We start from the raw sequence: 44,007 nt of genomic DNA, 5'->3' as shown, positions 1-44,007 counted from the left end.
GGGCCCCCGGGGGGGCCGGCCGCGGCCCCCCCCCCCCCCCCCGCCGGGGGGGGCCCCCCCCCCCCCCGGCACTACCAGCCGCCGCCCAGCGCGCGGTACAGCTCCACCCGTGCGATCGCGGCCGTGGCCTGGCTGTTGGCCAGCGCGGCCTGGTTGTCCAGCGCGATGCGCTGGGTGGTCAGCACATCCAGCATGTCGACCACGCCAGCCTGGTACTGCCGGCGCGCCGCGCCCAGTGCGCTCTCGCTCTCGTCCACCGCCACATGCAGCTGCACCGTGCGCTGCTGCTCGGCGGCATAGCCATCGATGGCGTCGTCCACTTCATGCCAGGCCTGCAGCACGGTACGGCGGAACTGCAGCGCCGACTGTTGCTGCTGCAGCCTGCTCAGCGCAAGGTTGGCCTTCAGCCGCCCGCCCTGGAAGATCGGTATGCTGATGGACGGCCCGATGCTGAAGCGGTGCGCGTTCCACCCATCCAGATCATCCAGCTGCTTGGCCTGGAACCCAGCGTCGCCATTCAAGGTGATGCGCGGCAGGAAACTGGCCTTGGCCACGCCGATGCCGGCGGTTGCCGCATGCAGTGCCGCTTCGGCACGACGGATGTCCGGGCGACGCTCGGCCAGTTCGCTGGGCACCCCCACCGCTACGGCCGGCAGCGCCGGCCAGTCGCGGCGTGCATCCTGCAGCTGCGCGTCCAGCGCCTGCGGCGGCTGCGCCAGCAGGAACGCCAGCGCATTGCGCAGCTGCGATTCACGATGCCGCAGCGGCGCGATGCGGGCCTGCAGCGCTGCCACCTGCGCGGACGCGCTGGACACCTGCAGCGTGCTGGCCACGCCCTGTTGCTGGCGTGCCTCGGTCAGGCGCTTCATGTCGAGGGCGATGCTGAGGTTGTCCTCGGTGATCGCCAGCAGCTGCCGCGTCGCGCGCAGCTGCAGGTAATCACGCGCGGTTTCCGCCAGCAGCGCGATGCGCACCGCGTGTGCATCCTCCTCGGCCATCTGCACGCGTGCGTCGGCCGCTTCCACCTGGCGGCGCACACGCCCCCACAGGTCCAGTTCCCAGCTCAGGCCGATGCCGGCCTGGAACAGCCCGTAGTCATCACGGCCGCCGTTGCCGGACGGATCATTCAGGCCCACCTCGCTGTTGCGTGCACGCACGCCACTGGCGCTCGCGCTGACGCTGGGCAGGCGATCGGCGGCGGTGATGCCACGTGCGGCGCGGCTCTGCTGCACGCGGTTGGCCGCCAGCTGCAGGTCCAGGTTGGCCGCCAGCACCTGGCCGGCAAGCTGCCCCAGCAGTGGATCGTCGAAGCCGGCCCACCAGGCCGCGTCCTGGTCGATGGCGTTGCCGGCGACCGCCTCACCCTGCCAGTGGCTGGGCAGCTCCGCCTGCGGGCGTACGAAATCCGGACCCATCGTGCAGGCAGCCAGGGCCGTGCACAGGCTGGCCGCAACGAAGGTGCGGAACAGGGTGACTGCGCTCATGCACCCTCCCCGCTCTTGTGGCCCGGACTGTGCTGCACGCTCTGCGCGCGGGCGCGGCTGCCCAGGTCAACACTGGCTTCCACCGACATGCCGGCACGCAGCTGGTCCAGCAGTGGCTGGCCGGGTTCCAGCACGATCTTGACCGGAATGCGCTGCACCACCTTGGTGAAGTTGCCGGTGGCGTTTTCCGGTGCGACGGCGGCGAAGGTGACGCCGGTAGCCGGTGCGATGCTGTCGATGTGCCCGCGCAGCGGCTTGCCCGGGAACACGTCCACCTTCAGTTCAACCTGCTGGCCGGCCTGCATGCGGGTCATCTGCGTTTCCTGGAAGTTGGCGACCACGAAGGCGCGCTTCAGCGGTACCACCGCAGCCACCGGCGTACCCGGGGTCAGGTAAGCGCCCACGCGTACCGCACGGCGGCCGACCATGCCGTCGATCGGCGCGCGCAGCACGGTGTGCGACAGGTCCAGTTCGGCACGCGCCTGCGCCGCTTCTGCACGCTGTACCGCCGCCTGCGCGGCCTGCACGCCAGCGCTGAGGATGTCGGTGCGCTGGCGTGCGGTCGACAGCGCGGCCTGGCCCTGCTGCAGATGCGCACTGGCCACGGCCTGCTTCGACTGCGCCTGCTGGGCGTTCTGCACGGTACCGGCGCCATCACGGGCCAGTTCGCGGTAACGCTGCTGGTCGGCGCTGGCCAGGGTCAGTTCGGAACGGCTGACATCGACGCTGGCCCTGGCCTGTTCGATCAGCGAGTCCTGCTGGGCCAGTGCGGCCTGCGCGTTGGCCAGCTGTGCACGGGCGTTGGCGAGGTCGGCACGGGCCGCCTGCAGGGCCACCTGGTAGTCGCGGTCGTCGATGCGGGCAAGCACGTCGCCCGCCTTCACCGACTGGTTGTCCTCTACTTCCACGGCACTGACAAAGCCGGGAATCTTCGGCGCAACCAGCGTGTAGTCGGCCACGACATAGGCATTGTTGGTGGTCTGGTGACCGCCGTCGCGCAGCAGCAGCCAGGCACCGATGGCCAGGGCCAGCACGCCCAGGCCCAGGCCGGTATTGAGAGTGGTTCGATTGATCGTCATGAGGGGGTTCCTGCGAAAGGTTCAGGCCACGGCACGTGGCGGATGGATGCGGGTGGGCATCCAGGCAATGAGGGGAATGAAGGCCAGCGCCACCAGCGCGACCACCCAGTACAGATCGGCCGAGGTCAGCGCCTGCACCTGCGCATGCAGGCGCGCGCCCAGCTGCGGGCCCTCGGCCAGCCACGGCTGCTCGCCAAGGCGGTCGACCAGCACGGTGGAATGGAAATGACGGCGGCCCTGGGCGACGGCATCCAGCACGCCGCTGGCGAGCACGGCAGCAAAGCCCTTGACCGTGTTGAACCACGCCGAGGCGAACGGACCGTCCTGCGGTGCCAGCCCGCCAGTGGCCAGCATCAGCAGCGGCAACACCGCCATCGGCTGGGCGAATACCTGCAGCAGCTGTACCCACAGGAAGTTGTCGCGGATCCAGGCCACATCCAGGTGCGAGCCCAGCCAGCAGGCCAGCGCCAGCATCGCCAGGCCGGTGGCCTGCACCCAGCGGCAATCCACTGCGCGGATGTTCAACAACGCCGCCACCAACGGCAGTGCGATCACCTGTGGCAGCGCCACCCACAGCAGCATCGGTGCGGTCTGCAATGGCCGGTAGCCCTGCACGCTGGCCAGGAATCCGGAGGGAATCGAGATCACCGCCAGCAGCACGAACAGCACGCCGCCCAGCGTCACCAGCGAGTAGCTGAGGTTGCGGTTGGCCAGCAGCTGCAGCTTGAAGAACGGCAGCGGGTGGAACCATTCATTGATCATGAACAGCACCATCAGGCCGGCGCCGCCACCGATCATCAGGGTGATCATCGGCGAGTCGAACCAGTTCAGGCGCGGGCCCTGCACCAGGCCCAGCACCAGCAGCACCAGCGCCGGCAGGCCCAGCGCCAGGCCCACGCCATCGAACTGGGCAAAACGCTCCAGCCGCAGCGGGTCCTGCGGCAGGCCCCAGCTGACCATCGCCATGGCAGCCAGGCAGTACGGCACGATCTGCCAGAACGCCCAGTGCCAGCCCACCTGCTCGACCCAGAACGCGGCCAGCGGCGTGCCCATGCTCGGGCCGAAGGTAGCGGTCAACGCGTAGCCCGCCAGGCCATACAGCTTGATGCCGGGCGGCAGGAAGCGCAGTGCCACGCTCATCAGCAGCGGCGGCAGCGCACCACCACACAGCCCCTGCAGCGCGCGCAGCAGCAGGAACACCTGCAGGTTCGGCGCAAGCGGGCAGAGCACGCCCAGCACCATGAAGCCACCGATCATCGCCAGCGCGAAGCGGCGCAGCGAGAAGGTGGCGGCACACCACGGGGCGAAGGCCATCGCGCTGACCGACATCGCGCTGTAGAGGGCGACGATCCAGCTGCCGTCATCGACGCTGAAACCCATCGCACCGCGGATGTCGGCCAGGGCGACCTTGGTGATGTTCTCGTTGAAGCCCGACACCAGCACCGCCAGCAGCACGCCACACAGGCCGACCAGAACGCGGCGGTCGAGCCCGGGGGCGGCGGCAGGACGGGGCGCAGCAGCGGCCGGGACAGCGGCGGCCGGCGTACTCATCGCCGGGCACCGATCCGTGCAGTGCACGGCATGTTGGGGGTCATTGGAATGCGCTCAGTGAAACTCCGGGGAGCGCAGTCTAGGGAGCTGGTACCCTGCGAAAAATGGCGCAGCCCGCATCCCAGGCGTGCGTCAAGCGCACGCATGAAAGTGTCAGCGCGGAGCCTCCCCTGCGCTTTCGCACATGGTCTTGATCGAGCGCCGCAGCCACTGGTGCGCAGCATCGTTGTCCAGCCGCGGGTGCCAGGCCTGCACGATGGCGGCGGTGCGCACCGGGATCGGCAGCGGGAACAGGCGCAGCGGCAGGCGCATGCTGACGATCCGCTCCAGCATCACGCTCGGCATCTGCGGCAGGATCAGGTCCGACTCGGCGGCAGCGAAGATCGCGCCGTGGAAGGTCGGGCTGATCAGCGCCACCCGCCGCTGCAGGCCCAGCGTGGCCAGGTCGTCATCGATCGGGCCACGCGGCAGCCCCCGCCGCGACACCGCGATGTGGTCGCAGGCAGCAAAACGCTCGGCGCTGATCTCCTCATCGAACAACGGATGATCTTCGCGCGCGGCGCCCATGAACGAGGTACTGAACAGGTTCTGCACCTTGGTATCGGGTGCATGCTTGCCGGCGGTGCTGATGTACAGGTCGATCCGGCCCTGCGCCATCGCGTCGTCGTCGGTATCGCCCTCGGGCACGAAGCGCAGCACCGCGCGCGGCGCCTGCTGGCGGAACAGTTCACGCAGGCGTCCGCCGAATCCACCGATGAAGACATCATTGGCGCGGACATTGAAGGTGCGCTCCAGGGTGCGCAGGTCGATCTCACGACCGGCGTTGAACACACGGTGGGCCTGCTCGATCACATCGCGGACCTGCTCACGCAGCTGCAGCGCGCGGGGCGTGGGGGCCAGACCGCGGCCGGCACGCACCAGCACCGGGTCGCCCAGCGCGGTGCGGATCCGGCCCAGGGTACGGCTCATCGCCGGCGCGCTCAGGTTCATCCGCCGCGCGGCGGCGGCCACGCTGCATTCGTCAATCAGCACGTCCAGTGCCAGCAACAGGTTCAGGTCCGGCAGGGGCATGACAGTCTCCAGTAAATCAGATGACTCTACGACACTTGTAACCACAGCGGATTGCGTTTTACGCATTCATTGACTGCCGCGCACGGCATGGGTGCGCGCAGTGACATCGGCGACCATCCCCGGCCTGCCAAGGAGACATCCATGTTCAATACCCTGCTGGTCGCCCTGGACGGTGGCCCCCAGCACGCACGCGTGCTGGACCTGGCCGCAGCCATCGCCGGCCCCCACAGCCGCCTGCACCTGCTGTGCGTGCTCGACCCCGAATTCGCGCTGGCGGCCGATGCCAGCGAAGCCGACCGCATCGAGTACCCGGAAGCCGCCCGCCAGCGCTCGCGGGCCGAAGCGGTGCTGGCCGAAGCCCTGGCCGAGCTGCGCGAGCGCGGCGTCGACGCCATCGCGCAGATTCCCTCGGGTGACCCGGGCGAAGTGATCAGCGAGCAGGCCCGGCGCCTGAAGTGCGACCTGATCGTCATCGGCCACCGCCACCTGTCCCGCCTGGAACGCCTGTTCGAACCCTCGATCGGGCAATGGACCATCGACCACGCGCCCTGTCCCGTGCTGGTGGAAACCCGCGACCCACAACCCTAGCAACCATGGCCTCCCGTTCCCCGTTGTTTCCCACCCGCGTCAACTACCGCGCCTTCGGCCGCCAGTTCGGCCGCGGCGAACAGGCACTGCTGGCGGCGATACGCCAGCTGCACGATCCTGATCAACAGGCCGATGGACTCGCCCAGCTGAGCAGCCTCGGTATTGATCCCGAAGGCTGCGACGCGTTCGTCGGCCTGCTGCCGCTGCTGGCCACGCCCACCGCCCCGATCGACCTGCTGCCCGCTGGTTCACCGTTCATCGCGGCCAGCGAACTGGACCTGCTGGTCTGCCTGCTGCGCATCGCCCAGTGGCGGCATGCACGCCCGCGCGAAGATGACACGCTGGCACCGTTGCGCCAGCAGCTGGCGCGCTGTGCGATGGCCGTGCAGGCGGCAAACCTGCCGTTGCGCCAGCGCTCGTTGTCACCGGTCGGGCTGAGGCTGCTCGATCCCACCGGCTGGTTGCGGCAGCGCTGACCCGGCCGCACCGCCCGTGCGCAATCACGCACGGGGACCGGGCACCCGGCGCGCTCAGCAATCCATCCTGCCGTGCGCACTGCCTTCGTCGTCGAGCACGTGCGCATGCAGGATCACCTGGTTGCGACCGGCACGCTTGGCGGCGTACAGGCCGGCATCGGCATCCGCCAGCAACTGATCGGCGCTGGCCAGAGCCGGCGGGTGCAGGTAGCCCACGCCGATGCTGATACTGACCGACCCTTCGGGCAGTGGCAGCGCCGCCACCGCCTCACGCAGGCGCTCGGCCAGCGCCAGCACGCCCGACAGCGGGCTTCCGGGCACGATCACCGCAAATTCCTCGCCGCCGTAACGGGCAACACTGTCACCGGCACGGCCGGCACTGATCTTCAGGACCGTGGCCACGGCCTGCAGGCAGCGGTCCCCGGCCGGATGTCCGTGGCGGTCGTTGAAGACCTTGAAATGGTCGATGTCCAGCAACAGCAGCCCCAGCTCGCTGCCGCTGCGCCGCGCACGGTTCCATTCCGCCAGCAGCAGTGCATCGAACTCGCGCCGGTTGGCCACACCGGTCAGGCCATCCTGCCGAGCGAGCTGGTCCAGCGATGCCTGCCGTTCCATCAGGTCCACCTGCAGCAGGATGCTGCGCATGCCGAAGCCCAGCGTTGCCACCACGAAGCCAGTGACCGCCAGCGGCCGCGCATGGTCGACCACCAGGGTACCGACCACCAGCAGCAGCAATGGCAGGATCATCGGCCCCGCCGCCTGCACCGTTCTGCCCAGCCTCGGGTGCATCACGAACGTCGGCGCGGGCGCCTGGCTCACCGCCAGCAACGCCAGCAGCAGGAACGGCAGGTCGATCAGCAGATCGTTGTAGGCACCGAAGGACTGTTCCGAGGTGTAGTGGTTGATGTAGTACGCCACCATCAGGTAGCCCACCGCGTAGATCGCCAGCGCGCGGAAGAAGTTGCGCCGCTCCGGAACGTCGCCCACCAGCCAGCGCACCACCGCAAACCCGGCAATGCACAGATTCTGGATATCGAACATGCGCTGCATGTTGGACAACGCGTGGTCGTCGATGTCGACGCGCGCGGCGAACGACTGCGCATGCACGAAGAACAGCACGCCCAGCAATGCCGCCATCGCCGCGTCGATCAGGCTGATGCTCAGCCGCTCGCGGCGTGCACGGGCCAGGATGAACACCAGCGGCACGCCGTACAGCACATACAGGAACAGGCTGGCCTGCGGCGTGACATCGGCACGGCCGGCACCGAGCGCATCGATCATGTTGACGGCCATGCCACCCGCCCAGAGCAGCAGCGCCAGGGCGGTGGCGCGCCAGCCGAGCGCGGCACGGTCGCGGCGCGCCCGCCACAGGCAGGCCGCCGCCGCCAGCAACGGGGCGCCCGTGAGGAACCCGAAGCAACCCGCACCGGCGGGACCCGGCCACAGGGCCACGACCAGGCCGTGGCACAGCACATACAGCAGCGCCAGCACTACCGGCATGCATCCCCCGATCCGCAAGGCCGTATGGGCGCACGATAGCCCCGCCCGCGCCACGGCCACGTGATCCAATACGGCAATACGACACTTCGCGTGCCCCGCCATGGGAGTGCCGGCCGCTGGCCGGCAATCCCGGGGAATCACAGGGCTGCAGGTTGCCGGCCAGCGGCCGGCACTACCGGAAAGCCGTCAGCCGTGCAGGGCGCGGGCGTGGTGGGCGATGTGCTCGCCGATGAAACTGGCGATGAAGTAGTAGCTGTGGTCGTAGCCCGGCTGCAGGCGCAGGGTCAGCGGATGGCCGGCGGCATCACAGGCCTGCTGCAGGCGCTGCGGTTGCAGCTGGGTCTGCAGGAATTCATCCGCCTCGCCCTGGTCGACCAGCAACGGCAGGCGCTCAGTGGCCACCGCGACCAGTTCGCTGGCATCCCACTGCGCCCAGTCCGCCGGGTTGTCGCCCAGGTAGGCGTGGAAGGCCTTCTGCCCCCACGGCACGTGGCTGGGCGCAACGATCGGCGAGAACGCCGACACGCTGCGGTAGCGCCCCGGGTTGCGCAGCGCGATCACCAGCGCACCGTGACCGCCCATCGAGTGGCCGCTGATGCCGCGCGCATCGGTGACCGGGAAATTCGCCTCGATCAGTGCCGGCAGTTCCTGCGCCACGTAGTCGTGCATGCGGTAGTGCTTCGCCCACGGTGCACGGGTGGCATTGAGGTAGAACCCCGCCCCCTTGCCCAGGTCATAGCCCTCGGCATCGGCCACGTCATCGCCGCGTGGGCTGGTATCGGGCGCGACGATGATCACGCCATGCTCGGCCGCGTAGCGCTGCGCGCCCGCCTTGGTGATGACGTTCTGCTCGGTGCAGGTCAGCCCGCTCAGCCAGTAAAGCACCGGCAGTTTCTGCGTTTCCGCCTGCGGCGGCAGGTACACGGCGAACTGCATGTCGCAGCCCAGCGTGGTGGACTGATGCCGGTAGACGTCCTGCCAGCCGCCGAAACAGGCGCGGTGTTCAATACGTTCCATGGTGCTCTCCTGCGCGGCGCGTCAGCGCACGCGTGCTTCTGGTAGATGCCGACCTTGGTCGGCTTATCCACGCGCGGCGTGGATGCCTTTGTTGATCCGTTCATCCAGCTGCGCCAGCAGGCGCAGCAACGATTCGACGCCAGGCTGGCCATCAAGATTGCGCCAGGCCGCCACGGCCACATCGCTGCGCGGCGGCCACTGTCCGGCTGCGCGCGCTTCATGAAGGCGCGGCAGGAATACCTGCGCAAGCCACTGCTCGAACGGCATGCCATCGTCGCTGCCGAAGGCCGAGGTCACCGCACGCGGTGGCCCCACCTCGCCCACTACCCAACCCAGCGCACGCAACGCCTGCTCGATCGGAACCACCAGGGCCGCGCGCGGGTCTTCCGCACGCGGCCGGCGCAGGGCATCCAGCCAGCCCATGACGCGGCTCAGTAGTGGACCACCGAACGGATCGACTTGCCTTCGTGCATCAGGTCGAAGGCTTCGTTGATCTTGTCCAGGTCCATGGTGTGGGTGACGAACGGTGCCAGTTCGATATCGCCCTTCATTGCGTCCTCCACCATGCCCGGCAACTGGCTGCGGCCCTTCACGCCGCCGAAGGCGGTGCCCATCCACTTGCGCCCGGTCACCAGCTGGAACGGACGGGTGGAGATCTCCTGGCCCGAACCGGCCACGCCGATCACCACGCTCTGGCCCCAGCCACGGTGCGCGCATTCCAGCGCCGCGCGCATCACGTTGACGTTGCCGATGCACTCGAAGCTGTGGTCCACGCCCCAGGTGGTCATCTCGACGATGACCTGCTGGATCGGCTTGTCGTAGTCCTTCGGGTTGATGCAGTCGGTGGCGCCGAATTCGCGCGCCAGTTCGAACTTGGACGGGTTGGTGTCCACCGCGATGATGCGGCCGGCCTTGGCCTGGCGCGCACCCTGGATCACCGCCAGGCCGATGCCACCCAGGCCGAACACCGCCACGCTGTCGCCTTCCTGCACCTTGGCGGTGTTGTGCACCGCGCCGATGCCGGTGGTGACGCCACAACCGAGCAGGCAGACGTGCTCCGGGTTCGCGTCCGGATTGATCTTCGCCAGCGAGACTTCGGCCACCACGGTGTACTCGCTGAAGGTCGAGCAACCCATGTAGTGGTACAGCGGCTCGCCGTTGTAGCTGAAGCGGCTGGTGCCGTCGGGCATCACGCCCTTGCCCTGGGTGGCACGCACCGACACGCACAGGTTGGTCTTGCCGCTCTTGCAGAACAGGCACTCGCCACACTCGGCGGTGTACAGCGGAATCACGTGGTCGCCGGGCTTGACGCTGGTCACGCCCTCACCGACCTCCACCACGATGCCGGCGCCTTCATGGCCCAGCACCACCGGGAACAGGCCTTCCGGATCATCGCCGGACAGGGTGAAGGCATCGGTATGGCAGACACCGGTGTGGGTGATCTTGACCAGCACCTCGCCCTTCTTCGGCGGGGCAACGTCGATCTCGACGATCTGCAGCGGCTGGCCGGGACCAAAGGCGACGGCGGCACGGGACTTCATGGTGGACTCTCCAGACATAGGGAAAACGGGATGTATGGCGCGGTGATGCGCCATCGCTTACTTCAGGTACGAGCGGATCAATGCGCTCATGTCGCGCACGCGTTCGGCGCGCTGTTCATCGGAGGCCGCAGGCTGGCCGAACTCCTCGCGCAAATGGGCCTCCATCACCTCGGACATCAGGCCATTGACCGCGCCACGGATGGCGGCGATCTGCTGCAGCACCGGCCCGCAGTCGGCACCGGCTTCCAGCGCGCGATCCAGCGCATCGCACTGGCCGCGGATGCGGCGCACGCGGGCCAGGACCTTCTTCTTCTCTTCGGGGGAGTGCGGCATGGCGGGGCCACCTCGGAACTATACTGGGGGATAGTATACACAGAGGGGCGAATGAAGCCATCTGGTGCTGCCGAGGCATGCCCCAGGGACAGATCAGCCCAGAATATGAATGAACAATAAATAGATTCATTTGTTACTTTTTCATGACGTAGGGTGCCTGCCTTCCGCCCGCGTTTACCCCCGAGTCACATTGGCGTGACCAGGGAGAAATCATGTACCGACCGTTGTTCGCCCGCAGTCGCTTGTCTGTCGCGCTGGGTTCGGCATTGGTGCTGGTGGCCGCCGCACCGGCCATGGCGCAGCAGGCCGCCACGCAGGAACAGAAGGCCGAGCCCGCCAGCAGCAAGACCCCCGTCCAGCTGGACCGGATGACCGTCACCGGCTCGCGCATCTACCGCGCCGGTTTCGACACGCTCGAGCCCGCCGCGGTGGTCAGCCGTGAATCGATCGAGAACTATGGCGACACCAACCTCATCGATGCCCTGACCCGGATTCCCGGGGTCAGTGCCGGCGTCAGTTCGCGCGGCGACCAGGCCGGTTTCGGTGCGGGCGTCAACTTCGCCAGCAAGTTCGGGCTGGGCAGCAATCGCCTGCTGACCCTGGTCAATGGACGCCGCTTCGTCACCTCTACACCGCCCACCATCTTCGGAGCCGGCGGCGGCTCAGGCATCCAGGTCGACATGAACGCCATTCCCAGCGTCATGGTGCAACGCATTGAAAGCCTGAGCGTTGGCGGTGCCCCCACCTATGGCTCGGATGCGATCTCCGGCGTCAACAACATCATCCTGCGCGACCGGTTCGAGGGTGCCGAAGTCGAACTGGGCTACGGCAGGACCAGCAAGAACGACAACGAGCGCTACTCCTGGTCGGCCATCTTCGGTACCGACTTCGCTGATGGCCGTGGCCACATCGTGGTGGCGGCGGAACTGGACAATGCCGATGGGGTGAACGCGCTGCAACGCGATTTCTACCGCCAGGGCTACAGCCTGCAGGCCAATCCCACGGCGGCCAATGCCACTGCCCAGCCCCTGCGCCGGCCGACCAATGATGGCCGCATCGACGGCAGCATTCCGTTCAACACCGGGCCCCGCGATGGTATCCCCGACCAGGTCTGGATCCGCAACCGGCGCATTGCCAGCATGACCTTCGGTGGCCTGGTGATGCCGGCGACCGGCAGCTACACGCGCAACGGCCTGGGCGACATCCTTGGCTTCGGCCCGAACAAAGACAAACTGTGGCAGTTCAACAACGAGGGCAAGCTGGTCGAGTTCAATCCCGGCACCAGCTACGCGGGCGGCAACGCCTCCGGCGGTGACGGCCTGAACCTGTTCGAGACGGTGCCGCTGATCGCCGACCTCGAACGACGCTCGGTATTCTCCACCGGCAGCTTCGACTTCACCGACAACGTGCGCGGCTTCTTCGAACTTTCGCGATACGAAGCGACCGCCCGCGAAACCCTCGACCAGAACGTCTACAACGCGGTGTCCTTCGGCAATGCGCGCCTGGACGGCGGCGGTACCGCCAGCGGTGCACTGACCTTCAGCGCCAGCAATCCGTTCCTCAGTGCGGAAACCCGCAAGATCCTCGCCGACAACGGCATCACCTCGTTCCGCCTGTCGCGATCTTCGCGCGACCTGTCGATGAACAACGCCAGCACCGAAACCCGTCTGACTCGTGCGGTACTCGGCCTGAACGGCTTCTTCGAGGTCGGAAAGCGCAGCTTCAACTGGGAAGCCAGCGTCACCCACGGCCGCGGTGACTTCGACTACCTCGGCACCGGCCTGATCCAGCAGAACTTCATCAATGCGATCAACGTCACCACCGACGCCAGCGGGCGCATCATCTGTGATGCCACCCGCCCGGGCACCACGGCCGATGCGAACTGCCGCCCGCTGAATCTGTTCGGCGAGAACCAGGCGTCGCGCGAAGCCCTGGACTATGTCTCCACCCGGACCGTGGCCAAGGCGCAGACCCGCCAGACCGTCATCAATGCGTCGGTATCCGGCGGCCTGTTCGATCTTCCCGGCGGCGAGCTGTCCGCGGCGGCCGGCTTCGAACACCGCCGCGAAGAAGGCTCCTTCACCCCCAGCGAGTACCAGCGCCTGGGCCAGGGCCGTTCAGTACCGACCCAGGCGGCGGAAGGCAAGTACCACACCAATGAAGTGTTCGCCGAAGTGCTGGCACCGCTGTTCAATCCCGACTGGGATATCCCGGGCCTGCATCGCCTGGACCTGACCGCCAAGTTCCGCCGCGTCGACAACTCCGTCGCCGGCGCGTTCAATGCGTTCACCTACGGCATCCAGTACGAACCGATCGCCGGCCTGCAGCTGCGCGGCAACAAGACCCAGTCACTGCGCGCGCCCTCCATCGCCGAGCTCTACACCACCCAGCAGCCGGCCTACTACAACATCCCGGAAGTGTGCTCGCTGGACAACATCAGCGGCGGCTCAAATCCGGCGGTGCGTCGCCGCAACTGCGAGGCGTTCTTCGCCGCCTACCCGGGTGCCGATCCGAACACCTTCCGCCAGCAGCCGACCAATACGCTGGGTTCGACCAACGGCAGCACCCGCCTGCAGAACGAAACGGCGAAGTCGTGGACGGCCGGCGTCGTGTTCGCCCCAGAATGGATCCCGGGCCTGCGCGTCGCTGCCGACTGGTATGACATCAAGATCAACAACGTGATCACGTCGCTGAGCGCCAACGACATCATCACCGGTTGCTTCGACACTGCCGACTTCAACGCCGCCAACGTGCCCAACGCCAACCGCTTCTGCAGCCTGGTGACGCGTGATCCGAACACCGGCGTGGCTACCAGCATCAAGACCGAGTATGGCAACGGCCCGGTGCTGATGTTCCGTGGCTGGACCGCCGAAGTCGGCTACCGTTGGGACCTGTCGCGCTTCGGCGTACTGGACCTGGACTTCTACGGCTACATGCCGAAGAACCGTGGCCAAGCCGCGAACCGGGACGTGCCGTTCGTCGAACAGGCGGGCAGCTTCAACGAGCCCAAGCGCCAGTTCCGTTGGACGGCCCAGCATCGCATCGGCAACTGGAACTACGGCGTGGCCTCCAACTACACCAGCCGCGCCCAGTACACGATGACCGATACCCCGGAAAGCCGTCAGTACTTCTACCGCGACAGCTGGACCACCTGGGACGCCAACGTCACCTACCGCATCACCGACGCCGCGCGCGTGACGTTGTCGGTGATCAACGTGGGCGATGACATCGGGCCGTTCCCGTATGTACTGGATGCACTGGGCCGTCGCTACATGGCCAGCCTGCGCTACAACTTCAAGTAGGCCTGGCGCAGCGTTTCCACAGGCGGGGCCCGGTGTACGGGCCCCGCCTTTTTTCAGTTCGCCCTTGGATTCTGCAATGTTTCGTATGGACGTCCCCCTCTAGCGGGGCCGACCATCAAGGGAACATCACGCGGAATGAAAATCGATGAAGCACCACCAGAAGATCGCCTACATTCTGCCTACAGCTCCGGCGAGTCATTGGGGTTCACGCGCATGACAGTCGGCATCCGGCTTGGACAGATCACCGATGAGATAGGAAGTTCCAGCTTCCTGTACGCGTTCTTCTCAACCATCTCCGGGAATCTCGAACCGGATGGATGGGGAAGCCGATTCCCTATCCTCATGAGGCAGCTATATGCCGGCAGACTGCAGCAATCAGATGCTGCCGACGCACTGGCCGAACTGCATATGGTTCGACGTGAGCTGGCCGATCTGCCGCCAGCCCGTGTCATCTGGTCGCTCGAGGATCGAACCCAGCATCCACCGTGGGGAGACGATATCGCTCCCGACATCGACAGCCTGGCGACCTACTTCGTGACCGCACATGGACGCGATCTGATTGCTCTTCTGGCTGAGGTATTTGAAGCACTCCAGGAAGGCGAAGACACGTCCGCCCGGATCGTCGACTACTGATACCCAGCTCAGTCAAACACGCCCTCACCCGCCAACCGGGTCAGCTCATCCACCACGTAGCGCACCTTCGGCCGCAGGTGGCGCGTCGGTGGCCACAGCGCATGGATGTCGATGTGCCGCTGCATGTGTTCGTCCAGCACCGATTGCAGCACGCCGGAATCGAGATGGCGGCGCACCAGTGAAATGGGCATCTGGCAGATGCCGAGGCCGGCGATGGCCGCTTCGATCACCGCGTCGCCATCATTGAGTTGATAGGGCGCACTGGGAATGAACGTTCCCTCGTCCTCCTCGCTGCCGATCCGCCACCAGATCGGTTGCCCGTGGCGGAAGCCGACGATGCTGCGGTGCTGCGCCAGTTCCTGCACCGTGCGCGGCACGCCATGCGCCTGCAGGTACGCCGGCGATGCGCAGGTGACCAGGCGCTGGCGCCCCAACCGGCGCGCGACCAGGTGCTCGGCCTGGTGCAGCCCACCGAAACGGATCAGCAGGTCGATGCCCTCTTCGACCGGATCGACGAAGTGATCGGTGAAGGTCATCGTCAACTGCAGGTCCGGATACTGGCGGCACAACCGCAGCAGCACCGGCAGCACCACCAGCCGCCCGAACGAGGACGGCATGTCAATGCGCAGCCGCCCGCTGGGCAGGCCCGCCGAACCCAGACAGGCCTCGGCCGCGGAGATTTCTTCCAGCGCCGCCGCACAGGAGGCGTAGTACGCCTCGCCATCAGTGGTCAGTGCGATGCGCCGCGTAGTGCGATGGAACAGGCGCACCGCCAGCCGCGCTTCCAGACGGGCGATGGCCTTGCCCACCGCCGAGCGCGAGATGCCCAACGCGTCTGCCGCCTCGGTGAAGCTGCCCGAGCGTGCGGTCGTGACGAACGTCACCAGGCCATTCAAGGATTCCAGCGGCAGCATCGTTCACACTCCATTGGGGACAAATAGTCCCGCACCAAGGGAGATCGAAGCGCTTTATGCGCCCGCATGTCAACTCCATCCTGTGTGCATCGCGCCGCTGGCGCTCTTCCCCGCACCGAGATGACCAACATGACCGCCGCCCTGTTCCGTCCGTTCGACCTGACAGGCATCGCCCTGCGCAACCGCATCGCGATGGCCCCGATGACCCGTGCCCGCAACCCCGGCTCGGTCGCCAATGAGCTCACCGCGCAGTACTACCGGCAGCGTGCCAGCGCCGGCCTGATCATCAGCGAAGGCACGCCGGTCTCGCCGCAGGGCCAGGGCTACATCGACGTGCCGGGTATCTGGTCGGCCGAGCAGGTGGCCGGGTGGAAGCTCGTCACCGAGGCGGTGCATGCCGCGCAGGGCACGATCTTCGCCCAGCTCTGGCACGTCGGCCGCATGTCGCATTCCTCGCTGCAGCCTGAGGGCGGACAACCGGTCAGCGCCGGTACCCGCCCGGTGGCCAGCGCACCGAAGAACACCTCGTTCGTCTATCTGGACGACGGCAGCCGCGGCCATGCCGATCCCACCCCGGCACGTGCACTGGAGAATGCGGAGATCCCCGGCATCATCGACGACTTCGTACGCGGGGCGGACAACGCCATTGCCGCCGGCTTCGACGGCATCGAACTGCATGCCGCCAACGGCTACCTGTTCGAGCAGTTCCTCAACCCGCTCATCAACGAACGCGAGGACCGCTACGGCGGCTCATTGCCGAACCGTGCGCGGTTGATCCTGGAGACGGTGGATGCGATGGCCGAGCGCATCGGCGCGCACCGCATCGGCGTGCGCCTGGCGCCGAACAACCTCACCTTCGACATGCCGTACTACCCCGACAACGAGGCCACCTATCTGTACCTGGCCGAGGAACTGGGCAAGCGCGGGCTGGCCTACGTGCATCTCAACGACAACCTGCAGGCGGGGCAGTCGGTGCTGGGCGAGGCGTTCCTGCAGCAGTTCAAGCAGGTCTACGGTGGCACGTTGATCCTGGCCGGTGGCATGACCCGCGAACGCGCCCTACAGCTGGTCGAGGCCGGCACCATCGACCTGGCCGCATTCGGCCAGCCGTTCATCGCCAACCCGGATCTGGTCGAACGCCTGCAGCACAACGTCGCACTGGCCACGCCCGACCGCAATACCTATTACGGTGGCGGCGAGGCAGGCTACCTCGATTACCCGCGCGCGCAGTAGAGCCACGCGATGCGTGGATGCGGGCGTACACTGCCCACCCGCATCCACCGGATCTGCCCATGGATACGCCCACCGCATCGTTCATCGTCAACCTCGATGTCCCCGGTCTTGCCGCTGCCGAGGACTTCTACATCCGAGCCTTCGGCCTGCGCATCGGGCGCCGTCTAGGCCCGGGCGCCGTGGAGCTGCTCGGTGGGCCAACGCCGCTGTACCTGCTGCAGAACGAGGCCGGCAGCGCCGCCACCGAAGACGGCGACGTGCGCGACTACGAGCGCCATTGGACGCCGCTGCACCTGGACTGGGTGGTGGATGACATCGAAGCCGCACTGGTCCGTGCGGTTGCGGCCGGGGCGACGCTTGAGCAGTCCGTGCGCGAGCGTCGCTGGGGGCGCATCGCCGTGCTGGCCGATCCGTTCGGCCACGGCTTCTGCCTGATCCAGTTCAGTGGCGAAGGCTACGACGCGCTGGCCGAGTGACCGGCGCATCGTTCACCACGGCAACGGCGCCACTTCACCGTTGGCGCGCTCGCCGTAGTACAGCGACGGCAGCAGTCGCGAGAGGAAACTGAACTCCGTGTAGCAATGCCTGAGCAGGCCCAGGCCGACCGCATCGCCGGCATCGCGCTGCGGATCGGTGCTGTCCAGGCCAAGCACGAAGCGGCTGCGCAGCACACAGCCAAACGGCGTATCGCGCGCCACGTGCAGCATCTGCCCGTCGCAGGGATCACCGTTTGCATCCAGGCGTACGTGATCTCCGAAGCCGATGCGCGCGGCGATCACTGCCGATACATCGCCTGCACCCTGTGCCGCCTGCAGGCGCTCGGGCACCAGCAACGTGCGCGGGTCATGGAACTTCAAACGCGCCGCCACCGGCGGAATATCGGCCAGCGATTCCACCGCGTGGATGCTGGCACCGTGGTAGCTGCGTCCGCGCTGCCAGGCCGCGTCCCAGCCGCGATGCTCGACATGATCGACCGGATGCCACCAGCGGATGTGCTGGGTGGTCTCGAAGAAGGTGAACCACCAATCCAGCATGCGGCCCTTGCAGCCGTGCAGATCGGTACGCACCGCCACCAGCAGGGTGCCATCTTCGCGGCGCTGGATGCCGGTTTCCAAGCGCATCGGTGCGGGGTCGAGCAGATCGTGGTGGTCCAGCCAGGCGCGGGCGTTCACAGCGGTATCCATCGGGGTCTCCTGCATGTCGGGAGACTTGACAATACGGAAACGCTTTTCGTTTCGCAATTATCCGAATGCGGTAAGATGGGCGCAATGAACAGCACCACCCTGCCCGAGCCACCCTCACCAATCCGCCGCCGCGGCCGCCCTGCGCGGCCGGAAGCCGAAGTCCGCCACGCCGTGCTGCAGGCCACGCTGGAGCTGCTGCTGGCACAGGGTTACGAGGCCACCACCATCGAAGCGGTGGCGGCGCACGCCGGGGTAGCGAAGAAGACCGTGTACCGCCACGCCAGCAACCGCGAAGAACTGGTCGGGTTGGCCGTGCGCGAGTGGACCGACGGCTTCGCGCCGCAGTTGCAGCGCGATGCGCACGACGCCGACGAGGTGATGCCGTTGCTGCAGGCCATCCTGCACGCGGTGTGCGCGCAGGCACTGTCGGCGCAGGCAGTGCAGGTGTTCCGGCTGCTGGCCACCGACTTTCCTGGCAAGGACGCGCTGCTGCAGGCCTATCTGGACAATGGCATCGAACGCGGCCGTGCGCTGCTGGCCGACTGGCTGGCACGTCAGCAGCAGCGCGGGCTGCTGCGCGAGGGAGATGCCGCGTGCATGGCGCGGCTGATCCTGGCGATGGCCGTGGCCGAGCCGCTGCGCGAACGCGTGATCGGTGTGGTGGCCGAGGATGCGCCGGTAGAGGTGCATCTGCGTGATTGCCTGGAATTGTTGGCACCCGTACTGCAGGTGCCGTAGCCGGCCGCATCCACGCATGGCGAGGTTCTACCGGCAGCGCTTCGGATCAGGTCACGCCTGCACGTAGGGCATTTCGCTGTCGATACCGTCGAACGCGATCAGCTGCAGCAGCGGCTGCACGTCCTCGTCACTGATCTCACCCGCAGTGATGTCATCCACGCGTGCATACAACGCCTCCAGCGCCGCTACCTGGTCCCCTCGCAGCCAGCCACGATGGGTACCGAGCCAAGCCTGCAGATTGGTTCCGATATCGCCCTCCGAAAGCAGCGAATCCTCTTCCTCCAGCTCCACCACCGCTTCGGCCATCTTGCGGAACAGGAAGTCCTGGAAGTTCGCGGCCAGCAGATCGGCGCGATCATCGTCATGCCAGACCAGCAGCACCGGCGACTCGCTGGAACCCGGTGCATTGGTCCAGAAACAGTAATGATCACCCGCGCCGGTGCGCGCGAACGGCAGCAGTTTCAGGTCATCGCGCAGCGGGTTGTAATGATCTTCGGCAGTCAGATCTTCCCACGCTGCGCGCAGTTCGCTCGGCTCGATCGGTTCATAGTCGTTGGCATACAGCAGTACCGGCGGCTGCGGCTGCACCTGCGGGAACACCGTGCGGTACCAGTTCGGGCCCTGCTCGCCCCAGCTGAAACGGTTGTCTTCCACCAGCTGGCGGAACAACGGCGGGAAGGTCTGGCCGGAAGCCTGTTCGAGATCGGCGAGCATGCTCAATGACGTCCTTTTGTTGAGAAGACTCACTCTAGCGGGTGAACGCCATCCACGCATGGCGTGGATCTACCCGGAAAGCTCTCGTTGGAGCCGGTCATTGGACGGCGCTGCGCCATCCACCGCGATTCACTCGCGCAGCATATCCACGAACGCACGCAGCGCACCGGGCATCTGCCGCTGCTTCGGGTAGTACAGCGCGAAGCCGGCGAACGGCTCGCTCCAGTCTTCCAGCACCGCCACCATCTGCCCCGATTCGATGTAGGGCCGCGCGGTGTCTTCCAGCACGTAGGCCAGGCCGATGCCATCGAGTACCGCGCCGACCACGGTGCCCTGCTCGCCCAGCGTCAGCCGTCCGGGCACGTCGATCTCCAGCGCCTGCCCACCGCGCTCGAACTGCCACTTGTACAGGTGCCCGCTGGCGAAGCGGAAGCGGATGCATTCGTGTGCAGCGAGATCGCGCGGATGCTGTGGCGCCGGATGCCGCCGCAGGTAGTCCGGCGAGCCGACAATCAGCCCGCGCAGCGGTGGCCCCATCGGCACTGCCACCATGTCCTCGGGTACGAACTCGTGCAGGCGCACGCCGGCGTCGTAGCCCTCGGCGACGATGTCGACCAGGCCGTCGTTCTCGGTCAGCTCCACCCGCACGTCGGGATGGGCGTGCAGGAAGCGCGCCAGCCGTGGTCCCAGCTGTGTCGCCACCGCAGCACGGGTGGCGTTGATGCGCAGCAGGCCAGCCGGGACAGCACGGAACTGGTTCATCTCCTCCAACGCATCGTGCACCTGCCCCAAGGCCGGCTGCAGGCGCTCCAGCAGGCGCTGCCCGGCCTCGGTCAGGGCCACGCTGCGGGTGGTGCGATGAAACAGGCCCACCCCCAACCGTTCTTCAAGCGCGCGGATCGCATAGCTCACCGCCGAGGTCGACAGCGCCAGCTCGGCGCCGGCACGGCGGAAGCTGCGGTGGCGGGCGACTGCGGCGAACGCAGCCAGGTGGGAGAGATTGTCAGTGGCCATGATTGTGCAGTTTCACTTGATGAATCATGCCGATATCCGGGCTTTCTGCCGCTGGGTACGGGGCGTATTGTAAAGCGCCTTTCGACAAACCCTGCCAAGGATTCCCCATGTCCCTCGCCCGTGGTTACGCCGCCCATTCACATACCGACCCGCTGATCCCCTACGAGTTCGAACGCCGCGCGGTCGGCCCGGACGATGTACGTATCGAGATCCTCTACAGCGGCATCTGCCATTCCGACCTGCACCAGGCCCGCGACGACTGGGGTGGCTCGATCTACCCGATGGTGCCGGGCCACGAGATCATCGGCCGCGTCACCGAGGTCGGCAGCAACGTCACCCGCTTCAAGGTGGGCGACCACGCCGGCGTGGGCTGCATGGTCGACTCGTGCCGCCACTGCGACGCCTGCGAGCACGACCTGGAGCAGTACTGCGCCGAAGGCGCGACCTGGACCTACAACGGCCGTGAACGCGAAAGTGGCGCGCCGACCTACGGCGGCTATTCCGACCACGTGGTGGTCGAACAGCGCTTCGTGGTGAAGGTGTCCGAAACGCTGGACCTGAAGGCCGCCGCCCCGCTGCTGTGCGCCGGCATCACCACCTGGTCGCCGCTGCGCCACTGGAAGGTCGGCCCGGGCCAGAAGGTCGGCGTGATCGGCCTCGGTGGCCTCGGCCACATGGGCGTGAAGTTCGCCAAGGCCCTCGGCGCGCACGTGGTGATGATCACCACCACGCCGGAAAAGGGTGCCGATGCCAAGCGCCTGGGCGCCGATGAAGTGCTGGTCTCGCGCGATGCCGCGCAGATGAAGGCGCACGCCGGCAGCTTCGACTTCCTGCTCAACACCATCCCGGTCGGCCATGACACCAACCCGTACATGGGCCTGCTCAAGCGCGAGGCCACCATGTGCCTGGTCGGCGTGCTGACCGAACTGGATCCGCCGCTGACCGGCGGCAGCGTGATCTTCGGCCGCAAGCACCTGACCGGCTCGGCGATCGGCGGCATGGCCGAAACCCAGGAAATGATGGATTTCTGCGCCGAGCACGGCATCGTCAGCGATGTCGAGATGATCGACATCAAGAACGTCAACGAAGCCTGGGAGCGCATGGCGAAGAACGATGTGCGCTACCGCTTCGTGATCGACATGGCGACGATGAAGAACGCCGCCTGATCGATCGGCGACTGTGAACGAAGAACCCCGGCACTGCCGGGGTTTCTTGTTTGCGTTGCACGGCCCGTCCGCCGGGCCATGCCCGGCGAGCGAAGCGGTTGCCTCCCTCCTTGGGCATGACGAAGATCAAGGACCCGGCCACCAGCCGGGCGCAGACTCGCTGCATGGCCCGCCTGCCCTCCCCTGCGATGCTGATGCGCGCGCCGCACCGGCTGCTGTTCTTCATCGGCGCCAGCAACCTGCTGCTGGCAATGCTGTGGTGGGCGTTGTGGCTGGGCGCGCTGCGCGGGCTGTGGGCACCACAACCGCCGCCCCTACCTGCGGCCTGGCTGCACGCGCTGCTGATGCAGTACCTGGTACTGCCCAGTTTCATCTTCGGCTTCCTGCTCACCGTGTTCCCGCGCTGGATGGCACAGCCGGAGCTGCCACGCAGCCGTTATGCGCCGGTCGGCATCGGCCTGTTTGGTGGGCAGGCGTTGCTGATTGCCGCCGCCTGCGGGTGGACACCCGGGCTGTGGCCCGGCCTGCTGCTGGCACTGGCCGGCTGGAGCGCCGGACTGATCGTGCTGGGACGCGTGCTCAAGGCCGCCGGTCCCAACCGCAACTGGCATGCGCGCGCCTGCTATGCCGCACTGCTGCTGGGCTGGCTGGGGCTGCTGCTGTTCATGGCGGTGGGGCGCGGCCACGCCACGCTGATGCCGGTCACGGTGGCACTCGGCACCTTCGGCCTGCTGCTGCCGGTCTACCTCACCGTCGCGCACCGGATGATCCCGTTCTTCGCCAACAACGTGGTCGATGGCTATGTTGCGTGGCGCCCGCTGCGCTGGTTGGCTGCGATGTGGGCGCTGCTGATGCTGCGCCTGCTGTTGAGCGCGTTGCAGATCGACCACCTGCTGTGGCTGGCCGATGCGCCGCTGCTGATGTTGTCGCTGCAGGCGCTATGGCACTGGTGGCCACGCGGGCCGATGCCGGGCCTGCTCGCGGCCCTGTTCCTGGCACTGGCGTGGCTGCCGATCAGCTTCGCGTTGTATCTGCTGCAGGACATCGGCCATATGTTGGGCCATCCGCAACTGCTCGGCCGCGCGCCGCTGCATGCCCTCGCCGTGGGCCTGTTCGGCAGCCTGCTGGTGGCGATGGTGACCCGGGTCACCCAGGGGCATTCCGGGCGACCGCTGGTGATGCCGGCAGTGGCCTGGTTTGCGTTCGTCGCGCTGCAGGCGGTGGCGATCATGCGCATCGCTGCCGAACTGATGCCCGACGCCTATGCGTGGCATTTCGCCGCAGCCATCGGCTGGTTGCTGGCCCTGGCACCGTGGGTGGCACGGCTGGGCTGGATCTACCTGTGCCCACGGCGCGACGGCAAGCCGGGCTGACATCACCGCTGGGCATGGCACCATGGTGGGCATGTCCGATATCCCGTTCGATCCCACCGCAATCACCACCTTCGCCGATGGCGACCCTGAGGAGAATCCCTGGGTTCTCGGCGCGCCGCAGCCGGAAGCGCTGAAGGTGGTGCCCTGGTCCACGCTGTGGGCCGACCAGTTCGAGCAGCAGCGCACGCAGCTGCAGGCGGCACTCGGCAACAACGCGCTGGGCATTGAGCACGTCGGCTCCACCGCGGTGCCGGGCCTGCCGGCCAAACCGGTACTGGACGTCGACCTGCTGGTTGCCGATCCCGCCGACGAAGCGGCCTGGCTGCCAGCGCTGCAGGCACTGGGCTACGTGCTTACCATCCGCGAACCCTCGTGGTACCAGCACCGCATGCTGCGACTGCACGTGCCGCGCGTGAACCTGCACGTGTTCGCACCTGGTTGCGCCGAGCACCTCCGCCACTGCTTGTTCCGCGATTGGCTGCGCAGCCATGAAGACGACCGCAGGCGCTATGCACAGGCCAAGCAGGCAGCACTGCAGGGCAATGCCAACGTGCAGGCCTACAACCGCAGCAAGCAGGATGTGGTTCGCGGCATCTACGCGCGCCTGTTCGCAGCGCGCGGGTGGTGACGCAACGGCAGGTGCCGGCCCCGGTTGGCACCCGCCGGAACAGTGTCAGTACGCGAACTCGCGGAACACCGGATCGACGTCGCCGTGCCAGCGGCCATGGAACAGCGCCAGCTTGCGTTCGGCCGGGGTCAGGCCGGACTCGACGATCTCCTGCAGCACGTCCAGGAACTTGCTCTCGTCCTGGCCGTCGGCATTGCGCGCCGCGCGGCGCTTGAGGCCTTCGACGGAAATCTTCACCGCTTCACGGGCCAGGTCGCGCACGCTGCCAGTGCGGAACGGCAGGTTCATCGCATGCTTCGGCACGCCGTCGCGCAGTGCATGGCGCTCGGCCAGGGTGAAATCACGTACCAGGTCCCAGGCCGCATCCAGTGCGGTGTCGTCGTACAACAAGCCCACCCAGAATGCCGGCAGCGCACACAGGCGGCTCCACGGGCCACCGTCGGCACCGCGCATTTCCAGATACTTCTTCAGGCGCACTTCCGGGAACGCGGTGGTCATGTGGTCCGACCAGTCGCGCAGCGTCGGCAGCGCGCCCGGCAGCACCGGCAGCTTGGCCTGCATGAAATCGCGGAAGCTCTGCCCGCTGGCGTCGTGGTAGATGCCATCGCGGTAGGAGAAATACATCGGCACGTCGAGCAGGTAATCGACATAGCGCTCGTAACCGAAGCCATCCTCGAACACGAAGTCGAGCATGCCGGTGCGGTCGGCGTCGGTGTCGGTCCAGATGTGCGAGCGGTAGCTCAGGTAGCCGTTGGGCTTGCCTTCGGTGAACGGCGAATCGGCGAACAGCGCGGTGGCGATCGGCTGCAGCGCCAGCGACACGCGGAACTTCTTCACCATGTCCGCTTCGGTGGCGTAATCCAGGTTCACCTGCACCGTGCAGGTGCGGGTCATCATGTCCAGGCCCAGCGAGCCGACCTTGGGCATGTAGGCGCGCATGATCTTGTAGCGGCCCTTTGGCATCCACGGCATTTCATCGCGCTTCCACTTCGGCTGGAAGCCCATGCCGAGGAAGCCGAGCTGCAGCTCACCGGCCACCTGTGCCACTTCGTTGAGATGGGTGCCGGTCTCCACGCAGGTCTGGTGGATGGTCTCCAGCGCCGCTCCGGACAGTTCCAACTGACCGGCAGGTTCCAGCGTCACCGAGGCGCCATCGCGCAGCAGGGCGATGGTGTTGCCGTTCTCCTGCACCGGCTCCCAGCCGAAGCGGACCAGGCCGTTGAGCAGTGCCTCAATGCCGCGCTCGCCCTCGAAGGTCGGCGGGCGCAGGTCATCCAGGCGGAACCCGAACTTCTCGTGCTCGGTGCCGATGCGCCACTGCGCGCGGGGTTTCTCGCCGGAGGCGATCACCTCCACCAGCTGCGAGCGGTCGGTAATGGGTGTATCGGCGACGTGGCTGGGGCTCGACAAGGGGAAGGCTCGCTGGACAGTGGCGGGGGATGTGGGGCTCGGAGCCTTCCATCGCAAGGGCGCACTATAGCGTGGCGACCCGTTGCGTCATGCGACGGAGACGGTTTTCAGCATCCTACCGACGCCCTCTTGACCCTCGTACACTCGGGGCCATGAGCCGCCATTCACGACACCCCGAACTGCACCGCTCCGAGCGCGTCGGCTGGCTGCGTGCCGCCGTGCTGGGGGCCAACGATGGCATCGTCTCGGTGGCCGGCCTGGTGGTCGGCGTGGCCGCCAGCGGCGCCTCCGCGGCGACCATTCTGGCCACCGGCGTGGCTGGCACCGTGGCCGGCGCGATGTCGATGGCCGCTGGAGAGTATGTCTCCGTGCAGACCCAGGCCGACACCGAAGACGCCGACCTGGCGATGGAAAAGCGCGAACTGCACGAAGATCCGCACAGCGAGCTGGAAGAGCTGGCCGCGATCTACCGCCACCGCGGCCTGGAGCCGGCGCTGGCGCGGCAGGTGGCCGAGCAGCTCACCGCCCACGACGCACTGGGCGCCCACGCCCGCGACGAGCTGGGCATCACCGATACCCTGCGCGCGCGCCCGCTGCAGGCAGCGCTGGCCTCGGCCGGCGCCTTCACCTGTGGTGCGGCACTGCCGGTGCTGACCGCGCTGCTCGCGCCGGTCGACAAGGTCGCGATGATGACCACCGCCAGCACCCTGCTCGGCCTGTGCCTGACCGGCGCGATGGCGGCCCAGGCCGGTGGCGCACCGCCGGTACGCGGCGCGATCCGGGTGATGTTCTGGGGCGTGTTGGCGATGGCCGCGGCCGCCGGCGTCGGTCGCCTGCTCGGCGCACACGTGACATGACCGCCATGCTGCCCCCGGCCACCGCACTGCTGGCCGAGATGGCCAGTCTGGCGGGCTGTGAGCGCGCCGAAGGCTATGCCTGCATCACCGCCCGTCGCGAGCATGGCGCCAGCTCGGTGGAGATTCCGCAACCGCAGTTCGCGATCCTGCTGGAAGGCCGCAAGCAGGTGCGTACCGCGCACCAGTCGCTGGAATTCATCCCCGGCGACATCCTGCTGCTGACCCAGCGCTGCCGCATCGATGTGGTCAACACGCCCGACCCGGGGACCGGCCGCTACCTCAGTGCCATCGTGCCGCTGTGTGCCGAAGTACTGGCGGCCGCACGCACGCTGTGGAGCGAGGACCTTCCCGCGCCGGGCCAGGCGATGGCACGTCTGCCTTTGATCGACCATGGCCCGGTGCTGCGGCAGTGGCGGCAATCGCTGCAGGACGGCCGTTACAGCGAAGCGCGGCTGGCCCTGGCCTCGCTGGTAATGACCCTGTGCCGGCAGGGTCATGGCAACCTGCTGCTGCCGCAGGCACCGAGCCTGGGCGAACAGATCCGCGACCGCATCGCCGCCGAACCGGCACGCGACTGGCAGTCGCGCGATGTGGAAGAACAGTTCGCGCTGAGCGGCGCGACCCTGCGCCGTCGCCTCGCCGCCGAGGACACCAGCCTGCGCCAGCTGCTCACCGAGGCCAGGCTGGCGCATGGCATGCAGCTGCTCTACACCACGGACCTGCCATTGAAGACCGTCGCAGCACGCGCGGGCTACCGGTCTGCGGCGAGCTTCAGCAAGCGCTTCGCCGAGCAGTACGGGCTGGCTCCCACAGACATTTGAAGGGGTTCGGCAGGGCTGCGCCCTGCACCCGCAGAGGCAACGGCAACGGCCGAAGCAACAGCAACAGCAACAGCGGCTATCCGAGGGAAGGCGGGGCGGTGTGGGTGGGGCGGACCCGCCCGAAAACCCACCCTGGGGGCCTCGCGGGCCCCCCCCTGGGCCCACCGGGTCCGCCCCCCCCACACCACCCCGCCTCTGACAGATCTCCGCGGCTGTTGGTAGGTGTCGACCTTGGTCGACACGATTTTTCTGTCAGATATCGAATGAATCATCCACGCATTGCGTGGATCTACTGTGTCGACCAAGGTCGACACCCACCAGAGCAATACGTCGTTCCAACAGATCGCGGAAAACTGTCGAAGGCGGGGTGGGGGGGGGGGGGGGGGGGGGGGGGGGGGGGGGGGGGGGGGCGGGCGCGGGGGTGGGGGGGGGGGGGGGGGGCCCCCCCCCCCCCCCCCCCCCCCCCCCCCCCCCCGCCATCCCACGGATAACCCGCTGTTGCTGTTGCTTCGGCTGTTGCTGTTGCCTCTGCGGGTGCAGGGCGCAGCCCTGCAGACAACACCCCTCCCTGAGCATTCCGCGTAGTGGTTTGAGCGCCGCACACACGTCAGCCACGGCACGCTATGCGGCAACGGAACCACCCGTCGTCCACCGAGAACCATCATGTCCCTGCGTCCCCTGCCGCTGCACCACGCCCTGCTGTTGGCCCTGTCATCCCTGCCACTGGCCGCGCTGGCCGAAACCACGTCGCCTGCCCCCACCCAGCAGGTCCCCGGCGTCTACCACCAGCGCGTCGGTGCGCTGCAGGTCACCGCCCTGTTCGACGGCGTGGTCGCATTGGGCCGGCAGGAAGTGGTCGACGTGCCGCCAACGCTGGTCAGCCGCCTGTTGGAAGGCCGCTACGTACCCGAAGACAAGAAGGGCCTGCAGACCGCGATCAACGCCTTCCTGGTGCGCCAGGGCAACCACCTGACCCTGGTCGATACCGGCACCGCACAGTGCTTCGGCCCCGGCCTGGGCCAGGTGCTGGGCAACCTGCGTGCCTCCGGCGTGGACCCGGCCGAGGTGGACGAAGTGCTGTTGACCCACGCCCATCCGGACCACCTGTGCGGGGTGCTCGACGCGCAGGGCAAGCCGGCCTACCCGAATGCCACCGTGTGGCTGTCCAAGGCCGATGCCGATTACTGGCTCAACCCGGCCAGCGAGGCCACCGCGCCGAAGGGCGTGCGCTTTGCCTTCCCGCTGGCGCGCAACGCGGTAGCGCCCTATCAGGCCAGCGGCCACCTGCGCACCTTCAGCCCCGGCGATGCCCTGCCCGGTGGCGCGGTGGCGATGGACACCCATGGCCATACGCCTGGCCATGTCTCCTACCGGTTCGACAGCCAGGGCCAGTCATTGCTGGTGTGGGGCGATGTGCTGCACTTCCACGCGGTGCAGTTCGCGCACCCGGAGGCGGCCTTCGAGGCCGATTCGGATCGCAAAGCCGCCATCGCCAGCCGGCGCGGCCTGCTGCAGCAGGCCACCGCCAACGGTTGGTGGGTGGCCGGTGCGCACCTGCCGTTCCCCGGTCTGGGCCATGTGCGTGGCGAGGGCAAGGCCTATGCGTGGGTGCCGGCGGAGTATTCGCCGTTGAAATGAGGTGCCGCCGGGCCTGGTGGCGTTGCCGGCCAGCGGCCGGCACTACCGGGCATCAGAGCGGTAGCGCCCGGCTGCCAGCCGGGCGACCGGAAATGCCTTATTCCAGCCCCAGCCAGCCGCCGATGATGCCGCGGGCTTCGTCCACACCGGTGCGGGCGGCGCCGGAGAACACCTGCACGCTGACCGTATCACCGAAGGAGGAGTGCAGTTCCTTGCGCACCTTCTGCAGGGTCTGCATCTGCTGGCTGCGGCTCAGCTTGTCGGCCTTGGTCAGCAACGCATGCGCCGGCAGGCCACGCTGCACGGCATAGGCCAGCATCTGCCGGTCGTAGTCCTTCAGCGGGTGGCGGATATCCATCACCACCACCAGGCCCCTCAGCGCATTGCGGGTGCGGAAGTAGCGGTCGATGAAGGCCTGCCAGTGCGCCTGCAGGTCCAGCGGCACCTTGGCGTAGCCGTAACCGGGCAGATCGACCAGATGGGCTTCCGGGGTCACCTGGAAGAACACCAGCTGCTGGGTGCGGCCGGGGGTCTTGGAGACCCGGGCCAGGCTGTTCTGGCGGGTCAATGCGTTGAGAGCACTGGACTTGCCGGCGTTGGAGCGGCCCGCAAAGGCCACTTCGGCCCCCTCATCGGGCGGCAGCTGCCCCATGTTGTGGGCAGAGAGGTGGTATTGAGCGCGTTCGATGAGCAATGACATGTGCATAGGATCGCATGTTGTGGCACCGCGCGCCCGGCCCCGGGCCCTCCGCCGGGAAAATGCTGCACTGCTGCGTTGACCGTGCGCGGAAACGGCGTTGATAATCCGGACGATGCCGTGGCTGCCGCCCGGCCCGGTCCATACGGAGCTTTAGCATGCGCCACGCTCGCGTTCTTGCCGTATCCGCCCTTGCCACTGCCGTAGTCGTTGCCGCCGCTGCGTTCGCGCAGACCACGTTGACCCCGCTGCCCGACAACGGGCCGATCAACACCGCCTCGCTGGAGGTCGATTTCAGCAAGACCCACTGGGGCGATGCCAAGGCCGGCCAGACCAAGGCCTCGGCCTGCGCGGCCTGCCATGGCGCCGACGGCAATTCCACGGTGGAGATGTACCCATCCATCGCCGGCCAGAGCGAACGCTACGTCGCCCAGCAGATGGCCCTGATCGCCAATGGGCAGCGCAGCTCCGGCGCGGCGGTGGCGATGGTGCCGTTCGTACAGAACCTCACCCCGCAGGACATGCGCGACATCGGCGCGTTCTTCGCCACGCAGAAGGCCACTGCCGGCATCGCCGATGACACGGCGGTCACCGACGGCCCCTACAAGGGCATGAAGTTCTACGAGATCGGCCAGCAGCTGTACCGTGGCGGTGACGCCAAACGCGGCCTGCCGGCCTGCATGGCCTGCCACGGCCCCAGTGGCGCCGGTAATCCGGGCCCGGCCTATCCGCACATCGGCGGCCAGCACGCCAGCTATGTCGCGCGCCGCCTGCAGGAATACCAGGCCGGCCAGACCAACGAGACCGACAAGGCGCACTTCCAGATCATGGCTGCGGTTGCGCAGAAGCTGAGCGAGCAGGAGGTGCAGGCGCTGTCGAGCTACCTGCAGGGCCTGCACAACAAGGCCGACGACGTGGCCGTTGCCACCACGCCGGCACAACCGGCTGCCGCCCCCTGACCACCACTGGTCGGCCCGGGTCGCCACGCCGGCCCGCGGCTGCGGTATGTTTCCTTCACGCCGGCGACCGCGCCGGCGTTGCTTTTTTCAACGGAGATGCGTGTCGATGAGGTTGATTTCCCGCCTGCTGTTGTCTGTGCTGGTGCTGCTGCCGCTGGTAGCCTGCGCCGCCACCCCCGCCAATGCCCCGCTGGTCGAAGGCAAGGACTACGAGCGCATCGCCCAGCCGGGCCCGTTCCAGCCGCTGGCCGGCAAGATCGAGGTGGTCGAGGTCTTCGGCTACACCTGCCCGCACTGCGCCCGTTTCGAACCGCAGCTGGAAGCCTGGGCAGCCAAGCTGCCGGCCGATGTGCGCTTCACTCCGGTACCGGCAGCCTTCGGCGGCGCCTGGGATGCCTGGGCACTGGCCTACTACGCCGCCGACGAAGTCGGCGTGGCCAAGCGCAGCCATGGCGCCGTGTTCAAGGCCCTGCACCAGGACGGCTCGCTGCCGATGCAGAACGTCTCGGCCGATGAGCTCGCCACCTTCTACAAGGCCTACGGCGTGACCCCGGACCGTTACCTGCAGGCCCTGCGCGGCGATGCCGTACAGAAGAAGGTCGATGCCGCCCGCGCGTTCGCCCAGCGCACCAAGATCCCCGGGACCCCGGCGCTGATCATCAACGGCCAGTACCTGGTCCGTGGCGACAGCTTCGACGACCAGCTGCGCATCGCCTCGGCGCTGATCGCCCAGGCCCGCGCCGCCCGCGGCCGCTGAACCAACACCCACCACCGACACGGCGCTGTCGCCGCCGCGTGTCATCATTTCCCCCTGGCCGGCGCATGACGCCGGCCCCACCTTTCCAGATGCTGGAGACGTTTCCATGAAGATCCGTTACGCCCTCGCACTCGCAGCGCTGCTGCCGATCCTGGCGGCCTGCAAGGCCGACGACGGCAGCACCAACACCACCGCGGCCCCGGCCGAACCGGCGACCGCTCCGGCCACCACCGAGCCCGCCGCTGCACCGGCCGCGGGCAGCGAAGGCACCGCTCCGGCTGTCGCCGAAGGCGAGAAGGCCCCAGCCGAAGCCGCACCGGCTGCCGCACCGGCTCCGAGCACCGCCGCGCTGACCGGCCCGGCTCCGGTGGAAGGCGCCGATTACCAGGTCATCCCGAACGGCCAGCCGTTCCAGCCGGCCGCCGGCAAGATCGAAGTGACCGAGATCTTCGGCTATGTCTGCCCGGCCTGCGCCGCATTCCAGCCGCTGGTCGGCCCGTGGAAGGCCGGCCTGCCGAGCGACGTGAACTTCGTCTACGTGCCGGCCATGTTCGGCGGCACCTGGGATGACTACGCCCGTGCCTTCTACGCCGCGCAGACCCTGGGCGTGCAGGAGAAGACCCACGAAGCGCTGTACGCCGCCATCCACTCGCAGAAGACCCTGAAGGGCGAGCGTGGCCGTGATTCGGTGGACGACATTGCCAAGTTCTACGGTGCCTACGGCGTGGATCCGAAGCAGTTCGCCGCCACCATGGGCAGCTTCGCGGTGAATGCCAAGACCAACTCGGCCAAGCAGTTCGCCCAGCGCAGCCAGATCAGCGGCACCCCGTCGATCATCGTCAACGGCAAGTACCTGGTGAAGGGCAAGAGCTTCCCGGACATGCTGCGCATTGCCGACCACCTGATCGCCCGCGAACGCGGTGCGGCCCAGGCTCACTGATCCAAGAGAAGCGTTTCCCGGCCGTGAATTCCCCCCGTACACGGACCCTGCGCTTGCTGACGGCCAACATCCAGGCCGGCTCAAGTACCCGCCGCTACAGCGACTATGTGACCCGCAGCTGGTCACATGCGCTGCCGGCGGGCCGCAAGCGCAGCAGCCTGGACGCGATCGCCACCCTGGCGCGCGAACATGACATCGTCGGCCTGCAGGAGGCCGACCCGGGCAGCCTGCGCTCGGGCTTCACCAACCAGACCCACTACCTGGCCCAGCGTGCCGGCTTCAACTACTGGAGCCACCAGCCGAACCGGCGCATGGGCGGGGTCGCCTCCAGCGCCAACGGCCTGCTGAGCAAGCTGGAACCGGTGGAAGTGCAGGATCACGCCCTGCCCGGCCGCATCGGCGGGCGCGGCGTGCTGCTGGCCAAGTTCGGCGACGGCGCCGATGGCCTGGCGGTAGCGGTAGCCCATCTGTCGCTGGGCGCGGGTTCGCGGATGTCGCAGCTGGGCTTCATCGCCGAGCTGCTGTCCGACCATCCCAACGCGGTACTGATGGGCGACTTCAACTGCCTGGCCGAACGCCCGGAAATGCAGGTGCTGTACCAGAAGACCCGCCTGCAACCACCGGGCTGCATCGTGCCGACCTTCCCCAGCTGGCGCCCCGATCGCGCCATCGACCACATCCTGGTCAGCAGCGGCCTGCAGACCCGCACCGTGGAAGCCGTACCGGCCGCGTTCTCCGATCACCTCGCCCTGGCGATGCAGATCGACGTCCCGGCCGACGCCCTGCGCTGACCGCTCCTGGTGGGTGCCAACCTTGGTTGGCACGCTCTCCGCCGGGCATGGCCCGGCGCTACCCCGCCTGCACCACCGGCACCTTCAGCCGCCGCGCGGTCATCGTGCTGCCCACCGAGGCCAGCACCGTGCAGCCGATCGCCAGCCACTGCAATCCATGCAGGTGCTCGTGCAGCAGCAGCATCGCCCACAGCGCGGCCACTGCCGGCTCCATGCTGATCAGGATGCCGAAGGTCTCCTTGGGCAGGCGCTTGAGCGCCATCATCTCCAGCGACATCGGGATCGCGCTGGAGACCAGCGCTACCAGCAGGCCCGCCGCCAGGATCTTCGGATCGAGCAGTGCGGCGCCGGCATGCACCACGCCCACCGGCACCACCACCAGCGACGCCGCCAGCAGCCCCAGCGACACCGAATGCCCGGCGTGCAGATGGCCGGCACGCTTGCCGAACACGATGTACAGGCCCCAGCACGCCGCCGCACCCATGGCATACAGCACGCCGGCCGGATCCAGCGCCGGGCCGCCACCGATCGGCAACAGCAACAGCAGCCCCACCGCCGCGCAGCCCACCCACAGGAAGTCGATCGGTCGTCGTGATGACAGCATCGCCACCGTCAGCGGCCCGGTGAACTCGATGGCCACCGCGATGCCGAAGGGAATCGTGCGCAGGGCCATGTAGAACAGCAGGTTCATCAGACCCAGGGTGAGCCCGTAGCGCAGGATGGTGATCGCATCCACGCGGCTGGTCTTCCAGCGCCATGGCCGCCAGAACAGCAGCAGCAACAGCGCCGAGAAGCCCACGCGCAACGCGCTGGTGCCCTGCGCGCCGATCAGTGGGAACAGGTGTTTTGCGTAGGAGGTGCCGATGGCCAGCGAGGTGACCGAGCCGAGCACCGCCAGCGCCGGCAACATCGGCGCGAGTCGTGAGGTCTGCATGCGCAAAGTCTATTGCGCCGGCGCCGAGCACTTGGCTCAATTGACAGCCCGTTCGTGCAATTTCTGCTCGCCATGGCCACCGCCCCCGTGCTCGACAGCTTCGACCGCGCCATCCTCGACCTGCTGCAGCGGGACAACACCCTGCCGCAGCGCGAAATCGCCGAGGCCGTGCACCTGTCCACTCCGGCCGTGCAGCGCCGCATCAAGCGCCTGCAGGACAGCGGCGTGATCGCAGCCAATGTGGCGGTGGTCGCCGCCGCCAAGGTCGGGCGGCCGCTGACCATCATCGTCGAGGTGCGCGTGGTCAGCGAGCAGCGCGAACGCGTGGCGCCGTTCAAGCGCCGCGTACAGGACGACCCGGCCGTGCAGCAGTGCTACTCGATCACCGGCGATGGCGATTTCCTGCTGCTGCTTTCGGCCGCGTCGATGGAGGAGTACGAGGCGATCACCGAGCGCTTGTTCGGTGGCGATGACAACATCGAGCGTTTCCGTACCTCGGTGGCACTGGGCACCTTGAAGCGGAGTTTCGAGGTCCCGCTGGCACCGGTTCTGTAGCGTCGAGCCATGCTCGACTGCGCTTTTACCGCAGAGCAGCAGCCGTCGAGCATGGCTCGACGCTACAGTCGGAGACCATGAGTACTCCGTCCTCTCCTGCCGGTCGCCTGCGCCGCTGGCTGCTGCGCGGTCTGTGGCTGGCCATTGCCGTCGTTGCCGCGATGGCGCTGTGGAACAGTCCCTGGGCCGCCGCACCAAAGATGCTGTGGACACTCGCGCAGATGCCGCCGGCCACCGAACTCCCGGTGCCGGTGGAGGGTGTGCGCCCCCGCCAGATCGCCGATACCTTCGGCGCGCCGCGCGGCCGCGACCGCTCCCACGCCGGCATCGATATCTTCGCCCAGCGCGGCACGCCGGTGCGCAGCGTCACTGCCGGCGTCATCGCGGATGTCAGCGAACGCGGCCTCGGTGGTCGCCAGGTCTGGGTGATCGGGCCCGGGCGAGAACGCTACTACTACGCGCATCTGGAAGGCTGGGCCGAGGGCCTGGCGCGCGGCCAGGTGGTGCAGGCCGGTGACCTGCTCGGCCACGTGGGCGACAGCGGCAATGCCAAGGGCACGCCGCCGCATCTGCACTGGGGCATCTACGGCACGAACGGCCCCCGCAACCCGTTGCCGTTGCTGCGCTGATCGCCACGGCGCACCCGCGCACCGAACCGTTCATGATTTGTAAATAGGAATAGTTCGTATTACCATTTCTTTCGTTTCCGGTGGTGCCAGGACGGCCTGCCCGCCCTTCCCCTACCCGTAGCGCCTCGCCTCCTGGATGCCGGCCGAACGCGCGTGCTCGTCCAGGACCCCCATGACCCGTCCCGCCTTCCGTACCCTGCAGCCGCAGCGGCTGTCCGTTGCCGTGCTTGCCGTTCTCTGCGCCGTGGCCCCGGCCGCCTTCGCCGACACCGCCGCCGATCCGACCACGCTGGACAAGGTGGTGGTCAAGGGCGAACGTGCCGAAGGCTATTCGGTGCGCCGCACCTCGGCCGGTACCCGCTTCGATCTGGCACCGCGCGAGATCCCGCAGTCGGTCAGCATCATCAGCCACCAGCGCATCGAAGATCAGAAGCTGGACGACATCATCGACGTGCTGGCCAACACCACCGGCGTGACCAGCACCCAGTCCGACAGCGAGCGCACCGAGTTCTACGCGCGTGGCTTCTACATCGATGCCTACCAGTTCGATGGCCTGCCGACGCAGATGGTGCAGAACTGGAGCTACGGCGATTCCGGCCTCGATCTTGCGCTGTACGACCGCGTGGAAGTGGTACGCGGCGCTACCGGCCTGCTCAGCGGTGCCGGCAATCCGTCCGCCTCGGTGAACCTCATCCGCAAACACGCCGACAGCGCAGAACTGACCGGCAGCATCTCGGTGAACGTCGGCAGTTGGGGCCGCACACGCACCACCGTGGACGTGGGCACCGCGCTGAACGCCAGTGGCACGGTGCGCGGCCGGGTGATCGGCAGCTACCTGGACACCGATGGTCAGATGGACCGCTACAACCAGCGCAAGACGCTGGGTTATGCCGTCATCGACGCCGACCTGACCCCGGACACGCAGCTCAGCGTGGGCTACGACTACCAGCAGAAGCGCGCCAACGGCGCGACCTGGGGCGGCTTCCCGATGTGGTACGCCGATGGCAGCCCGACCAACTATCCGACCTCGTTCAATCCGTCGCCGGACTGGACCTACTGGGACACCACCAGCAAGCGTGCGTTCGCCACCCTGCAGCATGCCTTCAGCAACGGCTGGAAGTTCAAGATCGGCGCCACCCACGACCGCACCAAGGCCGACGACAAGCTGTTCTATCCGGCCTACACCGCGTTCAACAAGACCACGGGCGCCGGCATCACGCCGATGGCCGGCTTCTACAACACCGAGCGCAAGGTTGATGGCATCGATGGCTACATCGATGGGCCGTTCCAGCTGTTCGGCCGCGAGCACCAGTTCATGGCCGGCCTGAGCTACAACAAGCGTGAGTTCGCCAACTATGGTGATTTCCAGCCTGACTTCAACGATCCGAATGCACAGTACCTGCCGCTGGCCAGCTACTTCGGCTGGACCGGTGATTTCCCGCAGCCGAACTGGCGACCGCTGAAGCTTGCCAGCCAGGGCACCATCACCCAGAAGGCCGGCTATGCCGCCGCACGCCTGTCGCTGGCCGATCCACTGAAGCTGATCATCGGTGCGCGCTACACCGACTGGAAGAGCGAAGACGAAGGCAACGACCGCTCGCACAAAGTGACCACGCCGTATGCCGGCCTGGTCTACGACATCAACGATACCTACTCCGCCTACGCCAGCTATACCGAGATCTTCCAGCCGCAGACGCTGCGCAACAAGCAGGGCAGCTACCTCGATCCGGTCGATGGCAAGAGCTACGAAGTCGGCGTCAAGGGCGCGTGGTTCGACAACCGGCTGAATGCATCCGTGGCAGTGTTCCGCATCGAGCAGGACAACGTTGGCCAGGAAACCATGGACAAGGTCGACGGGCAAATGAACGAGACCGCCTACATCGCTGCACGTGGCACCGTCAGCCGCGGCTTCGAGTTCGAAGTGAACGGCGAACTGGCACCGGGCTGGAACGCGACCTTCGGTGCTTCACGTTACGTGGCCAAGGACATCAACGGCGCCGACATCAACACCAACCTGCCGCAGACCGCGCTGAAGCTGTTCACCAGCTACACCCCGCAATCGCTGCAGGAACTGACCGTCGGCGGAGGTGCCAACTGGCAGAACCGCATCTACTACGCTGCGCCGGTAGTGGGCCGTTTCGAACAGGAAGGCTACGCGCTGGTCAGTGCCTTCGTGCGCTACCGCATCTCGCCGGAGTTCAGCGTGCAGGCCAACCTCAACAACCTGCTGGACAAGAAGTACTACTCGCAGATCACCGGCTACGGTGCCTACGGCGACGGCCGCAATGGCTCGCTGACGTTCACCTGGGCGTTCTGATCCAACCGGCCTTGTAGCGTCGAGCCATGCTCGACTCGATCACACGGGGTCGTCGAGCACGGCTCGACACCACAACGGGGGCGCCCAGCGCCCCCGTTGCCGCGCTGCCCTTGCAGGTGTAGCGTCGCGCAGACGGATACCTCGCGCCTTCCCCCTCAAGGACGACCGGCCATGCGCACCCGCACGAAACTCGGTCTATCGCTCGTGGCCCTGTTCTCTTCGCTGCCGCTGATGGTCGCTACAGGCAATGGCTACTTCATCCTGCTTCTGCTGATCGGCCTGCCCGCAGCGATCCTGTTCTGGTTCGATCTGGGCCGTGAACTGCGCGCCATCCCCACTCCTACCCGCTCCGAGCGCGCGCTGGGATTGGCAATGGGCATTCCACAGGTGCTGTTCGGACTGTTGTGCGCGGGGATCGGCCTGATCCTGGTGGCCTGGATCCTGTACAACCTGCTGGTCCAAACGCTGCCACAGTTCCGCATTCCCTCACTGCCTGGTTTCGCGGTCGGGCCGATGATGATCATGGCCGGGCTGGGATGGGCACGCACCGCGTTCCGCCGTGCCAGCCTTGAACAGGATGACCCGGAACAGGACATTCCGGATTGACCACCTTCATGGAGTCGAGCATGGCTCGACGCTGCAACGGCGCCGGGCTGAGCCCGGCGCCGTCCCTTCATCAGAAACGCAGGTCCGCGCGCAGGTACCAGTAGCGGCCACGCGGGATGTCATAGGTCGAAGCGTCGTAACCGTTCAACGAGCACGACAGGCAGATCGGCGGATCCTTGTCGAACACGTTGTTCAGGCCAGCGGTCAGCTGCAGCCCCTTCATCCAGTCGATCTTGTAGCCCACCTGCATGTCATGGAAGGTAGTGGCCGACAGCGTATTGGTGCCTGCGGCCTGGTTGCTGCAGACCGGGAATACAGAGGCGTCACCGCAGTTCTCGGTCAATTCGGAGATATGCCGAACGGTCCAGTTGGCACTCCAGCGGTCCAGCGTCCAGCCGATGCTGGCATTGCTGGTCCATTCCGGAATCGAGCTGTCGGCCACTTCCACGCCCGGCTTCTGCGGCTGCTTCTGGCCCGCCGCACCGGTGGCCTCGTAGCGGCCGACGAACGTGTTCTTCCAGCCCAGCTTGAACTGGCCGATCGAGCTCTGCGGCAACGTCCAGAACAGATCCACGTCCCAGCCATCGGTCTTGATCGAGCCGAGATTGGTCAGGCGGTTGTTGAAGCTGCTCACTGCACCGGTATTGGCGCGGGTGATGCCATCGCAGTAGATCGGATCCAGCGTTTCCACGCACAGGTCCAGCTGGGTCTGCGCGTTGATTGCCTGGATCGCGCCATCGATGGCATGGCGATAGAAGGTCACCTCCACGTCGAAGCGCTCGGACCACGAGGTGTTGTTGCCAAACCACGGGCTCCACACGAAACCGGCACTGAAACTGCGCGAGCGCTCCGGATCCAGCTCGCGGTTGCCGCCGGTGGTCACCGAGATCTGCGAGTTGGCCTGCTGGAAGCCGGCCGGCACGCCCAGCGCGGCACAGTTGGCGGCGCTGCCGCGCGGCGGCGTACCGCCCAGGCCCACCGAGCATGGATCGAACAACTGCAGGTCGGCACGCGCGGCCGAACCGTACAACTCACCGATCGACGGTGCACGGAAGCCCTCGGCATAGGTCGTGCGCAGCACGAAATCGTCGGTCACCTGCCAACGCAGGCCGTACTTGGGCGTGAATTCGCCACCGAAGGTGGAGTAGTCCGAATAGCGCCCGGCCAGGCTCAGGTCCAGCTTCTTGCCGAATGAAGAGTCGGCGAAGATCGGCACGCTCAACTCCAGGTAGGCCTCGTTGACGTCATACGAGCCGGACGTCGGCTGCGAAGGCACGCCGTTGTAGTGGCCCGCCACCGTCAGCGGATCGGGCTGGTACGAACCCTCGTACTTGCGATACTCGAAGCCGGTAGCGAACGACACCGGGCCGGCCGGCAGCGTGAACAGGTCGCTGGACAGGTTGGCGGTGAACAGGCTCAGCTCGTTCTGGCTGCGGTCACGCACCACCGGCTGGATCCACTTCAGCATGTCCGGAGTGATCGAACCGGCACCGCCGAAGATGTTCAGCGGCACGCAGCCCGGCGTCGCCGCACAGACGGACGGATCGCCCAGCGCCATGTTGACGTTGTAGATGTTGTAGCTGCCGTAGTTGGTCTGTTCGGCCTTGTTCTTGCTGTACATGCCGTTGACGTCCCAGTACCAGCTGCGGTCAGCCGCCTGGAAGTTGCCGACGAAGCCGGTGGCGAAATACGTGGTGTCCACTTCCTGCTTGAACACGCGCGCGCCGCCTTCCACCGGACGGCGACCGATCAGGCTCAGGTTGTCACCCGAGACCAGGTCGAAGCCGAACGGGTTGTACGGGTTGAGCGCAGACACGGTGATGTTGTCGGCCAGCAGATTGCCGGTGGCGCCATCGGGACCGAAGAACAGCGGCTCCGGGCCGGCCTGGTTGGTCGACTCACGGCGGTTGCCCAGTGCCTTGACGTACCACTGCACGTTGTCGGTGATGTCGAAGCGGAACTGACCGAACAGGCCTTTACGCTCCGACGGTGTCAGCACCATGTTGTATTCGGCGAAGTTGAAGCGATCAGCACTGGTGAAGCAGTGATAGTCATCGGTGCGCGCGCAGCCGGCACTGCCGTCGTAGCGCGGGTTGCTCACGCCGGTATTGGGCACGATGTTCTGCACCGCACCGGTGTTCGGGTCGGTGAACATGAAACGGCCCTGCGGAATGCCACCGCTGCCGAAGGCCAGGCCGGTGCCGGGAATCGGGAAGCGCGACTGCTCGCGGTCCTTGGCGAACACCGGATCCTGCTTGGTCCAGCTGGCGCCGAGGAACAGGCTGAAGCGGTCGCCGCTCTTGCCCCAGGCCAGGTCCACGCCCTTCTGCGTGCCATCGCCCTTGCTGTACTCGCCGTAGTTCAGGGTCACCTGGCCGCCATCGAAGTCACGGCGGGTGATGATGTTGACCACGCCGGCAATGGCATCGGAGCCATACAGCGACGACGCGCCATCTTCGAGCACTTCGATGCGCTCGACGATGGCCAGCGGAATGGTGTTGAGGTCGGTGGCCGAGCCCACACCGGAGGCGGACGACTCATTGACCCAGCGGATGCCGTCAACCAGCACCAGCACGCGCTTGGCGCCCAGATGGCGCAGGTCCACCTGCGCCGAGCCAGCACCTACACCACTGCCATCGGGCGGGAAGCCGAAGTTGCCGGACGAATTGAACTTGGCATTGAGCGCGGAACCGGAACCGGTGAGCTGCTGCAGCACTTCGCCGATCGAGGTCAGGCCGGTGCGTTCGATATCACCGCGGGTCAGCGTCTGGATCGGCACCTGGCCTTCGACTTCAGCGCGCTTGATGCGGGTACCGGTGACTTCCACCGCATCGAGGTTGGTGGTGGATTGTGCAGCGGCACCCAACGGTGCCAGGGTCATCACGCACAGCGCGACGGCAACCGCCAAAGGGCGGTGGTGCAGGTGATTCATTCGCTCTCTCTCCAAAGGAATGTCGGGACAAGGGCTGCCGCACTCCCTCCCTGCATGGCGGCGCCGTCTCCTTTGTAAACAAGTGGTAAAAATCGCGGCGTGATGATCGACACTCTTTCACGCGGAATTGACGCAATTGCAGGCCGATTGCGTCAGATGACTGCAGGTTATGACCGGACGATATTGTTCACGACAGGCAGCCTTGATGCCGGCTGCGACAGCGCGCGCCGGGGGCTGCCACATTCATGGAAAAGGTCTTTGCCGGACCGTTTCAGGAATAGTTTGAAATTCCCTCTTTCAGAAGGCGCCGCTAGTCGATCCAGCGCAGACTCGCACCTCCAGCCATTCGCGGGAGGGTCGATCATGAAAGCGGTGAGTGCGGTGCTGGGTGTCACGACGGTGATGACGCTGCTTTTTTCCCTGGCGGGCGAATCGAGAGCAGGCGGCGTGATCGAGTGCAACAACTGCCCCTCTCCCAGCGATGCGGCCTTGGCCTCGGGAGAGGGATTGACGGTTGTGGTGGATTTCGAGAGAGCCGAGTTGACTGCTTTCGACGTTGAACGTGCCGCTGGGACCGGAAGGTGGCGAGCACATCCAACCCCGGTTCCAGCGCAGATTGAAATGGCCTTTCTGCGGATCCTGGATGCGACACTGTCAGCAGGGGAAGCGCCGCTCATGCAGCAATCACCGCATGAGCGGCAGTGAGACATCGCACTACCGCACGAACGCAATGCGCTCCATGCCGGTCGCCTCGGCTGCGGCCAGAATCCTCGCCATGCCTTCGTATTCGGCCGCCGGATCGGTGGCGATACGCAGCTCCGGCAGGTTGCCGGCATGTTCGCCCGCCTGTGCCTGCAGGCGCGCCTGCAGCTCACTGATCACCATCGGCTGGCCATTCCAGCTGAGCTGGTTGGCAGCGTCCAGGCGCAGCTCGATCGGCGGTGGCGGTTCGGGACGGTCGACCACGCGATCGGTGGCCTGTGGCAACTGCACGGCTATCGGCCGGGCCACGATCGGCGCGGTCACGATGAAGATGATCAACAGCACCAGCATCACATCCACCAGTGGCGTGACATTGATGTCCGCCAGCGGGCCGCTTCTTCCTGCGCTACTGAACGCCATGTGCCGCTCCCTGCAGCCGGGCCGTTCGCCCAAGCTCGACACTACGTCGCCCGCAGGCTCGCGAGGCAGTGCCTGCAGCACGAGCATTCAGCTGCCGTTGCCGACCCATCGCGTGCACGCAATGCGAAACTGAATTCAGCCATTGCCCGCTATGCTGCCCGCCATGACCCGACGCTCTTCGACCGCCCTGTCCCTGCTGCCCTTGGCCACCACGCTGCTGATCGGCTGCGCCAATGCCCAGTCCCTCGACGCCCAGAACGCGCAGCTGAAGGCCGCGATCGCTGCCGCCGAACGCGGCCAGTTCGATCCCGGCCAAGCCGCCGCACTCAGCCGCCATCCTGCATACGGCTGGCTGGAGTACGCCAACCTGCGCCGCAACATCGACACCGTCGATACCGCGCAGGCGCAGGCCTTCCTCAAGCGCTACGACGGCCAGGCCGTGGCTACCACCTTCCGCAGCGTGTGGCTGCCCTCGGTCGCACGCCGCCAGGACTGGCCGACCCTGCTCGCCAACTGGGCGCCCACCGACAACGCCGGCCTGCGCTGTGCGCAGCTGACCGCGCGCCAGGTGACCGGCAAGGTTGATCCGCAGTGGATCAGCGAAGCGCAGGATCTGTGGCGCAAGAGCGGCAAGTCGCTGCCGGACGGCTGTGATGCCGTTTTCGCCGTGCTGCAGGCGCAGGGTGGTCTGAGCGACGCGCTGCGCTGGGAACGCATCGATGCCGCCGCCGACGCCCAGCAACCCGCTGTGATGCGCAGCGCCGCACGTGGCCTGCCTGCCACCGACCTGGCGCTGGCCAACAATTACGCGGCCTTTGTCGACAAGCCCAATGCCAGCGCATTGAACTGGCCGCGCAACGAGCGCAGCCGGCGCATCGCCACTGATGGCCTGGCCAAGCTGGCCAAGGCCGATCCCGGCGCCACCGAACAGCAGCTGCCGCAGTACGCGCAGGCACTGGGCCTGAGTGCCGAGCAGCAGGGCCAGGTGCTGTACCAGATCGCACTGTGGACGGTGGCGTCCTACCTGCCCGATTCGGCGCGGCGCCTCAACGCGGTGCCGGAATCGGCGTACGACGAACGCCTGCACGAGTGGCGCGTGCGCGAAGCGATGTCGCGCGGTGACTGGCCGGCGGCGCTGACCGCGATCCGCAAGATGGGCAGCAAGCAGCGCAGCGACCCGCGCTGGCGCTACTTCGAAGGCCGCATGCTGGAGAAGACCGGCCAGGCCCAACAGGCGCAGCCGCTGTTCCGCGAGGCCGCGCGCGCACCGACCTTCCATGGTTTCCTCGCCGCCGACAAACTGCAGCAGGGCTACACGCTGTGCCCGTGGAAGCCGAACGACAGCACGCAAGCACAAGCGGTGATCGCGCGCGACCCAGCCATCCAGCGCGCGATGGCGCTGTACCAGATCGATCGCGCCGGCTGGGCCGTGGCCGAATGGAACAGCGCGCTATCGCGCTTCGATGACACCCAGCGCCGCCTCGCCGTTCGCGTAGCGCAGGACAATGGCTGGTTCGACCGCGCCGTGTTCGCACTCGGCAAGCAGCCGCAGGAACAGCGCCTGTACGACCTGCGTTTCCCGCTGCACCACGACGCCACCATCCGCCGCGAATCGGCACGCAACGCGATCGATCCGGCCTGGGTGGCGGCAGAGATCCGCGCCGAGAGCACCTTCACCCCGCGCGCGCGCTCGCCTGCCAACGCCATGGGCCTGATGCAGGTGCTGCCGGCCACCGGTGCCGGCGTGGCCAAGTCGATCGGCCTGACCGGCTACGGCGGCGCCGACAGCCTGTACGACCCGGACACCAACATCGCCATCGGTACCGCCTATCTGCGCCAGCTGATGAACAAGTACGACGGTCTGCCGTACGTGACCATCGCCGCCTACAACGCCGGCCCGACCCCGACCGCGCGTTGGCAGGGCCAGCGCCCGGGTTATGACCCGGACCTGTGGATCGAGACCATCAGCTACAAGGAAACCCGCGAGTACGTCGCGCGCGTGCTGGCCTTCAGCGTGATCTACGACTGGCGCCTCAATGGTGATGCGCTGCCTCTGAGCGACCGTCTGATGGGCCGCCTGGTGGACAAGCGCAAGAGCTTCAGCTGCGCCGCCAACGCGGACCAGGGCGGCGATTGATCGCACTGCGGTCGTGGGGGGGGCGGGGGCGGGGGGGGGCAGATAGAAGGGGTGGCGGGGCCCGGCCGCGCCGTTCCCGCCCCGCGGCCGGCCCGCCCGGCGCCGGGCCCCCCCCCCCCCCCCCGGGGGCCCCCCCCCCCCCCGCCACTACCCGGCATCCGTTTCCCGGGGAGGGGAAAGCGATGAGCCTGCTGGCCTGGATCGGGATATTCGCCGCCTGGAGCCTGTTCGCCACCTGGGTATTGCGCTGGGGTGGCGCGGCCTGGATGGAAGGCTGGAAGTCGCTGGCCTTCGTCGACAGCTGGGGCAGCCTGTGGGACGAAGCGCAGATCAAGCTCTACTTCCTCTGCCTGTGGATCGTCTACG

General features: G+C 67.1%; 42 protein-coding genes. 24 read left to right on the top strand and 18 right to left on the bottom strand.

Annotated elements, in window-relative coordinates:
• Positions 1-71: 71 nt before the first annotated feature.
• The 4 genes from V3B64_RS15775 to V3B64_RS15760 all read right to left on the bottom strand — a co-directional run bounded on the left by V3B64_RS15775 (position 72) and on the right by V3B64_RS15760 (position 5,185).
• Positions 72-1,484 (bottom strand): efflux transporter outer membrane subunit, encoded by a 1,413-nt coding sequence (locus V3B64_RS15775; RefSeq protein WP_329914442.1) that lies wholly within the window; start codon positions 1,482-1,484, stop codon positions 72-74.
• Positions 1,481-2,563, bottom strand: coding sequence for an HlyD family secretion protein (locus tag V3B64_RS15770; protein ID WP_006384446.1), 1,083 nt, complete (start codon positions 2,561-2,563; stop codon positions 1,481-1,483). The genes V3B64_RS15775 and V3B64_RS15770 overlap by 4 nt, the downstream gene beginning before the upstream one ends.
• Before the next feature lie 21 nt (positions 2,564-2,584).
• The gene (locus V3B64_RS15765) at positions 2,585-4,114 is read right to left on the bottom strand and encodes an MFS transporter (protein WP_032129878.1); all 1,530 of its coding nucleotides are present in this window, start codon (positions 4,112-4,114) and stop codon (positions 2,585-2,587) included.
• A gap of 153 nt (positions 4,115-4,267) precedes the next feature.
• Positions 4,268-5,185, bottom strand: coding sequence for a LysR family transcriptional regulator (locus V3B64_RS15760; protein ID WP_032129879.1), 918 nt, complete (start codon positions 5,183-5,185; stop codon positions 4,268-4,270).
• A gap of 141 nt (positions 5,186-5,326) precedes the next feature.
• Between V3B64_RS15760 and V3B64_RS15755 the strand changes: the two genes are divergently transcribed.
• On the top strand, positions 5,327-5,773 hold the full coding sequence (locus V3B64_RS15755) for a universal stress protein (RefSeq protein WP_032129880.1): 447 nt from the start codon (positions 5,327-5,329) through the stop codon (positions 5,771-5,773).
• 5 nt (positions 5,774-5,778) lie between these two features.
• Positions 5,779-6,249, top strand: a complete 471-nt coding sequence (locus V3B64_RS15750) for a hypothetical protein (RefSeq protein ID WP_049400257.1) — start codon at positions 5,779-5,781, stop codon at positions 6,247-6,249.
• Between the two features lie 54 nt (positions 6,250-6,303).
• Here the strand turns inward: V3B64_RS15750 and V3B64_RS15745 are convergent, their stop codons facing one another.
• The 5 genes from V3B64_RS15745 to frmR form a co-directional block, all read right to left on the bottom strand.
• Positions 6,304-7,749 (bottom strand): GGDEF domain-containing protein, encoded by a 1,446-nt coding sequence (locus V3B64_RS15745; protein WP_329914441.1) that lies wholly within the window; start codon positions 7,747-7,749, stop codon positions 6,304-6,306.
• Positions 7,750-7,935: 186 nt separating this feature from the next.
• Positions 7,936-8,766, bottom strand: coding sequence for an S-formylglutathione hydrolase (fghA, locus tag V3B64_RS15740; RefSeq protein ID WP_329914440.1), 831 nt, complete (start codon positions 8,764-8,766; stop codon positions 7,936-7,938).
• A gap of 63 nt (positions 8,767-8,829) precedes the next feature.
• The gene (locus V3B64_RS15735; protein WP_012512081.1) at positions 8,830-9,189 is read right to left on the bottom strand and encodes a YqcC family protein; all 360 of its coding nucleotides are present in this window, start codon (positions 9,187-9,189) and stop codon (positions 8,830-8,832) included.
• An 8-nt stretch (positions 9,190-9,197) separates the two neighbouring features.
• Complete coding sequence (locus V3B64_RS15730) at positions 9,198-10,307, bottom strand: S-(hydroxymethyl)glutathione dehydrogenase/class III alcohol dehydrogenase (protein WP_012512082.1); 1,110 nt, start codon at positions 10,305-10,307, stop codon at positions 9,198-9,200.
• 57 nt (positions 10,308-10,364) lie between these two features.
• A complete protein-coding gene (gene frmR / locus V3B64_RS15725; RefSeq protein ID WP_005411009.1) occupies positions 10,365-10,640 on the bottom strand; it encodes a formaldehyde-responsive transcriptional repressor FrmR in 276 nt (91 codons plus the stop codon).
• Positions 10,641-10,852: 212 nt separating this feature from the next.
• Here frmR and V3B64_RS15720 point away from each other — a divergent pair, with 212 nt between their 5' ends.
• The gene (locus V3B64_RS15720) at positions 10,853-13,942 is read left to right on the top strand and encodes a TonB-dependent receptor (protein WP_329914439.1); all 3,090 of its coding nucleotides are present in this window, start codon (positions 10,853-10,855) and stop codon (positions 13,940-13,942) included.
• A 135-nt stretch (positions 13,943-14,077) separates the two neighbouring features.
• Positions 14,078-14,575 carry an Imm70 family immunity protein gene (locus V3B64_RS15715; RefSeq protein WP_329914438.1) on the top strand — a complete coding sequence of 166 codons (498 nt, stop codon included), beginning with the start codon at positions 14,078-14,080 and terminating at the stop codon, positions 14,573-14,575.
• Between the two features lie 8 nt (positions 14,576-14,583).
• On the opposite strand, the gene V3B64_RS15710 is transcribed toward V3B64_RS15715, so the two are convergent.
• Positions 14,584-15,489: a LysR family transcriptional regulator gene (locus V3B64_RS15710; RefSeq protein ID WP_329914437.1), complete on the bottom strand. Its 906-nt coding sequence runs from the start codon at positions 15,487-15,489 to the stop codon at positions 14,584-14,586.
• Positions 15,490-15,618: 129 nt separating this feature from the next.
• On the opposite strand from V3B64_RS15710, the gene V3B64_RS15705 reads away from it, so the two are divergent.
• Positions 15,619-16,722, top strand: coding sequence for an alkene reductase (locus tag V3B64_RS15705; protein ID WP_329914436.1), 1,104 nt, complete (start codon positions 15,619-15,621; stop codon positions 16,720-16,722).
• A 59-nt stretch (positions 16,723-16,781) separates the two neighbouring features.
• A complete protein-coding gene (locus V3B64_RS15700) occupies positions 16,782-17,198 on the top strand; it encodes a VOC family protein (protein ID WP_329914435.1) in 417 nt (138 codons plus the stop codon).
• Between the two features lie 12 nt (positions 17,199-17,210).
• Here V3B64_RS15700 and V3B64_RS15695 read toward each other — a convergent pair whose 3' ends face one another.
• Entirely contained in the window at positions 17,211-17,906 is a 696-nt protein-coding gene (locus V3B64_RS15695) for a hydrolase (RefSeq protein WP_329914434.1), read from the bottom strand.
• 75 nt (positions 17,907-17,981) lie between these two features.
• Here V3B64_RS15695 and V3B64_RS15690 point away from each other — a divergent pair, with 75 nt between their 5' ends.
• Positions 17,982-18,644, top strand: a complete 663-nt coding sequence (locus V3B64_RS15690) for a TetR/AcrR family transcriptional regulator (RefSeq protein WP_049421841.1) — start codon at positions 17,982-17,984, stop codon at positions 18,642-18,644.
• Positions 18,645-18,695: 51 nt separating this feature from the next.
• Here V3B64_RS15690 and V3B64_RS15685 read toward each other — a convergent pair whose 3' ends face one another.
• On the bottom strand, positions 18,696-19,358 hold the full coding sequence (locus V3B64_RS15685; protein ID WP_329914433.1) for an SMI1/KNR4 family protein: 663 nt from the start codon (positions 19,356-19,358) through the stop codon (positions 18,696-18,698).
• 129 nt (positions 19,359-19,487) lie between these two features.
• A complete protein-coding gene (locus V3B64_RS15680; protein WP_149908660.1) occupies positions 19,488-20,372 on the bottom strand; it encodes a LysR family transcriptional regulator in 885 nt (294 codons plus the stop codon).
• 107 nt (positions 20,373-20,479) lie between these two features.
• On the opposite strand from V3B64_RS15680, the gene V3B64_RS15675 reads away from it, so the two are divergent.
• From V3B64_RS15675 to V3B64_RS15665, 3 genes are all read left to right on the top strand, one after another.
• Positions 20,480-21,538, top strand: coding sequence for an NAD(P)-dependent alcohol dehydrogenase (locus tag V3B64_RS15675; protein ID WP_032129891.1), 1,059 nt, complete (start codon positions 20,480-20,482; stop codon positions 21,536-21,538).
• Positions 21,539-21,654: 116 nt separating this feature from the next.
• Positions 21,655-22,911: an NnrS family protein gene (locus tag V3B64_RS15670; protein ID WP_329914432.1), complete on the top strand. Its 1,257-nt coding sequence runs from the start codon at positions 21,655-21,657 to the stop codon at positions 22,909-22,911.
• A 31-nt stretch (positions 22,912-22,942) separates the two neighbouring features.
• Complete coding sequence (locus V3B64_RS15665) at positions 22,943-23,539, top strand: GrpB family protein (protein ID WP_329914431.1); 597 nt, start codon at positions 22,943-22,945, stop codon at positions 23,537-23,539.
• Positions 23,540-23,584: 45 nt separating this feature from the next.
• Here V3B64_RS15665 and V3B64_RS15660 read toward each other — a convergent pair whose 3' ends face one another.
• Complete coding sequence (locus V3B64_RS15660; RefSeq protein WP_032129893.1) at positions 23,585-24,949, bottom strand: glutamate--cysteine ligase; 1,365 nt, start codon at positions 24,947-24,949, stop codon at positions 23,585-23,587.
• A 152-nt stretch (positions 24,950-25,101) separates the two neighbouring features.
• Between V3B64_RS15660 and V3B64_RS15655 the strand changes: the two genes are divergently transcribed.
• The 3 genes from V3B64_RS15655 (at position 25,102) to V3B64_RS15645 (ending at position 28,265) form a co-directional block, all read left to right on the top strand.
• Positions 25,102-25,806: a VIT family protein gene (locus V3B64_RS15655; protein WP_329914430.1), complete on the top strand. Its 705-nt coding sequence runs from the start codon at positions 25,102-25,104 to the stop codon at positions 25,804-25,806.
• Positions 25,803-26,627 carry a helix-turn-helix transcriptional regulator gene (locus tag V3B64_RS15650; protein ID WP_329914429.1) on the top strand — a complete coding sequence of 275 codons (825 nt, stop codon included), beginning with the start codon at positions 25,803-25,805 and terminating at the stop codon, positions 26,625-26,627. Before V3B64_RS15655 ends, V3B64_RS15650 begins: the two co-directional genes overlap by 4 nt.
• A gap of 663 nt (positions 26,628-27,290) precedes the next feature.
• Complete coding sequence (locus V3B64_RS15645) at positions 27,291-28,265, top strand: MBL fold metallo-hydrolase (protein WP_329914428.1); 975 nt, start codon at positions 27,291-27,293, stop codon at positions 28,263-28,265.
• A gap of 97 nt (positions 28,266-28,362) precedes the next feature.
• On the opposite strand, the gene yihA is transcribed toward V3B64_RS15645, so the two are convergent.
• Positions 28,363-28,965 carry a ribosome biogenesis GTP-binding protein YihA/YsxC gene (gene yihA / locus V3B64_RS15640; protein ID WP_041864681.1) on the bottom strand — a complete coding sequence of 201 codons (603 nt, stop codon included), beginning with the start codon at positions 28,963-28,965 and terminating at the stop codon, positions 28,363-28,365.
• Between the two features lie 155 nt (positions 28,966-29,120).
• Here yihA and V3B64_RS15635 point away from each other — a divergent pair, with 155 nt between their 5' ends.
• From V3B64_RS15635 to V3B64_RS15620, 4 genes are all read left to right on the top strand, one after another.
• Entirely contained in the window at positions 29,121-29,921 is an 801-nt protein-coding gene (locus tag V3B64_RS15635; protein ID WP_049400465.1) for a c-type cytochrome, read from the top strand.
• Positions 29,922-30,027: 106 nt separating this feature from the next.
• Entirely contained in the window at positions 30,028-30,678 is a 651-nt protein-coding gene (locus V3B64_RS15630) for a thiol:disulfide interchange protein DsbA/DsbL (protein ID WP_049400466.1), read from the top strand.
• Between the two features lie 106 nt (positions 30,679-30,784).
• Positions 30,785-31,618, top strand: a complete 834-nt coding sequence (locus V3B64_RS15625; protein ID WP_153854514.1) for a thiol:disulfide interchange protein DsbA/DsbL — start codon at positions 30,785-30,787, stop codon at positions 31,616-31,618.
• 53 nt (positions 31,619-31,671) lie between these two features.
• On the top strand, positions 31,672-32,409 hold the full coding sequence (locus tag V3B64_RS15620; RefSeq protein WP_005419292.1) for an endonuclease/exonuclease/phosphatase family protein: 738 nt from the start codon (positions 31,672-31,674) through the stop codon (positions 32,407-32,409).
• Positions 32,410-32,467: 58 nt separating this feature from the next.
• On the opposite strand, the gene V3B64_RS15615 is transcribed toward V3B64_RS15620, so the two are convergent.
• The gene (locus V3B64_RS15615) at positions 32,468-33,343 is read right to left on the bottom strand and encodes an EamA family transporter (RefSeq protein WP_032128972.1); all 876 of its coding nucleotides are present in this window, start codon (positions 33,341-33,343) and stop codon (positions 32,468-32,470) included.
• A gap of 72 nt (positions 33,344-33,415) precedes the next feature.
• On the opposite strand from V3B64_RS15615, the gene V3B64_RS15610 reads away from it, so the two are divergent.
• From V3B64_RS15610 to V3B64_RS15595, 4 genes are all read left to right on the top strand, one after another.
• Positions 33,416-33,898, top strand: coding sequence for an Lrp/AsnC family transcriptional regulator (locus V3B64_RS15610; protein WP_049400468.1), 483 nt, complete (start codon positions 33,416-33,418; stop codon positions 33,896-33,898).
• Between the two features lie 77 nt (positions 33,899-33,975).
• Positions 33,976-34,527: a M23 family metallopeptidase gene (locus tag V3B64_RS15605; RefSeq protein WP_071229523.1), complete on the top strand. Its 552-nt coding sequence runs from the start codon at positions 33,976-33,978 to the stop codon at positions 34,525-34,527.
• Between the two features lie 172 nt (positions 34,528-34,699).
• A complete protein-coding gene (gene fhuE, locus V3B64_RS15600) occupies positions 34,700-36,844 on the top strand; it encodes a ferric-rhodotorulic acid/ferric-coprogen receptor FhuE (protein WP_032128963.1) in 2,145 nt (714 codons plus the stop codon).
• A 171-nt stretch (positions 36,845-37,015) separates the two neighbouring features.
• Positions 37,016-37,450: a hypothetical protein gene (locus tag V3B64_RS15595; RefSeq protein WP_329894252.1), complete on the top strand. Its 435-nt coding sequence runs from the start codon at positions 37,016-37,018 to the stop codon at positions 37,448-37,450.
• A gap of 70 nt (positions 37,451-37,520) precedes the next feature.
• Here the strand turns inward: V3B64_RS15595 and V3B64_RS15590 are convergent, their stop codons facing one another.
• Positions 37,521-40,382, bottom strand: a complete 2,862-nt coding sequence (locus V3B64_RS15590) for a TonB-dependent receptor (RefSeq protein WP_329914427.1) — start codon at positions 40,380-40,382, stop codon at positions 37,521-37,523.
• A gap of 99 nt (positions 40,383-40,481) precedes the next feature.
• Between V3B64_RS15590 and V3B64_RS15585 the strand changes: the two genes are divergently transcribed.
• Positions 40,482-41,087, top strand: a complete 606-nt coding sequence (locus tag V3B64_RS15585; RefSeq protein WP_329914426.1) for a hypothetical protein — start codon at positions 40,482-40,484, stop codon at positions 41,085-41,087.
• 9 nt (positions 41,088-41,096) lie between these two features.
• Here the strand turns inward: V3B64_RS15585 and V3B64_RS15580 are convergent, their stop codons facing one another.
• Positions 41,097-41,504 carry a biopolymer transporter ExbD gene (locus V3B64_RS15580; protein WP_071229521.1) on the bottom strand — a complete coding sequence of 136 codons (408 nt, stop codon included), beginning with the start codon at positions 41,502-41,504 and terminating at the stop codon, positions 41,097-41,099.
• A 151-nt stretch (positions 41,505-41,655) separates the two neighbouring features.
• Between V3B64_RS15580 and V3B64_RS15575 the strand changes: the two genes are divergently transcribed.
• Both V3B64_RS15575 and V3B64_RS15570 read left to right on the top strand, forming a co-directional pair.
• On the top strand, positions 41,656-43,641 hold the full coding sequence (locus V3B64_RS15575) for a transglycosylase SLT domain-containing protein (protein ID WP_329914463.1): 1,986 nt from the start codon (positions 41,656-41,658) through the stop codon (positions 43,639-43,641).
• A gap of 182 nt (positions 43,642-43,823) precedes the next feature.
• On the top strand, positions 43,824-44,007 hold a 184-nt coding region (locus V3B64_RS15570), incomplete at its 3' end, for a hypothetical protein (RefSeq protein ID WP_329914425.1).

Source organism: Stenotrophomonas sp. SMYL86 (assembly GCF_036320025.1).
GTDB classification, from domain to species: Bacteria; Pseudomonadota; Gammaproteobacteria; order Xanthomonadales; family Xanthomonadaceae; genus Stenotrophomonas; species Stenotrophomonas maltophilia_A.
This window is presented reverse-complemented; position numbering and strand designations above follow the sequence as displayed.

Excerpts from the sequence above, each read along its gene's own strand:
- V3B64_RS15775 (WP_329914442.1), bottom strand. The coding sequence starts at position 1,484 with ATGAGCGCAGTCACCCTGTTCCGCACCTTCGTTGCGGCCAGCCTGTGC.
- V3B64_RS15770 (WP_006384446.1), bottom strand. The coding sequence starts at position 2,563 with ATGACGATCAATCGAACCACTCTCAATACCGGCCTGGGCCTGGGCGTG.
- V3B64_RS15765 (WP_032129878.1), bottom strand. The coding sequence starts at position 4,114 with ATGAGTACGCCGGCCGCCGCTGTCCCGGCCGCTGCTGCGCCCCGTCCT.
- V3B64_RS15760 (WP_032129879.1), bottom strand. The coding sequence starts at position 5,185 with ATGCCCCTGCCGGACCTGAACCTGTTGCTGGCACTGGACGTGCTGATT.
- V3B64_RS15755 (WP_032129880.1), top strand. The coding sequence starts at position 5,327 with ATGTTCAATACCCTGCTGGTCGCCCTGGACGGTGGCCCCCAGCACGCA.
- V3B64_RS15750 (WP_049400257.1), top strand. The coding sequence starts at position 5,779 with ATGGCCTCCCGTTCCCCGTTGTTTCCCACCCGCGTCAACTACCGCGCC.
- V3B64_RS15745 (WP_329914441.1), bottom strand. The coding sequence starts at position 7,749 with ATGCCGGTAGTGCTGGCGCTGCTGTATGTGCTGTGCCACGGCCTGGTC.
- fghA (WP_329914440.1), bottom strand. The coding sequence starts at position 8,766 with ATGGAACGTATTGAACACCGCGCCTGTTTCGGCGGCTGGCAGGACGTC.
- V3B64_RS15735 (WP_012512081.1), bottom strand. The coding sequence starts at position 9,189 with ATGGGCTGGCTGGATGCCCTGCGCCGGCCGCGTGCGGAAGACCCGCGC.
- V3B64_RS15730 (WP_012512082.1), bottom strand. The coding sequence starts at position 10,307 with ATGAAGTCCCGTGCCGCCGTCGCCTTTGGTCCCGGCCAGCCGCTGCAG.
- frmR (WP_005411009.1), bottom strand. The coding sequence starts at position 10,640 with ATGCCGCACTCCCCCGAAGAGAAGAAGAAGGTCCTGGCCCGCGTGCGC.
- V3B64_RS15720 (WP_329914439.1), top strand. The coding sequence starts at position 10,853 with ATGTACCGACCGTTGTTCGCCCGCAGTCGCTTGTCTGTCGCGCTGGGT.
- V3B64_RS15715 (WP_329914438.1), top strand. The coding sequence starts at position 14,078 with ATGAAAATCGATGAAGCACCACCAGAAGATCGCCTACATTCTGCCTAC.
- V3B64_RS15710 (WP_329914437.1), bottom strand. The coding sequence starts at position 15,489 with ATGCTGCCGCTGGAATCCTTGAATGGCCTGGTGACGTTCGTCACGACC.
- V3B64_RS15705 (WP_329914436.1), top strand. The coding sequence starts at position 15,619 with ATGACCGCCGCCCTGTTCCGTCCGTTCGACCTGACAGGCATCGCCCTG.
- V3B64_RS15700 (WP_329914435.1), top strand. The coding sequence starts at position 16,782 with ATGGATACGCCCACCGCATCGTTCATCGTCAACCTCGATGTCCCCGGT.
- V3B64_RS15695 (WP_329914434.1), bottom strand. The coding sequence starts at position 17,906 with ATGGATACCGCTGTGAACGCCCGCGCCTGGCTGGACCACCACGATCTG.
- V3B64_RS15690 (WP_049421841.1), top strand. The coding sequence starts at position 17,982 with ATGGGCGCAATGAACAGCACCACCCTGCCCGAGCCACCCTCACCAATC.
- V3B64_RS15685 (WP_329914433.1), bottom strand. The coding sequence starts at position 19,358 with ATGCTCGCCGATCTCGAACAGGCTTCCGGCCAGACCTTCCCGCCGTTG.
- V3B64_RS15680 (WP_149908660.1), bottom strand. The coding sequence starts at position 20,372 with ATGGCCACTGACAATCTCTCCCACCTGGCTGCGTTCGCCGCAGTCGCC.
- V3B64_RS15675 (WP_032129891.1), top strand. The coding sequence starts at position 20,480 with ATGTCCCTCGCCCGTGGTTACGCCGCCCATTCACATACCGACCCGCTG.
- V3B64_RS15670 (WP_329914432.1), top strand. The coding sequence starts at position 21,655 with ATGACGAAGATCAAGGACCCGGCCACCAGCCGGGCGCAGACTCGCTGC.
- V3B64_RS15665 (WP_329914431.1), top strand. The coding sequence starts at position 22,943 with ATGTCCGATATCCCGTTCGATCCCACCGCAATCACCACCTTCGCCGAT.
- V3B64_RS15655 (WP_329914430.1), top strand. The coding sequence starts at position 25,102 with ATGAGCCGCCATTCACGACACCCCGAACTGCACCGCTCCGAGCGCGTC.
- V3B64_RS15650 (WP_329914429.1), top strand. The coding sequence starts at position 25,803 with ATGACCGCCATGCTGCCCCCGGCCACCGCACTGCTGGCCGAGATGGCC.
- V3B64_RS15645 (WP_329914428.1), top strand. The coding sequence starts at position 27,291 with ATGTCCCTGCGTCCCCTGCCGCTGCACCACGCCCTGCTGTTGGCCCTG.
- yihA (WP_041864681.1), bottom strand. The coding sequence starts at position 28,965 with ATGTCATTGCTCATCGAACGCGCTCAATACCACCTCTCTGCCCACAAC.
- V3B64_RS15635 (WP_049400465.1), top strand. The coding sequence starts at position 29,121 with ATGCGCCACGCTCGCGTTCTTGCCGTATCCGCCCTTGCCACTGCCGTA.
- V3B64_RS15630 (WP_049400466.1), top strand. The coding sequence starts at position 30,028 with ATGAGGTTGATTTCCCGCCTGCTGTTGTCTGTGCTGGTGCTGCTGCCG.
- V3B64_RS15625 (WP_153854514.1), top strand. The coding sequence starts at position 30,785 with ATGAAGATCCGTTACGCCCTCGCACTCGCAGCGCTGCTGCCGATCCTG.
- V3B64_RS15615 (WP_032128972.1), bottom strand. The coding sequence starts at position 33,343 with ATGCAGACCTCACGACTCGCGCCGATGTTGCCGGCGCTGGCGGTGCTC.
- V3B64_RS15610 (WP_049400468.1), top strand. The coding sequence starts at position 33,416 with ATGGCCACCGCCCCCGTGCTCGACAGCTTCGACCGCGCCATCCTCGAC.
- V3B64_RS15605 (WP_071229523.1), top strand. The coding sequence starts at position 33,976 with ATGAGTACTCCGTCCTCTCCTGCCGGTCGCCTGCGCCGCTGGCTGCTG.
- fhuE (WP_032128963.1), top strand. The coding sequence starts at position 34,700 with ATGACCCGTCCCGCCTTCCGTACCCTGCAGCCGCAGCGGCTGTCCGTT.
- V3B64_RS15595 (WP_329894252.1), top strand. The coding sequence starts at position 37,016 with ATGCGCACCCGCACGAAACTCGGTCTATCGCTCGTGGCCCTGTTCTCT.
- V3B64_RS15590 (WP_329914427.1), bottom strand. The coding sequence starts at position 40,382 with ATGAATCACCTGCACCACCGCCCTTTGGCGGTTGCCGTCGCGCTGTGC.
- V3B64_RS15580 (WP_071229521.1), bottom strand. The coding sequence starts at position 41,504 with ATGGCGTTCAGTAGCGCAGGAAGAAGCGGCCCGCTGGCGGACATCAAT.
- V3B64_RS15575 (WP_329914463.1), top strand. The coding sequence starts at position 41,656 with ATGCTGCCCGCCATGACCCGACGCTCTTCGACCGCCCTGTCCCTGCTG.